The organism is Corynebacterium suedekumii (genome assembly GCF_030252185.1).
Classification (GTDB): Bacteria; Actinomycetota; Actinomycetes; order Mycobacteriales; family Mycobacteriaceae; genus Corynebacterium; species Corynebacterium suedekumii.
In genome coordinates this window covers 1,135,801-1,191,208 of sequence record NZ_CP126970.1, presented here as the reverse complement: position 1 = coordinate 1,191,208, position 55,408 = coordinate 1,135,801, and the positions used below count along the sequence as shown (strand labels likewise).

General features: G+C 67.0%; 59 protein-coding genes and 4 tRNA genes (1 of these 63 cut by a window edge). 17 read left to right on the top strand and 46 right to left on the bottom strand.

What is annotated here, in order from left to right; all coding sequences use genetic code 11:
- Together QP029_RS05975 and QP029_RS05970 are read left to right on the top strand one after the other, a co-directional pair.
- Window positions 1–792 carry the end of a dynamin family protein gene (locus QP029_RS05975; protein ID WP_349293724.1) on the top strand. It extends 888 nt beyond the left edge of the window, so 792 of the gene's 1,680 nt are visible here — the last part of the coding sequence; its start codon lies beyond the left edge, outside the window; its stop codon occupies window positions 790–792.
- Window positions 792–2,384 carry a GTPase gene (locus tag QP029_RS05970; RefSeq protein ID WP_284875893.1) on the top strand — a complete coding sequence of 531 codons (1,593 nt, stop codon included), beginning with the start codon at window positions 792–794 and terminating at the stop codon, window positions 2,382–2,384. Before QP029_RS05975 ends, QP029_RS05970 begins: the two co-directional genes overlap by 1 nt.
- A gap of 5 nt (window positions 2,385–2,389) precedes the next feature.
- On the opposite strand, the gene QP029_RS05965 is transcribed toward QP029_RS05970, so the two are convergent.
- The 18 genes from QP029_RS05965 to rpsJ form a co-directional block, all read right to left on the bottom strand.
- Entirely contained in the window at window positions 2,390–3,670 is a 1,281-nt protein-coding gene (locus QP029_RS05965; protein WP_284875892.1) for an ABC transporter permease, read from the bottom strand.
- Complete coding sequence (locus QP029_RS05960) at window positions 3,667–4,353, bottom strand: ABC transporter ATP-binding protein (protein WP_284875891.1); 687 nt, start codon at window positions 4,351–4,353, stop codon at window positions 3,667–3,669. Before QP029_RS05960 ends, QP029_RS05965 begins: the two co-directional genes overlap by 4 nt.
- Window positions 4,337–4,948 (bottom strand): efflux RND transporter periplasmic adaptor subunit, encoded by a 612-nt coding sequence (locus QP029_RS05955; RefSeq protein WP_489886009.1) that lies wholly within the window; start codon window positions 4,946–4,948, stop codon window positions 4,337–4,339. Before QP029_RS05955 ends, QP029_RS05960 begins: the two co-directional genes overlap by 17 nt.
- 8 nt (window positions 4,949–4,956) lie before the next feature.
- Window positions 4,957–5,622 carry a hypothetical protein gene (locus QP029_RS05950; RefSeq protein ID WP_284875890.1) on the bottom strand — a complete coding sequence of 222 codons (666 nt, stop codon included), beginning with the start codon at window positions 5,620–5,622 and terminating at the stop codon, window positions 4,957–4,959.
- A gap of 33 nt (window positions 5,623–5,655) precedes the next feature.
- The gene (locus QP029_RS05945; protein ID WP_284875889.1) at window positions 5,656–6,003 is read right to left on the bottom strand and encodes an efflux RND transporter periplasmic adaptor subunit; all 348 of its coding nucleotides are present in this window, start codon (window positions 6,001–6,003) and stop codon (window positions 5,656–5,658) included.
- 122 nt (window positions 6,004–6,125) lie between these two features.
- On the bottom strand, window positions 6,126–6,902 hold the full coding sequence (locus tag QP029_RS05940; protein ID WP_284876168.1) for an MFS transporter: 777 nt from the start codon (window positions 6,900–6,902) through the stop codon (window positions 6,126–6,128).
- Window positions 6,842–7,642: an MFS transporter gene (locus QP029_RS05935; RefSeq protein ID WP_284875888.1), complete on the bottom strand. Its 801-nt coding sequence runs from the start codon at window positions 7,640–7,642 to the stop codon at window positions 6,842–6,844. The genes QP029_RS05940 and QP029_RS05935 overlap by 61 nt, the downstream gene beginning before the upstream one ends.
- A 165-nt stretch (window positions 7,643–7,807) precedes the next feature.
- Entirely contained in the window at window positions 7,808–8,089 is a 282-nt protein-coding gene (gene rpsQ, locus QP029_RS05930; RefSeq protein ID WP_284875887.1) for a 30S ribosomal protein S17, read from the bottom strand.
- A gap of 2 nt (window positions 8,090–8,091) precedes the next feature.
- Window positions 8,092–8,322, bottom strand: a complete 231-nt coding sequence (gene rpmC / locus QP029_RS05925) for a 50S ribosomal protein L29 (RefSeq protein ID WP_284875886.1) — start codon at window positions 8,320–8,322, stop codon at window positions 8,092–8,094.
- Window positions 8,322–8,738 (bottom strand): 50S ribosomal protein L16, encoded by a 417-nt coding sequence (gene rplP, locus QP029_RS05920; RefSeq protein ID WP_284875885.1) that lies wholly within the window; start codon window positions 8,736–8,738, stop codon window positions 8,322–8,324. Before rplP ends, rpmC begins: the two co-directional genes overlap by 1 nt.
- Window positions 8,739–8,740: 2 nt before the next feature.
- Window positions 8,741–9,496 carry a 30S ribosomal protein S3 gene (gene rpsC / locus QP029_RS05915; RefSeq protein WP_284875884.1) on the bottom strand — a complete coding sequence of 252 codons (756 nt, stop codon included), beginning with the start codon at window positions 9,494–9,496 and terminating at the stop codon, window positions 8,741–8,743.
- On the bottom strand, window positions 9,496–9,858 hold the full coding sequence (rplV, locus tag QP029_RS05910) for a 50S ribosomal protein L22 (protein ID WP_284875883.1): 363 nt from the start codon (window positions 9,856–9,858) through the stop codon (window positions 9,496–9,498). The genes rpsC and rplV overlap by 1 nt, the downstream gene beginning before the upstream one ends.
- Window positions 9,859–9,860: 2 nt before the next feature.
- Window positions 9,861–10,139: a 30S ribosomal protein S19 gene (rpsS, locus tag QP029_RS05905; protein ID WP_284875882.1), complete on the bottom strand. Its 279-nt coding sequence runs from the start codon at window positions 10,137–10,139 to the stop codon at window positions 9,861–9,863.
- A 15-nt stretch (window positions 10,140–10,154) separates the two neighbouring features.
- Entirely contained in the window at window positions 10,155–10,991 is an 837-nt protein-coding gene (gene rplB / locus QP029_RS05900; RefSeq protein WP_284875881.1) for a 50S ribosomal protein L2, read from the bottom strand.
- Between the two features lie 24 nt (window positions 10,992–11,015).
- Window positions 11,016–11,321 (bottom strand): 50S ribosomal protein L23, encoded by a 306-nt coding sequence (gene rplW / locus QP029_RS05895; protein WP_284875880.1) that lies wholly within the window; start codon window positions 11,319–11,321, stop codon window positions 11,016–11,018.
- Window positions 11,321–11,974: a 50S ribosomal protein L4 gene (gene rplD / locus QP029_RS05890; protein ID WP_284875879.1), complete on the bottom strand. Its 654-nt coding sequence runs from the start codon at window positions 11,972–11,974 to the stop codon at window positions 11,321–11,323. The genes rplW and rplD overlap by 1 nt, the downstream gene beginning before the upstream one ends.
- Window positions 11,971–12,627 (bottom strand): 50S ribosomal protein L3, encoded by a 657-nt coding sequence (gene rplC / locus QP029_RS05885; RefSeq protein WP_284875878.1) that lies wholly within the window; start codon window positions 12,625–12,627, stop codon window positions 11,971–11,973. Before rplC ends, rplD begins: the two co-directional genes overlap by 4 nt.
- A 32-nt stretch (window positions 12,628–12,659) precedes the next feature.
- On the bottom strand, window positions 12,660–12,965 hold the full coding sequence (gene rpsJ / locus QP029_RS05880) for a 30S ribosomal protein S10 (protein ID WP_003848085.1): 306 nt from the start codon (window positions 12,963–12,965) through the stop codon (window positions 12,660–12,662).
- Between the two features lie 538 nt (window positions 12,966–13,503).
- Between rpsJ and QP029_RS05875 the strand changes: the two genes are divergently transcribed.
- Genes QP029_RS05875 through QP029_RS05850 form a run of 6 tightly spaced genes read left to right on the top strand, consistent with a single transcriptional unit; the run spans window position 13,504 to window position 16,030 of the window.
- Window positions 13,504–13,992 carry an Asp23/Gls24 family envelope stress response protein gene (locus QP029_RS05875; RefSeq protein WP_284875877.1) on the top strand — a complete coding sequence of 163 codons (489 nt, stop codon included), beginning with the start codon at window positions 13,504–13,506 and terminating at the stop codon, window positions 13,990–13,992.
- A 2-nt stretch (window positions 13,993–13,994) separates the two neighbouring features.
- Complete coding sequence (locus QP029_RS05870; protein WP_284875876.1) at window positions 13,995–14,315, top strand: hypothetical protein; 321 nt, start codon at window positions 13,995–13,997, stop codon at window positions 14,313–14,315.
- Window positions 14,312–14,479 carry a hypothetical protein gene (locus QP029_RS05865; protein WP_284875875.1) on the top strand — a complete coding sequence of 56 codons (168 nt, stop codon included), beginning with the start codon at window positions 14,312–14,314 and terminating at the stop codon, window positions 14,477–14,479. Before QP029_RS05870 ends, QP029_RS05865 begins: the two co-directional genes overlap by 4 nt.
- Window positions 14,480–14,962 (top strand): Asp23/Gls24 family envelope stress response protein, encoded by a 483-nt coding sequence (locus QP029_RS05860; RefSeq protein ID WP_284875874.1) that lies wholly within the window; start codon window positions 14,480–14,482, stop codon window positions 14,960–14,962.
- The gene (locus QP029_RS05855) at window positions 14,952–15,476 is read left to right on the top strand and encodes a DUF6286 domain-containing protein (protein ID WP_284875873.1); all 525 of its coding nucleotides are present in this window, start codon (window positions 14,952–14,954) and stop codon (window positions 15,474–15,476) included. The genes QP029_RS05860 and QP029_RS05855 overlap by 11 nt, the downstream gene beginning before the upstream one ends.
- Window positions 15,473–16,030 (top strand): hypothetical protein, encoded by a 558-nt coding sequence (locus tag QP029_RS05850; protein WP_284875872.1) that lies wholly within the window; start codon window positions 15,473–15,475, stop codon window positions 16,028–16,030. Before QP029_RS05855 ends, QP029_RS05850 begins: the two co-directional genes overlap by 4 nt.
- Here QP029_RS05850 and QP029_RS05845 read toward each other — a convergent pair.
- The 6 genes from QP029_RS05845 to rpsL form a co-directional block, all read right to left on the bottom strand.
- Window positions 16,012–16,722: a hypothetical protein gene (locus tag QP029_RS05845; RefSeq protein ID WP_284875871.1), complete on the bottom strand. Its 711-nt coding sequence runs from the start codon at window positions 16,720–16,722 to the stop codon at window positions 16,012–16,014. The genes QP029_RS05850 and QP029_RS05845 overlap by 19 nt on opposite strands.
- On the bottom strand, window positions 16,719–17,105 hold the full coding sequence (gene panD, locus QP029_RS05840) for an aspartate 1-decarboxylase (protein WP_284875870.1): 387 nt from the start codon (window positions 17,103–17,105) through the stop codon (window positions 16,719–16,721). The genes QP029_RS05845 and panD overlap by 4 nt, the downstream gene beginning before the upstream one ends.
- Before the next feature lie 76 nt (window positions 17,106–17,181).
- The gene (gene tuf / locus QP029_RS05835; protein ID WP_284875869.1) at window positions 17,182–18,372 is read right to left on the bottom strand and encodes an elongation factor Tu; all 1,191 of its coding nucleotides are present in this window, start codon (window positions 18,370–18,372) and stop codon (window positions 17,182–17,184) included.
- Between the two features lie 331 nt (window positions 18,373–18,703).
- Window positions 18,704–20,827, bottom strand: coding sequence for an elongation factor G (gene fusA, locus QP029_RS05830; protein WP_284875868.1), 2,124 nt, complete (start codon window positions 20,825–20,827; stop codon window positions 18,704–18,706).
- 242 nt (window positions 20,828–21,069) lie between these two features.
- On the bottom strand, window positions 21,070–21,537 hold the full coding sequence (gene rpsG, locus QP029_RS05825; RefSeq protein ID WP_284875867.1) for a 30S ribosomal protein S7: 468 nt from the start codon (window positions 21,535–21,537) through the stop codon (window positions 21,070–21,072).
- Between the two features lie 3 nt (window positions 21,538–21,540).
- Window positions 21,541–21,912: a 30S ribosomal protein S12 gene (rpsL, locus tag QP029_RS05820; RefSeq protein WP_284875866.1), complete on the bottom strand. Its 372-nt coding sequence runs from the start codon at window positions 21,910–21,912 to the stop codon at window positions 21,541–21,543.
- A gap of 310 nt (window positions 21,913–22,222) precedes the next feature.
- Between rpsL and QP029_RS05815 the strand changes: the two genes are divergently transcribed.
- The 4 genes from QP029_RS05815 (at window position 22,223) to QP029_RS05800 (ending at window position 25,873) form a co-directional block, all read left to right on the top strand.
- Entirely contained in the window at window positions 22,223–23,266 is a 1,044-nt protein-coding gene (locus QP029_RS05815) for an alpha/beta hydrolase (RefSeq protein WP_284875865.1), read from the top strand.
- A 40-nt stretch (window positions 23,267–23,306) separates the two neighbouring features.
- Window positions 23,307–24,314 (top strand): acyl-CoA thioester hydrolase/BAAT C-terminal domain-containing protein, encoded by a 1,008-nt coding sequence (locus QP029_RS05810; protein WP_284875864.1) that lies wholly within the window; start codon window positions 23,307–23,309, stop codon window positions 24,312–24,314.
- Between the two features lie 22 nt (window positions 24,315–24,336).
- On the top strand, window positions 24,337–24,993 hold the full coding sequence (locus QP029_RS05805) for a DUF1707 SHOCT-like domain-containing protein (RefSeq protein WP_284875863.1): 657 nt from the start codon (window positions 24,337–24,339) through the stop codon (window positions 24,991–24,993).
- Window positions 24,994–25,090: 97 nt separating this feature from the next.
- On the top strand, window positions 25,091–25,873 hold the full coding sequence (locus QP029_RS05800) for an SDR family oxidoreductase (RefSeq protein ID WP_284875862.1): 783 nt from the start codon (window positions 25,091–25,093) through the stop codon (window positions 25,871–25,873).
- Here QP029_RS05800 and QP029_RS05795 read toward each other — a convergent pair whose 3' ends face one another.
- The 6 genes from QP029_RS05795 to rplJ all read right to left on the bottom strand — a co-directional run bounded on the left by QP029_RS05795 (window position 25,874) and on the right by rplJ (window position 37,136).
- Window positions 25,874–27,028: an HNH endonuclease signature motif containing protein gene (locus QP029_RS05795; protein ID WP_284875861.1), complete on the bottom strand. Its 1,155-nt coding sequence runs from the start codon at window positions 27,026–27,028 to the stop codon at window positions 25,874–25,876.
- Window positions 27,029–27,194: 166 nt separating this feature from the next.
- Window positions 27,195–31,205: a DNA-directed RNA polymerase subunit beta' gene (locus QP029_RS05790; RefSeq protein ID WP_284875859.1), complete on the bottom strand. Its 4,011-nt coding sequence runs from the start codon at window positions 31,203–31,205 to the stop codon at window positions 27,195–27,197.
- A 108-nt stretch (window positions 31,206–31,313) separates the two neighbouring features.
- Complete coding sequence (gene rpoB, locus QP029_RS05785) at window positions 31,314–34,817, bottom strand: DNA-directed RNA polymerase subunit beta (RefSeq protein WP_284876167.1); 3,504 nt, start codon at window positions 34,815–34,817, stop codon at window positions 31,314–31,316.
- 270 nt (window positions 34,818–35,087) lie between these two features.
- Window positions 35,088–36,062: a cell envelope lipid trafficking protein PgfA gene (gene pgfA / locus QP029_RS05780; protein WP_284875858.1), complete on the bottom strand. Its 975-nt coding sequence runs from the start codon at window positions 36,060–36,062 to the stop codon at window positions 35,088–35,090.
- Between the two features lie 96 nt (window positions 36,063–36,158).
- Window positions 36,159–36,548 (bottom strand): 50S ribosomal protein L7/L12, encoded by a 390-nt coding sequence (gene rplL, locus QP029_RS05775; protein ID WP_284875857.1) that lies wholly within the window; start codon window positions 36,546–36,548, stop codon window positions 36,159–36,161.
- Between the two features lie 72 nt (window positions 36,549–36,620).
- Complete coding sequence (rplJ, locus tag QP029_RS05770) at window positions 36,621–37,136, bottom strand: 50S ribosomal protein L10 (RefSeq protein ID WP_284875856.1); 516 nt, start codon at window positions 37,134–37,136, stop codon at window positions 36,621–36,623.
- Between the two features lie 298 nt (window positions 37,137–37,434).
- Between rplJ and QP029_RS05765 the strand changes: the two genes are divergently transcribed.
- The gene (locus tag QP029_RS05765; RefSeq protein ID WP_284875855.1) at window positions 37,435–37,833 is read left to right on the top strand and encodes a DUF6508 domain-containing protein; all 399 of its coding nucleotides are present in this window, start codon (window positions 37,435–37,437) and stop codon (window positions 37,831–37,833) included.
- On the opposite strand, the gene QP029_RS05760 is transcribed toward QP029_RS05765, so the two are convergent.
- Window positions 37,830–38,402, bottom strand: a complete 573-nt coding sequence (locus QP029_RS05760) for a TetR/AcrR family transcriptional regulator (protein WP_284875854.1) — start codon at window positions 38,400–38,402, stop codon at window positions 37,830–37,832. The genes QP029_RS05765 and QP029_RS05760 overlap by 4 nt on opposite strands.
- 129 nt (window positions 38,403–38,531) lie before the next feature.
- Here QP029_RS05760 and QP029_RS05755 point away from each other — a divergent pair, with 129 nt between their 5' ends.
- Window positions 38,532–40,175 carry an alpha,alpha-phosphotrehalase gene (locus QP029_RS05755; RefSeq protein ID WP_284875853.1) on the top strand — a complete coding sequence of 548 codons (1,644 nt, stop codon included), beginning with the start codon at window positions 38,532–38,534 and terminating at the stop codon, window positions 40,173–40,175.
- The gene (locus tag QP029_RS05750; RefSeq protein ID WP_284875852.1) at window positions 40,172–42,262 is read left to right on the top strand and encodes a PTS sugar transporter subunit IIABC; all 2,091 of its coding nucleotides are present in this window, start codon (window positions 40,172–40,174) and stop codon (window positions 42,260–42,262) included. The genes QP029_RS05755 and QP029_RS05750 overlap by 4 nt, the downstream gene beginning before the upstream one ends.
- Before the next feature lie 94 nt (window positions 42,263–42,356).
- On the opposite strand, the gene rplA is transcribed toward QP029_RS05750, so the two are convergent.
- The 9 genes from rplA to QP029_RS05705 form a co-directional block, all read right to left on the bottom strand.
- On the bottom strand, window positions 42,357–43,067 hold the full coding sequence (rplA, locus tag QP029_RS05745) for a 50S ribosomal protein L1 (RefSeq protein WP_284875851.1): 711 nt from the start codon (window positions 43,065–43,067) through the stop codon (window positions 42,357–42,359).
- Window positions 43,068–43,145: 78 nt separating this feature from the next.
- On the bottom strand, window positions 43,146–43,577 hold the full coding sequence (gene rplK / locus QP029_RS05740) for a 50S ribosomal protein L11 (RefSeq protein ID WP_284875850.1): 432 nt from the start codon (window positions 43,575–43,577) through the stop codon (window positions 43,146–43,148).
- A 225-nt stretch (window positions 43,578–43,802) separates the two neighbouring features.
- A complete protein-coding gene (gene nusG / locus QP029_RS05735) occupies window positions 43,803–44,777 on the bottom strand; it encodes a transcription termination/antitermination protein NusG (RefSeq protein WP_284875849.1) in 975 nt (324 codons plus the stop codon).
- 127 nt (window positions 44,778–44,904) lie between these two features.
- The gene (gene secE / locus QP029_RS05730; RefSeq protein ID WP_284875848.1) at window positions 44,905–45,228 is read right to left on the bottom strand and encodes a preprotein translocase subunit SecE; all 324 of its coding nucleotides are present in this window, start codon (window positions 45,226–45,228) and stop codon (window positions 44,905–44,907) included.
- Window positions 45,229–45,363: 135 nt separating this feature from the next.
- Window positions 45,364–45,436: transfer RNA gene (locus tag QP029_RS05725), tRNA-Trp, on the bottom strand.
- A gap of 70 nt (window positions 45,437–45,506) precedes the next feature.
- Window positions 45,507–45,581: transfer RNA gene (locus QP029_RS05720), tRNA-Met, on the bottom strand.
- Window positions 45,582–45,635: 54 nt separating this feature from the next.
- A tRNA-Thr gene (locus QP029_RS05715) sits at window positions 45,636–45,708 on the bottom strand.
- 157 nt (window positions 45,709–45,865) lie between these two features.
- Window positions 45,866–47,179, bottom strand: coding sequence for an NtaA/DmoA family FMN-dependent monooxygenase (locus QP029_RS05710; protein WP_284875847.1), 1,314 nt, complete (start codon window positions 47,177–47,179; stop codon window positions 45,866–45,868).
- Between the two features lie 28 nt (window positions 47,180–47,207).
- Complete coding sequence (locus QP029_RS05705; RefSeq protein ID WP_284875846.1) at window positions 47,208–47,687, bottom strand: flavin reductase family protein; 480 nt, start codon at window positions 47,685–47,687, stop codon at window positions 47,208–47,210.
- Between the two features lie 111 nt (window positions 47,688–47,798).
- Between QP029_RS05705 and QP029_RS05700 the strand changes: the two genes are divergently transcribed.
- Window positions 47,799–48,377: a TetR/AcrR family transcriptional regulator gene (locus tag QP029_RS05700; protein WP_284875845.1), complete on the top strand. Its 579-nt coding sequence runs from the start codon at window positions 47,799–47,801 to the stop codon at window positions 48,375–48,377.
- A 67-nt stretch (window positions 48,378–48,444) separates the two neighbouring features.
- Here the strand turns inward: QP029_RS05700 and QP029_RS05695 are convergent.
- Window positions 48,445–48,526 (bottom strand) — tRNA-Tyr (locus QP029_RS05695).
- Between the two features lie 72 nt (window positions 48,527–48,598).
- Window positions 48,599–49,573, bottom strand: coding sequence for a polyprenyl synthetase family protein (locus QP029_RS05690; protein ID WP_284875844.1), 975 nt, complete (start codon window positions 49,571–49,573; stop codon window positions 48,599–48,601).
- Between the two features lie 145 nt (window positions 49,574–49,718).
- On the opposite strand from QP029_RS05690, the gene QP029_RS05685 reads away from it, so the two are divergent.
- Window positions 49,719–50,969: a geranylgeranyl reductase family protein gene (locus QP029_RS05685; protein WP_432418706.1), complete on the top strand. Its 1,251-nt coding sequence runs from the start codon at window positions 49,719–49,721 to the stop codon at window positions 50,967–50,969.
- Here QP029_RS05685 and QP029_RS05680 read toward each other — a convergent pair.
- Genes QP029_RS05680 through menD form a run of 4 tightly spaced genes read right to left on the bottom strand, consistent with a single transcriptional unit; the run spans window position 50,959 to window position 55,001 of the window.
- Window positions 50,959–51,645: a demethylmenaquinone methyltransferase gene (locus QP029_RS05680; protein WP_284875842.1), complete on the bottom strand. Its 687-nt coding sequence runs from the start codon at window positions 51,643–51,645 to the stop codon at window positions 50,959–50,961. The genes QP029_RS05685 and QP029_RS05680 overlap by 11 nt on opposite strands.
- Before the next feature lie 22 nt (window positions 51,646–51,667).
- Window positions 51,668–52,867, bottom strand: coding sequence for a glycosyltransferase family 4 protein (locus tag QP029_RS05675; protein ID WP_284876166.1), 1,200 nt, complete (start codon window positions 52,865–52,867; stop codon window positions 51,668–51,670).
- 47 nt (window positions 52,868–52,914) lie between these two features.
- On the bottom strand, window positions 52,915–53,349 hold the full coding sequence (locus QP029_RS05670) for a DUF3592 domain-containing protein (protein ID WP_284875841.1): 435 nt from the start codon (window positions 53,347–53,349) through the stop codon (window positions 52,915–52,917).
- Between the two features lie 5 nt (window positions 53,350–53,354).
- On the bottom strand, window positions 53,355–55,001 hold the full coding sequence (gene menD, locus QP029_RS05665) for a 2-succinyl-5-enolpyruvyl-6-hydroxy-3-cyclohexene-1-carboxylic-acid synthase (protein ID WP_284875840.1): 1,647 nt from the start codon (window positions 54,999–55,001) through the stop codon (window positions 53,355–53,357).
- Window positions 55,002–55,408 lie beyond the last annotated feature (407 nt).

Below are 55,408 nucleotides of genomic sequence, written 5' to 3'. Positions count from 1 at the left end.
CTCACCGAGGTCATCGACGCAAACTACGAGCGCGCCCGCGAGCAGGTCATCGACGCCACGAGCGACGGCAACCTGCTCCGCCAGGAGGTGCTGCAGCGCTGGCAGGACTTCGTGGGCACCTCGGACGCGTTCCGCACCATCGAGCGCTGGTACTCCCTGGCCGTCGACCGGATCGGCAGTTTCTTCACCGGTCGGCCCGCCCCGGTCCGCGAGGTGGAGACGGAGATCGAGGCCGGCCTCCACGCCGTCGTCGTCGATGCCGCCGAGACCGCCGCCACCCGCACGTGGTCCCATCTCGGATCGGCCGCCCCGGAGCTGCGCGCCCAGTCGGATCCGGCGCTGGCGTCCGCGAGTCCGCACATCGAGGAGCGCGCCGCCGAGCTGGTCCGGCAGTGGCAGGCCGGGCTCGTGGAGACGATCCAGAACACCGCCGGTGACAAGCGGATGAAGGCCCGGATCATGTCCTTCGGGCTCAACGTCATCACCGTCGCGCTCATGCTCGTCGTCTTCGCCTCCACCGCGGGGCTGACCGGCGGCGAGATCGCCATCGCGGGCGGGTCCGCCGTGGTGGGCCAGAAGCTGCTGGAGACCATCTTCGGTGAGGACGCCGTCCGTCGCATGGCCCAGCAGGCGCGCGAGGACCTCGACGTCCGCATCGCCGAGCTCATGGCCACCGAACGGGCCCGGTTCCTCCCGGTCACCGACGAGCTGCTGCGCGGCACGACGTCCGCCGAGCTCATCGCCGCCGCCGAGACCGCGGAACGTGACGTCCGCGCCCAGGCGGGTGCCTGATGTTCGGACGCAAGCATTCCCTGTCCGAGCGCCTCTCCGCGCTTGACGACGCCGCCGCCCTCGGCGCCGAGTACCTCTCCCCCGCCGAACACGCCGCGCTCACGCGCGTCGCCGACGCCGCCGGCGAACGCCGTGAACTGTCCGCCGAGCACACCGTCGTCGGCTTCTTCGGCGCCACCGGATCGGGCAAGACCTCCCTGTTCAACGCCGTCGTCGGCGAGGATCTGGGCAGGACGGCCGCCCGCCGTCCGACCACCTCCTCCCCGCTGGCCGCGGTGTGGGACCCGGTGGGTTCCGAGGAGCTGCTCAACTGGCTCGAGGTGGAGGACCGCCGCAACCGCCCCGGGGAGTTCGCCCCGAAGGCCGGTCCACTCATCCTCCTCGACCTGCCGGACTTCGACTCGGTCGAGCCGGTGCACCGGGAGATCGCGACCCGGTTGGCCGGCCAGGTCGACGTCCTGGTGTGGGTCACCGACCCGGAGAAGTACGCCGACTCGATCATCCACGACCACTTCATCCGCCCCCACGCCTCGCACAGCGCGGTGACCCTGGCGGTGCTCAACAAGTCCGACAAGCTCAGCGAGCCCGACCGGAAGGCCGTCGCCGGTTCCCTCGAACAGCTGCTGCGCGAGGACGGCCTGAAGAAGGTCTCCGTTATCCCCACCTCCGCGAAGACCGGTGACGGCGTCGAGGACCTGCGCCGCGCCATCGCCCGGGTCGCCGCCGCCCACACCGCCCAGACCGCCCGCATCGAGGCCGACCTGGCCACCGTCACCGCCCCCTGGGCCGGGCAGAAGCCCCTCAAGGAGGTGCCCGCCTCCGCGAAACGCCGGATGGACGAGCTGCTTGCCGACGCCGCCGGCGCCGACCGCCTCGCCACCGTCACCGCCGCCGCCTACCGCAAACGCCTCGGCCAGAAGACCGGGTGGCTGCTCACCTCCTGGATGCTGCGCCTGCGCGCCGACCCGTTGCGACGCCTCGGCCTGCGCGAGGAGGCCGATGAGACCGGCGTCCACCGCTCCTCCCTCCCGGCGCTGGACGCCTCCGGGCGTGCGGTGGCCAACCGGGGTGTGCGGGGCTACGCCGCCGACGTCGCCGAGGGTCTGCCCGACCGGTGGGCCGGCGCGGTCGTCGACCGGACCGAGACCATCGTCGACGAGCTGCCCGAGGAACTCGACCGGGCCGCCGCCCGCACGACACTGCCCGCCCAGCCGTCAGGCGCCTGGGGCCTGTTCACCGTCATCCAGTGGCTCGCCCTGCTCGCGGCGTTGGTCGGTGTGGCCTGGTATCTGCTGGCCGCGTTCCTGCCCGGCGCGCTGTACCCGCTCATGGACGACATCATCCCCGAGATCGAGGGCTGGCCCATCCCTACCCTGCTCATCCTCGGCGGATTGTTGCTCGGCATCCTGCTGGGCCTGTTCACCGGGGTGTTCGGCCTGGCCATCGGCAACGGGGTGAAACGTCGCACCCGGCGTGCGCTACGGAAGGAGGTCGCGGAGATCTCCGCCGCCGAGGTGGTCGAGCCGCTCGCGGAGATCCGCTCCCGCTACGCCCGTTTCCTGGAGAAGATCCACGTCGCGGCAGGTCGCTGAGGGGCCTATTCGTAGCGCAGCGCCTCGATCGGGTCGAGGCGGGCCGCCTTGTTCGCCGGGTAGTAGCCGAAGAACAGGCCGATGGCCAGGGAGAAGACCAGGGCGACCAGGACTCCGCCGAGGGGCGGGAACACCAGGGCGCCCAGCAGCGTCGAGCCGATCATGCCGAAGGCACCACCGAGCACGATGCCGACGAGCCCGCCGATCAGACACACGATCATCGACTCCACCACGAACTGGGTTCGGATGTCACGCCGGGTGGCGCCCAACGCCTTGCGGACGCCGATCTCCCGGGTCCGTTCCGTGACGGTGATGAGCATGATGTTCATGACCCCGATGCCGCCGACGAGCAGCGAGATGCTGCCGATGGCGGAGAGCCCGATGCTCATCGACGAGAGCATGGTGGAGAACTGCTCGAGCTCCTTCTTCATGTCGGTGATCACCGCCCGGTAGTCGGGGTTGTCGGAGTACCACCGGTCGACGAACCTCTGCAGGTCCTGTCGGACCGATCCGGACGCGCTGTCGGCGGCGTCGACCCGGACGGTGACGCTGTCCCAGGTTCCGGTGCTCTCCGCGACCCGTTGTTCCACCGGGTAGGGGACGTAGAGCGTCGAGGGGGCCGGCCCGCCGGACATGATCCCCCCGCCGGTCTCGTCGGCGTAGACGCCGACGACCACGAGGGAGGTGAACCCCTGGTCCCCCTCGAACTCGATCTCCTGCCCGAGGGCGGAGCGGGCGTCCCCGCCGAAGAGTTCCGTGACCGCGGCCGGGGAGATGACCGCCACGGACCGGTCCCCCTGCACGTCGTCGTCGCTGAGTGCCCTGCCCTGGGCCAGGGTGATGTTCTTCAGGGTCAGATGGTCGGGGTTGACGCCTTTGAGAGTGGTGGCGTGGGTCCGGCCGCCTGCGGTCATGGTCCCCGAGACGTAGGAGGAGTCCCCCACCGACACATCCGTGATCCGGTCCCCGAAAGTCGCAGAGAGCTGGTCGATCATCTCCGCCGAGATGCGGTCGTCCGGATCTTTGATCACGTCCGCCACAGGAGGTCCCGCGGCCTCGCTCTCCGGGGTCCCGGGGTCGGGGCGGGCCTGGACCTGGACGGTGTAGTCGCTGGCGCCGGCCTGTTCCAGGCTCGCGGCGGTCTGGGACTTGAGGGACTGCCCCAGGGTGAGGATGGTGATCACGGAGGCGATGCCGATGATCACCCCCAGCAGGGTCAGCAGGGAGCGCATCGTGTTCGCGCGCAGGCTGGTCAGGGCCAGGCCGACGGATTCTCTCAGGCTCACGGTGCACTCCCGTCGATGACCCCGTCGACCATGGTGACCACGCGGGTGGTCTCGGCGGCCAGCTCCGGGTTGTGGGTGATGAAGACGATGGTCTTGCCGTGGTCCCGGTTGAGTTCGTGGAACAGGTCCATGACCATGCGCCCGGTGGCGGAGTCGAGGGCGCCGGTCGGTTCATCGGCCAGCAGCAGGTCCGGGTCGTTGGCCAGGGCGCGGGCGATGGCGACGCGCTGTTTCTGTCCGCCGGAGAGCTCGTTGGGCAGATGGTCCATGCGGTCGGCCATGCCGACCATCTCCAGCAGGTCCCGGGCCCGGGTGTGGCGTTCCCGGGCGGGCACCCCGGCGTACATCATGGGCATGGCGACGTTGCGGACGGCGTCGATACGCCCGATGAGGTTGAAGTTCTGGAAGATGAAGCCGATGTTGCGGCTGCGGTGGCGGGCCAGTTCGTCGTCGCCGACCGACAGGACGTCGGTGCCGTTGAAGGTGTACGTGCCCGCCGTGGGCCGGTCGAGCAGTCCGATGATGTTCATGAGCGTCGATTTGCCGGAGCCGGAGGTGCCCACCACGGACACGAACTCCCCCGCGTCGGTGTGGAAGTCGCAGCCGTGCAGCACCGTCAGCTCGGCGGGGGTTCCGGTGTTGTACCGCTTGACGACGCCGCGCATCTCAATCACGTGCGTCATCGACCGCCACGTCCTGTCCCTCGAACTCCTGGAACTCCGACGGCTGGGTGATCACCCGGTCGCCGTCCGCGAGCTCACCGTCGACGACGGCGACGTCGATGTCGTTGGCAGCGCCGAGGCGCACCTGGCGTCGCTGCACCTGATGCTCCCCGTCCTGCTCGGCGAGGACGAGGGCGTAAGAGACCCCGTTGTCCCCGAGGACCGCGTCACGGGTCACGGCCAGCACCCCGGTCTCCCGGTCGGTGATGATCCGGGCCTTGGCCGTACCACCGATCCGCAGGCCGTCGACGGGCCCGGTGATCTCGATCTCCACCGGGAACGTCGCCCTCCGGCTGCCGGGGTCCTTCGGCTGCTCCTCGCCGGCCGCCGGTCCCGGTGAGGCCACCGGGGAGACGAACCGCACGGTTCCCCGGTACTCACGATCCCCGGTGGTCGGGGTGGTGACGGTGACGGTGTCACCCACCGTGATCTGCGGGACGTCGATCTCCTTGACCTCGGTGCGGACGAGCAGCGCTCCCTCGTCCGCGACCGTGAGCAGCGTTCCTGCCGCCGGTTTTCCCTCCTCCGCCGCGACCGACGTGACGATCCCGCTCATCGGGGTCCTCACATCACGGGCGGCGATGTCGACCTGCAGCTGGCTGCTGCCCTGGGCAGAGGCCGACTGCGCCGCCTGGGCACTGCGGTAGGCCTGGTCGACGGCGCTGGCGTGGGTGGCCAGCTGCTGATTCGCCGCCAGCCGCGCCGCTTCGAGGGCGATGGCCGCCTCCTTCCGCGCCTCGAATGCCTGCCCACGGCACGCTGCTGGGCGGCCAGGTCCTGGTCCACCTTCTCCAGCGTCGCCTCATAGGACTGCTGACTCTGGGTGAGGGTCTGAGCGGCGCCGTGCAGGCGGTTGACGGAATCGGCCGTGCCGATCACCGCCCCTGCCGCCCCGGCGCCGTTCTCCGCCGCCGGCCCGGGCTGTCCAGCCTCCGGTTCGGATCCGGCGAGGGTGTCCACGGCGGTCACTCCGCTGCGCAGGGCCTCGAGGGCGGCGGAGACGACCTGGGTGCGGGAATTCTCCACGGCGGTACCCTGCTCCCTGATCTGCGCCTCGGATCCGGTGGCGCGTTCCCGGGTCTTCGCCTCAAAGGTCGCCTGCGCCTCGGTGTACTGCCCGTCGGCCGTCCGGAGGGCGGCTTCAGCGCTGATCACCTGCTGGTTGAGCCCCTGGTCGAGACCGTCCTTGTACTGCTGGTACTGCTGCTGTGCCTGCTCCAGCTGGGACACCGCACTGGCGTCCCCGGTCGCCTGCTGGGCGCGCTAGGTGTCCAGCTCACGCTCCTGAGCCGAGACGTCGATGGTGGCCAGGATCTGCTCCGCGTTGACATGGTCCCCCACCTTGACGTTCAGCCTGTCCACCGGTCCGCTGAGATGGGTAGAGAGGGTGACACTGCGTTGCGGGGCGACGGTACCGCTGACCATGACGCGGCTGACCACGTCGTCCCGGTTGACCACCCGGTAGTCGTCGGCGGATACCGTCGTCGCCGGCCCCGCCGGGGTGAGGAGGTATCCGGCGGCGACGAGCGCGGCCACGCCTCCGATCGCAGCCGGGATGAGGATCCTTCGCCTGCGGAATACGGGGGTCGCTGTCGCCTGTCTGTCGTCCATACGGCTGAAGCTACATAAGATTTCTCAGGCTAAGCCCCCAACTAACTGAACGAATACTGAGACGCTGCGGAATCAGATGACCCCTCACCCACCGGGTGAGGGGTACCGGGAGACGACGGTCGCTACATGAACAGCCCCGCCGCCTTCACCGCGGTCTGGAACAGACCGAAGGCGAGGCTCGCTCCGATGAACAGGGCGAGAATCATGGACACCGTGGCATGGACGCCGCCGGAGTTGCCGCCGGTCTTCCCGGCCTCCTTGGCCTCCGCCTCCGCGTCGAGGACGGCCTGCCGGTCCGCCTCGATCTTCGCCTCGACGATCGCTGGGTCCACGAAGTTCTTCTCGGCCACCGGGCGGATGAGGAAGTTGGCGATGAAACCGACGGCCAGCACACCCGCCATGATGTAGAGGCTGAGCTGGTAGAGATCCTGCCCCTCGAGACCACGGGAGGCCTGTGACTCGACGACCATGTTGACGATGAGCGGACCAGCGATACCGGCCGCCGACCAAGCGGTGAGCAGCCGACCATGGATCGCACCGACCTGGTAGACACCGAACATGTCACGCAGGTACGCCGGGATGGTGGCGAAGCCGCCACCGTAGAACGACAGGATGACCAGCGCCGCGAGAACGAAGACGACCATCGACGAGGCACCGAGGGTGGCGATCGTCAGATACATGAGCAGGCCCACACCCAGGTAGATCATGTAGATGTTCTTGCGGCCGATCCAGTCGGACACCGTCGACCAGACGAAGCGGCCACCCATGTTGGTCAGCGACAGCAGACCGACGAAGCCGGCCGCCGCACCCGCCGCGATGTGCGGGAAGTAGTCGCTGATCATCGGGGCGGCATTCTCCAGGATGCCGATACCGGCGGTGACGTTGGTGAACAGGACCACCCACAGCAGCCAGAACTGCGGCGTCCGGATCGCCCGGTCGGCGGAGACGCTGCCCTTGGTCTGCATGAGCTTGTCCACGGCCTTCGTGTGGTCGTACCCTTCGGCCGCCAGTCCGGGTGCGGCAACCGGATGGCGTAGGCACCGAGGGCGATGACGACCAGGTAGAGAATGGCGAGGGTGAGGAACGTCTGCGGCAGACCGTTGGCCAGCTCGGACGTCTCGGAACCCCCGCCGAAGAAGGCCATGAGCGAGTTGGAGGCGGGGCTGGCGATGAGCGCACCGCCACCGAAGCCCATGATGGCGAGGCCCGTGGCCAGGCCCGGGCGGTCCGGGAACCACTTCATCAGTGTGGACACGGGCGAGATGTAGCCGATGCCCAGTCCGATACCGCCGATGAGGCCGTAGCCGACATAGACCAGCCACAGCTGGCCGGTGTAGATGCCCAGGGTGGCCACGAAGAAACCCACCACCCAGAAGGCGCCGGAGGTGGCCATGGAGACTCGGGGACCCACCCGCTCCACCCAGGTGCCGGCGATGGCGGAGGACAGGCCGAGCATGCCGATGGCGAGCGAGAAGATCCAGCCGACGGCGACCTCTCGGACGTCGAAATGATCCATGAGGGGGAGCTTGAACACACTGAAGGCGTAGACCTGTCCGATGGACAGGTGGATCGCCAGCGCTGCCGGTGGGATCAGCCACCGGTTGAATTCCTTGGGAGCGATGATGGCGCTCCGAGACATGAAGGACATGGACATCCTAGGGGTTGAGGGGACGGGGGATGTGGTTCACGTCATATTACTAGGACATTGTCAGGTTCACATGAGGTTCGGGAATCACCGCGGCCCCGCACACAACCTCGGGGGTTGTGGCGGGGCCGGGGACGCTGGGCGTCGTTAAGAGAGCTCCTACTTGGCCTTCTCCACGATCTCCAGGAGTCGGTAGTGCTTGTCCTTGGACAGCGGACGGGTCTCCTCGATGCGGACGCGGTCGCCGACGCCGGCTTCCCCGTTCTCATCGTGGGCCTTGACCTTGGAGTTGGAGCGGATGGTCTTGCCGTAGAGAGCGTGCTGCTTACGGTCCTCCAGCTCGACCACGATGGTCTTCTGCATCTTGTCAGAAACCACGTAGCCGGTGCGGACCTTGCGGGCGCCCTTCTCCTTCTTGTCGTTCACAGTTGCCTCACTCATGATTAAGCCTCAGCTCCCGGGACGACGGACAGGCCCAGCTCACGCTCGCGGATAACGGTGTAGATGCGGGCGATGTCGCGCTTGACCGTGCGAAGGCGGCGGTTGTTGGTCAGCTGACCGGTGGCGAGCTGGAAGCGCAGGTTGAACAGCTCTTCCTTGGCCTCGGTCAGGCGAGTCTCGAGCTCAGCGGCGTCGAGCTCGCGGTACTCGAAAGCAGGGGTACCGGTTGCCATTAGAACTGGTCCTCCTTCTTGATGATGCGGACCTTGCAGGGCAGCTTCTGGCCGGCGCGGCGCAGAGCCTCGAGGGCGGTGGCCTCGTCGGGGTAGCTCATCTCGAAGAGAACGCGACCCGGCTTGACGTTGGCGACCCACTTCTCGACCGGGCCCTTACCGGAACCCATACGCACGCCGAGCGGCTTCTGGGTCAGCGGACGATCCGGGAAGATGTTGATCCACACCTTGCCACCACGCTTGACGTGGCGGTTGATGGCGATACGTGCGGACTCGATCTGACGGTTGGTGATGTAGGCCGGCTCGAGAGCCTGGATGCCGTAGTCACCGAAGGTGATGCGGTTGCCGCCCTTGGACACGCCCGAGCGGTGCGGACGGTGCTGGCGACGGTACTTCACGCGCTTGGGGATAAGCATTCTTAGCCCTCCTGCTTCTGCTCGGCGCGCTGGCGACGGGCACCGCCACGGCGCGGACGACCGCCACGCTCGTTGCGGTCACCGCGGCCACGGCGCTCGGCCGGGGCGTTGATCTCGGACTCGCGACGACCGCCGACGACGTCACCCTTGTAGATCCACACCTTGACGCCGATGCGTCCGAAGGTGGTGTGGGCCTCGTGGGTGCCGTAGTCGATCTCGGCGCGCAGGGTGTGCAGCGGAACGCGACCCTCGTGGTAGCGCTCGGTGCGGGACATCTCGGCACCGCCGAGACGACCGGAGCACACGACCTTGATGCCCTTGACCTGCGGCTGGCGCATGGCGGACTGGATGGCCTTACGCATGGCGCGACGGAACGCGACACGGTTGACCAGCTGCTCGGCGATGGACTGAGCCACCAGAGCTGCGTTGGCGTCGATGTTCTTGACCTCGAGGATGTTGAGGGCGACCATCTTGCCGGTGAGCTTCTCCAGCTCGCGGCGGATGCGGTCGGCCTCAGCACCGCGGCGACCGATCACGATGCCCGGGCGGGCGGTGTGAATGTCGACGCGGACGCGGTCACGGGTGCGCTCGATGACGACGTCGGCGATGCCGGCGCGATCCAGGCCCTTGGACAGGAACTCACGGATCTTGATGTCCTCGGCGAGGTAATCGGCGTACTGCTTCTCGGCGTACCAGTGGGACTTCCAGTCGGAAGTGATGCCCAGCCGGAGGCCGTGAGGATGAATCTTCTGGCCCACTACTTGGCCCCTTCCTTCTGGCTCTCAACCACAACGGTGATGTGGCTGGAACGCTTACGGATCTGGAAAGCACGGCCCTGTGCGCGCGGCTGGAAACGACGCATGGTCGGACCCTCGTTGGCGAAAGCCTCGGAGATGACCAGGGTGCGCGGATCCAGGCCGAAGTTGTTCTCTGCGTTGGCGGCCGCGGATGCGACGACCTTGGCCACCGGCTTCGCGGCGTCCTGCGGAGCGTACTTCAGGATGGCGAGGGCCTCGGCGACGGACTTGCCGCGGACCAGGTCAAGGACGCGGCGAGCCTTCATCGGGGAGGTGCGGACGTACTTGGCCGTCGCGCGTGCGGAGGTGATGGTGTCACTCATCGCTATCGACGTCCCTTCTTGTCGTCCTTGACGTGACCCTTGAAGGTCTTGGTGGGTGCGAACTCACCGAGCTTGTGGCCGACCATGGAGTCGTCCACGAACACCGGCACGTGCTTGCGGCCGTCGTGGACGGCGAAGGTGTGACCGATGAAGTCTGGGAGAATGGTGGAACGGCGGGACCAGGTCTTGATGACCTGCTTGGTGCCCTTGTCGTTCTGAGCGTCCACCTTGTTGAGGAGGTGCTCGTCGACGAACGGGCCCTTCTTCAGGCTGCGTGGCATATCGTTTACCTCCTCTTAGCGCTTCTTGTTGGACCGGCGGCGACGCACGATCATGTTGTTCGAGTAACGGTTCGGGTTGCGGGTGCGGCCTTCCTTCTGGCCCCACGGCGACACCGGGTGGCGACCACCCGAGGTCTTGCCCTCGCCGCCACCGTGCGGGTGGTCGACCGGGTTCATGACGACACCACGGACGGAAGGGCGAACGCCCTTCCAGCGCATACGGCCGGCCTTGCCCCAACGGATGTTGATCTGGTCGGCGTTGCCGACCTCACCGACGGTCGCGCGGCAACGGATGTCCACGCGGCGGATCTCGGTGGAGGGCATACGCAGGACCGCGTAGGTGCCTTCCTTACCGAGCAGCTGGATGGACGAACCGGCGGAACGGGCGAGCTTGGCGCCGGCGCCCGGCTTCAGCTCCACGTTATGGATGGTGGTACCGGTCGGGATGTTGCGCAGCGGCAGGTTGTTGCCCACCTTGATGTCGGCGTTGGCGCCGGACTCGACGATGGTGCCCTGCTTCAGGCCCTTCGGGGCGAGGATGTAACGCTTCTCGCCGTCGTAGTAGTGGAGCAGCGCGATGTTGGCGGTCCGGTTCGGGTCGTACTCGATGTGAGCGACCTTGGCCAGGATGCCGTCCTTGTCGTTGCGACGGAAGTCGATGACGCGGTAGCGACGCTTGTGTCCGCCACCCTTGTGACGGGTGGTGATGTGACCGTGGGTGTTACGGCCACCGGTCTTGTGGATCGGGCGCAGCAGAGACTTCTCCGGGGTCGAACGAGTGATCTCGTCGAACATGGAGACGGAGCTCTGGCGGCGACCCGGGGTTGTCGGCTTGTACTTACGAATAGCCATAATGTGTCCTTTTCTCTCGACGCCTTAGGCGGCGGAGCCGCCGAAGATGTCGATGGAGTCGCTGCCCTCACGGAGGGTCACGTAGGCGCGCTTGGTCGACTTGCGCTGACCGTAACCGGTGCGGGTGCGCTTGCGCTTGCCCTCACGGTTGGCGGTGTTGACGGAAGCGACCTTGACGCCGAAGATCTCCTCGACGGCGATCTTGATCTGGGTCTTGTTGGAAGCCGGGTCGACGAGGAACGTGTACACGTTCTGCTCCATCAGGCCGTAGGACTTCTCGGAGACCACCGGGGCGATGATGATGTCGCGCGGGTTTGCGATCTTGGCCATTAGTTCTCCTCCTGGTCCGCAACCTTGTTGCGGTTGATGAAGGCATGCAGGGCCTCAACGGAGAACACGACATCGTCGGCGTGAAGCACGTCGTAGGTGTTCAGCTGACCGGCGTCCAGGATGTGGACACCCGGCAGGTTGTTGGCGCTGCGACGGGCGTTGAGGTCCTCGCGGCCGACGACGAACAGGATGTTGCGTCGGTCGGTGAGACGCTCGAAGAAGGCGCGGGCCGACTTGGTCGACGGGGTCTGACCCGGAACCAGCTCGGTGATCACGTGGATGCGATCAGCCTGGGCACGGTTGGTCAGGGCACCGCAGAGAGCGGCGGCCTTCATCTTCTTGGGGGTGCGCTGGGAGTAGTCGCGCGGCTTCGGGCCGTGCGAGATACCACCACCGGTGAAGTGCGGAGCACGGATCGAGCCCTGGCGGGCGCGGCCGGTGCCCTTCTGGCGGAACGGCTTGCGGCCGCCGCCACGCACCTCGGCGCGGGTCTTGGTGGAGTGGGTGCCCTGGCGGGCGCCGGCGAGCTGTGCGTTGACCACCTGGTGCATCAGAGCGATGGACACCTCGCGGTCAAAGATCTCGGCCGGGAGCTCCACCTGGCCGTCGGTCTTGCCCTCGGCGGTGTGGACGTCGAGCTTCAGATTGGTCATGCGTGTGCACCGCCCTTCACTGCGGTCTTAACGGTGACGATGCCGCCGCGCGCACCCGGGATCGCACCCTTGATGAGCAGCAGGTTGGCATCAGCGTCAATCTTCTGAACCTTGAGGTTCTGGGTGGTGACGCGGTCATTACCCATGCGGCCAGCCATACGCTTGCCCTTGAAGATGCGGCCCGGGGTCGCGGCGGCGCCGATGCCACCCACGCGACGGTGGGCGGCCTGGTTACCGTGAGCGGCACCCTGGCCGGCGAAGCCGTGGCGCTTCATGCCGCCGGCGAAGCCCTTGCCCTTGGAGGTACCGGTGACGTCGACGTAGGTGATGCCCTCGAAGATGTCCACGGTGAAGTCCTGACCGACCTCGTAGCCGGAGACATCGTCCATGCGAATCTCAGCCACGTGGCGGCGGGGGGTAACGCCGGCCTTCTTGAAGTGACCTGCGGCAGGCTTGTTGGCCTTACGCGGGTCGATGTCGCCGAAGGCGATCTGGATGGCGGTGTAGCCATCGGTGTCCTTGGTGCGAATCTGGGTGACCACGCACGGCCCGGCCTCGACGACGGTCACCGGGATAACACGGTTGTCCTCGTCGAAGACCTGGGTCATACCGAGCTTGGTGCCCAGGATTCCCTTGATCTCGTTTTCACTCATTATTTATTCTCCGGTGCCAAGTATTTCGTCGATCACTGAATGTTCACGTCGACGCTGGCCGGAAGATCGATGCGCATGAGGGCATCAACCGTCTTCGGCGTCGGGTCGAGGATGTCGATCAGGCGCTTGTGAGTGCGCATCTCGAAGTGCTCGCGAGAATCCTTGTACTTGTGGGGAGAACGAATAACGGCGTACACGTTCTTCTCGGTGGGCAACGGCACCGGGCCGACGACGCGGGCACCCGTACGGGTGACGGTCTCGACGATCTTCTTCGCGGATGCGTCGATCGCCTCGTGGTCGTAGGCCTTAAGCCGAATGCGGATCTTCTGTCCGGCCACGCTTATCCTCTTCCTCGCTAGTCCCACATCACATTTTAGGAGCGGTGGGAATTCGCTTCTCGATTTCTCTATAACGTTGTCCGGGCTCGGGGCCAGGGCGCAACGCCAGTTCCTGATTGCCATGACTGGCCGGGAGGGTTCCAGGGCGTGGGCAAACCACAGCTTTCTGGAAGTGCTCCTGACGGGGTACAAGACCCGTGCATCAAGATCGGAAGGGATCAGTTATCTCGCGATAAGCGTGGACCCTTGCGTACTGCCGCTGTTTATTTGCCATGCCCCTTCTCCGGTCCCCGGGCTCGGGTGTGTCGACCTGAAAGCGGTGACCTTGACCCGATTGCGGAGCCTTCCCAGCCAGTCGGTCAGGACTGTCTGACGAAGGTGTCATGTTCGCCTCACCAGCAGCGATGGGTTTCCGACCTGCGCCGGAAGCACCGCTGTGTTAAAGCAACCCATGTATTAAAGCACGTCAGCCCCGCGAAACACAATCCGCCTACTATAGGGATCACGAAGCACACGTCACTGTTGGAGGAGTCACATCATGTCGGATCAGCACCAGGACATTTCCACCCCCGAGGCCGACCACCCGTCGGAGCAGCGGACCGCCACGACGACGACCACCTCGCGGGGTGTCACCCGCATCGAGGACGTCGTCGTGGGCAAGATCGCCGGCCTCGCCGCCCGGGAGGTCTCCGGCGTCCACGCCCTCGGCGGCGGCGCGTCCCGCATGGTCGGCGCCATCCGGGAGTCCTTCGCCGGGTCCGCCTCGAACGTCATGCAGGGGGTGACGGTGGAGGTCGGTGAGCGGCAGGCCGCGGTCGACGTGTCCATCGTCGCCGAGTACGGGGTGGCCATCCATGAGCTCGCGGAGGCTATCCGCCGCAACATCATCACCGCCATCGAGCGGATGACCGGCCTCGAGGTCACCGAGGTCAACGTCACCGTCCATGACGTCCACCTCGATTTCGGCGGCGACGACGAGGACACCGCCCCGGCCGCCCCGCTCGAGCACACGCCGCGCGTGCAGTAGTCATGTCCGACCCGATCCCCCGCGACGTCGCCGACACCCTGGCGGCGGACCTGTGCCGCCTGCCCGGGGTCGCCGACCTGCATCCGGGCCAGTTCGGCGAGGTCGCCCTGCTCTATCCCCGGCACCGCGTCGCAGGTCTCCGGCTGGTCGGCGACCGGGTGGAGGTCCACCTCGTCGTGGACCTGTCCGCTCGACGTCCGCTCACCGAGCTTGCCGACGCCGCCCGGGACCTCACCACTGCATCCCTCACCGCCACCGCCGCGGCGGGGCTGCCCGTTGACGTCCATCTCGCCGACGCCACCTCCGCAAGGGAGTCAGCATGAAGCACACCCGCACCGGCATCCTCCTCGGCCTGGCCCTGGCCTTCGCCGTTATCCTCGGCGGCTGGACCGGCCTCGTCTACGCCCTGGTGTTCAGCATCGTCGGCGGCGTCATCGGGGCGCATCTCGACGGCCGGGTCGACCTGGGTCGGGGAGGTCGCGGCTAGATGAGGATCTCCGACCGCGCCGTCGCGCGCATCGTCGCCGCCGCGGCCGCCTCCGTCCCCGGCACCACCGAGCTGGGCCGCAGCCTGGAACGCATCGCGGGCCGCACCTACCCGCGTTTCGACGTCCTCGTGGACGACACCGCACGCACCTGCAGCGTCGAGGCCTACATCGCCGTCACGTGGCCCTCCCCCGTCACCGACGTCGCCGAGGCCGTCCGCGCGACGATCAGCACGTGGGTCCGGGAGTACACCGGACTGACGGTCACCACCGTCAACGTGGTCACCGGCCCGGTGGTCGCCGCGCCCCGCGTCACCACCGTCGCCCCCACCCGCCCGACCCTGCGACCGGTCACCGTCGCTCCGCTGCGCGTCACCCACCCGGTCGCCCCTCCGGGTGAGCCCCTGCGCCCCGTCACCGTGGCGCCGCCGGTGGCGTTGCGGCCGGTGACGGTCACCCCGACGAGGAGGTCCCGTGTCCGCTGAACCCCGGGCCACCCCCGTCGCCCGCTACGTCGCCGTCCTCATCGGGGCCGCCCTCCTCTCTCTGGCCGTGGTGTGCGGCCGCGAGCTGTGGCTGCGTAACGCCGAGGCCTCCGACTGGGAGAGTTGGGTGCATCCCGTCGTCATGACGGTGGGCGACGCCACCTTCCAACCGTGGATGCTGCCGGCGGCCGTCGTGGCCGTCCTCGTCGCCCTGGTCCTGGTGTGGATCTCCGTGCGCCCCCGGACGCGCACCCATAGACGGGTCGCCTCCTCCGCTGGCGTGTGGATGCGCCCGGTCGACATCGCCCGGATGCTCACCGCCACCGCCCGCACGGTGCCCGGGGTCTCCTCCGCCCACAGCCAGGTGACGGGCGCGTCGGCGACGGTCACCGTCGCCACACATTCCGGCCGCGATGACGTGGCCGAGTCCGTCCCGGCGTCCCTCGCCCCGCTCATCGACGAGCTCGGGCTCGACCTCACCCTGCGGGTGAACACCGGGGAGGTGTCCCGGTGAAGAAGCGCACCGCCACCCTCGACCGCGTCATGGTGTTCCTCCTCGGTCTCCTGCTCCTGCTCGGCGGGATCTGGACCATCGGCCTCTACCTCGACGTCCCCGCCGCCCAGCGCCTGGCCGACTTCATCGACTTCCCCGCCTGGCGGACAGCACAGCAGGAGCGCTGGTTCGACGCGCTGCTCGCCGGGATCCTCGCGGTGTCGGCGCTCATCGGAGTGTGGCTCATCTCGGTCAATCTGCGCCGCTACCGGATCGGCCGGATGTCCTCCCCCGCGTCGGGTCCTGACGGCTACATCGACATCAACCTGGCGATGCTCGCCGAGGGGGTCGCCGCGGAGATCGGCCGACACCCGCGGGTGGACACCGTCCAGCACCAGGTGCGCGAGATGTGGGGGCGCCCGACGATGACGTGGACGGTCCGGGCCCGGCCGGGGGTCGATGTCCCCGCGTTACGCCCCGTCCTCGAGGACGCCGAACGGGACGTCCGGGCCGCCGTGCCCGGCATCGACGTGGACACCGTCTACCGCATCCACCTCTACCCCGTCGAGGCCTGATCCTCCACGACGAGGATCGACTCGACCACCCCGAGCTCCCTGATTCCGGCGCCGGCCGGGCGGCGGATGCGCAACACCGCACCGGGCCGGCACTCCACCAGGGCATCCCACGTCGCGTCCTCGGTCGACAGTTCCCGGCGCCCCGCCACCACGACGTGGAGGCGGTGGCCGACGAGGACCAGCGCGTCGTCGGCCAGCCGCACGAGGTACATCCGGTCCCCCAGTCCCGCCCGCCCTAACCCGCTGAGGTCGTCGACGTACTCGACGGGGTCCCCGTCGATCAGGGTGATGGAGCTGATGACGCCGAGGCGGTGGTCGATGCCGTCGGCGTCGGCGATGACCAGCGGCGCCCCCACCGCGGCCGGCCGGAGCCGCGAGTACTCCCACGCCACCGGCTGGAGGCCGGTGCTGCGGACGATGACCCGCCACGGGTCGACGGTGACGCGGTGGGCGGGGGATTCGGTGAGGAGGAGGAAACGGGCGGTGACGCGGTCATCGATACGCGGGAGTGTCCCGGGGCGGGTCCGTTCCATCGCCGCCAGCGCGGCCAGCAGGTCCTCGTCGGTCGAGCCCCACCCGATGCCGCGGTTGGCCAGCACGCCGAACAGGGTGGGCAGCGACAGGTCGGGCTGGCCCTCCCACGCGCGGCGCACCGCCTCGAGGACACCGGGGATGCGGGTGGGATCGATCACGGTACCGGTACCGGCTCCGCCGGGTCGTTGCCCAGGGCGACGATCCGGTTGTCGGCGTCGACGTGGACGATCTGCGGCCGGTACACCCGGGCCTCCTCGAGGGTGGCCTGCAGGTAGGAGATGAGGATGACCACGTCTCCCGGGTGGATGAGGTGGGCGGCGGCGCCGTTGATGCAGATCTGGCGGGACCCGCGGTCGCCGGTGATGACGTAGGTCTCCAGGCGGGCGCCGTTGGTGACGTCGACGACGGCGACCTTCTCGCCCTCGATGAGGCCGGCGGCGTCGAGAAGGTCGGCGTCGACCGTGATGGAGCCGACATAGTGGAGGTCAGCCTGCGTGACGGTGGCGCGGTGGATCTTGGCGCCGAGAATGGTGCGGAGCATTGCCATAAGATACCAAACACACGACAAAGGCCCGGAGGACAATTCCTCCGGGCCTTCTCGGCAGATCAGCAGGTGATTACTTGATGATCTTGGTGACGCGGCCAGCGCCGACGGTGCGGGAGCCCTCGCGGATAGCGAAGCGCAGGCCCTCGTCCATGGCGACCGGCTGGATCAGGGTGACGGACATGTCGACGTTGTCGCCCGGCATGACCATCTCGGTGCCCTCCGGCAGCTTCACGACACCGGTGACGTCGGTGGTGCGGAAGTAGAACTGCGGACGGTAGTTGTCGAAGAACGGGGTGTGGCGGCCGCCCTCATCCTTGGACAGGACGTAGACGGAACCCTCGAACTCGGTGTGCGGGGTGTAGGCGCCCGGCTTGATGATGACCTGGCCGCGCTCGACGTCCTCGCGCTTGATGCCGCGGAGCAGCAGACCACAGTTGTCGCCGGCCTCGGTGTAGTCGAGGAGCTTACGGAACATCTCGATACCGGTGACGGTGGTGGTGGTGGACTTGTCCTTGATGCCGATGATCTCGACATCCTCGTTGGCGTTGAGGGAGCCACGCTCGACACGGCCGGTGACGACGGTGCCACGACCGGTGATGGTGAAGATGTCCTCGATCGGCATCAGGAACGGCTTGTCGGTCTCGCGCTCCGGATCCGGGATGGAGTCATCGCAGGCCTGCATGAGCTCGAGGATCTGCTTGGTCCACTTCTCGTCACCCTCGAGAGCCTTGAGAGCGGAGATGTGGACGATCGGGGCGTCCTCGTCGTAGTCCTGCTCGGCCAGCAGCTCGCGGACCTCCATCTCGACGAGCTCGATGATCTCTTCGTCGTCGACCATGTCGCACTTGTTCAGGGCGACGAGGATGTAGGGGACGCCGACCTGGCGGGCCAGGAGGACGTGCTCACGGGTCTGCGGCATCGGGCCGTCGGTGGCGGCGACCACGAGGATGGCACCGTCCATCTGAGCGGCGCCGGTGATCATGTTCTTGATGTAGTCGGCGTGGCCCGGAGCGTCGACGTGCGCGTAGTGGCGCTTCTCGGTCTGGTACTCAACGTGGGAGATGTTGATCGTGATGCCACGCTCCTTCTCCTCCGGCGCCTTGTCGATGGCGTCGAAGGCGAAGGCCTCGTTGAGCTCCGGGTACGCGTCAGCCAGAACCTTGGTGATGGCGGCGGTGGTGGTGGTCTTGCCGTGGTCAACGTGACCGATGGTGCCGATGTTGACGTGGGGCTTCGTACGCTCAAACTTCGCCTTTGCCACTGTGTGTCCTCCTGGACTTCATGGTGGCTACGACCTTCGCAGCCACGTTGGTTGACAGTCACCATTCGGCGCGACACTCATTCGGTGCCGGACGCAATGGTGATTTAACAATGTGCCAGTTACACGATCCTAGGTTTCTGCCGTCACTTTTTCAAACCGTGACCGGCTGATCCGTGGATCATACGGAGAGGGTAACGGCCGGCTCAACGTCCACCCGCATCGGGTGGGCATTCAGCACGACCGCTACCCCGCCGTTGGCGGGGACCGTGACCGCTTCTCGACGCCGGCACGGGGCGTCGTCAGCTGTCAGGTCACGGTCCCCGACGAGGGGCTAGTTGCCCGTGCGCTCGGAGATGATGGACTCAGACACGGAGGAGGGGACCTCGGCGTAGGAGTCGAAGATCATCGTGTAGTTCGCACGGCCCTGGGTCTTGGAACGCAGGTCGCCGACGTAGCCGAACATCTCGGACAGCGGGACCTTGGCCTTGACGACCTTGGCGCCGGAACGGTCATCCATGGCGTTGACCTGGCCACGACGGGAGTTGATGTCGCCGATGACCTCACCCATGTACTCCTCGGGCGTGGTGACCTCGACGGCCATCATCGGCTCGAGCAGGACCGGCTTCGCCTTGGCGACAGCCTCCTTCAGCGCCTGGGAACCGGCGACCTTGAAGGCCATTTCCGAGGAGTCGACCTCGTGGTACTGACCGTCAAGCAGGGTGGCCTTGATGTTGACCAGCGGGAAGCCCGCCAGGTAGCCGTACTGCATGGCGTCCTGGATGCCGGCGTCGACGGACGGGATGTACTCGCGCGGGACGCGGCCACCGGTGACGGCGTTGTCGAACTTGTACAGTGCCGACTCGCCCTCCTCCAGCTCATCCTCGGCCGGAGCGTAGGGCTCCAGGGAGATGATGACCTTCGCGAACTGGCCGGAACCACCGGTCTGCTTCTTGTGGGTGTACTCGAGCTTCTCCACGGGCTTGCGGATGGTCTCGCGGTACGCGACCTGCGGGGCACCGACGTTGGCCTCGACCTTGTACTCGCGCTTCATGCGGTCGACGAGGACGTCGAGGTGGAGCTCACCCATGCCGCCGATGACGGTCTGGCCGGACTCCTCGTCGAGCTCGACGGTGAAGGTCGGGTCCTCCTCGGAGAGCTTCTGGATGGCGACACCCAGCTTCTCCTGGTCGGACTTGGTCTTCGGCTCGATGGAGACCTTGATCACCGGGTCCGGGAAGTCCATGGACTCGAGGATGATCGGTGCGTCGGTGGCGCAGAGGGTGTCACCGGTGGTGGTGTCCTTCAGGCCGATGAACGCGTAGATGTTGCCGGCGAGGGCCTCCTCGACCGGGTTCTCCTTGTTGGCGTGCATCTGGAACAGCTTGCCGATGCGCTCCTTCTTGCCCTTGGTCGTGTTGGTGACGGAGTCACCCGGCTCAACGCGGCCGGAGTACACGCGGACGAAGGTCAGCTTGCCGAAGAACGGGTGCGCGGCGATCTTGAAGGCCAGCGCGGAGAACGGCTCGGAGATGGAGGGCTTACGGGTGATGACCTCGTTCTCGTCGCCCACGGCATGGCCCTCGACCTCGCCGACGTCCAGCGGGTTCGGCAGGTACGCGACAGCGGCGTCGAGCAGCGGCTGGACACCCTTGTTGCGGTAGGCGGTGCCACAGAAGACCGGGTAGATCTCGGAGGCGACGACCATCTTGCGGATCGCGCCCTGGATCTCCTCCTTCGTCAGCTCCTCGCCGCCGAAGTACTTCTCCATGAGCTCTTCGTCGGACTCGGCGACGGTCTCGAGCAGCTTCTCGCGGTACTCCTCGGCCTTCTCCTGCAGGTCGGCCGGGATCTCCTCGACGGTGGCGTCGGTACCGATCTCGGTCTTGCCGCGCCAGGTCAGGGCCTTCATGTCGATGAGGTCCACGACGCCGTCGAAGTCATCCTCAGCGCCGATCGGCAGCTGCATGACCAGCGGCTTGGCGCCGAGACGGTCGACGATGGTGCCGACGGTGTAGTAGAAGTCAGCGCCGAGCTTGTCCATCTTGTTGACGAAGCAGATACGCGGAACGTCGTACTTGGTGGCCTGACGCCACACCTGCTCCGACTGCGGCTCCACGCCCTCCTTGCCGTCGAAGACGGCGATGGCGCCGTCGAGGACACGCAGGGAACGCTCGACCTCGACGGTGAAGTCGACGTGACCCGGGGTGTCGATGATGTTGATCTGGTTGTTCTTCCAGAAACAGGTGACGGCGGCGGAGGTGATCGTGATGCCACGCTCCTTCTCCTGCTCCATCCAGTCAGTGGTGGATGCGCCGTCGTGGGTCTCGCCGACCTTACGGTTGATACCGGTGTAGAAGAGGATGCGCTCGGTCGTGGTGGTCTTACCGGCATCGATGTGGGCCATGATGCCGATGTTGCGGACCTTGTTCAGGTCCTTAAGCACTTCTTGTGCCACGTTCTTACCCCAACTTGTAGATCTCGACGCCCTTGGCCGGTGACCAATAAAACGCCGTCGGTGGATAGTTCTCGTTCAATAGTGCCATTGTTCGGCCGTACAGGCAGAGCCTACGGCAGACAACGACGTTCAGACACCGATGGCCCAGGCGACGATCGCCGCACCGCCACCGGATCCCGCAGTGGTGCGGGAGGGGCGGCGTCGATAAGCGATGGTCGCGTGGGCCATGAGTGAAATTCGTGCTACCAGCGGTAGTGAGCGAAGGCGCGGTTGGCCTCAGCCATCTTGTGGGTGTCCTCACGACGCTTCACGGAAGCACCGAGACCGTTGGACGCATCCAGGATCTCGTTGGCCAGACGCTCGACCATCGTGTTCTCACGACGCTGACGGGTGAAGGTGACCAGCCACCGCAGAGCCAGGGTGTTGGAACGGCCCGGACGGACCTCCACCGGCACCTGGTAGGTGGCGCCACCGACACGACGGGAACGGACCTCCAGGTCCGGGCGGATGTTGCCCAGAGCCTTCTCCAGGGTGCCGACCGGATCAGTACCGGTCTTCTCGCGGCAGGTCTCAAGAGCACCGTAGACGATGCGCTCGGCGGTGGACTTCTTGCCGTCCAGCAGAACCTTGTTCACGAGCTGGGTGACGACCTCGGAGCTGTATACCGGGTCCTTGACGACGGGGCGCTTCGGAGCTGCATTCTTACGCATCGGTTACTTCTCCTTCTTGGCGCCGTAGCGGGAACGGGCCTGCTTGCGGTCCTTGACACCCTGGGTGTCGAGGGTGCCGCGGACGATCTTGTAACGGACACCCGGAAGGTCCTTCACACGGCCGCCGCGCACGAGCACCATCGAGTGCTCCTGCAGGTTGTGGCCCTCGCCCGGAATGTAGGCGGAGACCTCGATACCGGTGGTCAGGCGCACACGGGCGACCTTACGCAGAGCGGAGTTCGGCTTCTTCGGAGTGGTGGTGTACACACGGGTGCACACGCCACGACGCTGAGGGGAACCCTTCAGAGCGGCAGTCGACACCTTCGACGCCTTGTCGTGGCGGCCCTTGCGGACCAGCTGCTGAATAGTAGGCATGAACCGTCTTTCGTTGTTGATCGGTATGTCCGGCCGGACATGACCGACCAGGAAAACTTGGGGGAGAATCTTCCTCGCCTGACCCTCAGACGAACGGTCCCGGACGACAAGTCCTGAAACGTGCGAAACCCAGTCAGCCGCTCTCGCTGGCCTACCGGGAGGAACCTCAGGCTCCCACAGTCAAGACGTGGGACTGCGGGAAACACTACCGGACGAAGTGGACAGAGCCCAAATCCCGCCCACACGACAATTGCGTTGTGATTTATATGAAGGTGGCGCGAAAACCCTCCCCAGAGTCCACACCGAACACATGAAGACGTCAGCCAGAGCCATCAGCGCACTCATCACGGCCTTCGTCGCCATCGCGCTCATCCTCTGGGGCACCCACTCCTTCAACACCCACCGCTACGCCATAGACACACCCGACCCTACCCACCGGGCAGGCATCATCCGCGAATACGGCGGCTCCCCCGTAGACGGCGACTACCTCCGCGGTATCCACTACTCCGCCCACGGCACACCCCACCCCGGCGCCGTCATCATCTTCGGCGGCCGCGACGGCGGAACCGACCCCCACCGCGCCCGCCACCTCCAGGACCAGGGCTACGACGTCCTCTCCCTCTACTACTTCGGCCAACCCGGCCTCTCCACCATCCCCCTCGACTTCTTCGACGAAGCCCTCACCTGGATGACCGACCACCAACTCGCCGACGGCCCCCTCACCGTCCTCGGCTCGTCCAAAGGCGCCGAACTCACCGCCAACCTCGCCGCCCGCTACCCCGAAATCGACCACATCGTCCTCTACTCCCCCAGCGAATACACCTACGCCGGCGCCCAGTACGACAACCGCGCACAATCCAGCAGCTACACCTGGCACGGCACACCCGTCCCCTTCGCCCCCTACACCACCTCCTGGGGCACCTACGCCCCCATGATGGTCCGCACCACCCTCGGGCTCCCCGTCTCCCACCGCGCCCGCTACGAAGAAGCCGCCAGCGCCGCCGCCTCCCGCGCCCTCAACATCGCCACTCCCCTGAACAGACAGGCCGCCACCGGCCCCACCGCCGCCTCCCGCATCGACCTCACCCACTTCGCCGGCGACGGCCTGCTCTTCGCCCGCGACATGGACGCCGCCTGGCCCTCCGACACCGCCGCCCACGCCCTCTCCCGTGACAACCCCCGCCTCGAGACCATCATCTTCGACAGTGCCGGACACCACTTCCACGAGAACATCAGCGAACTCGGCCTCGGCTGGAAAACCACCCTCGGAGGCACCGTCAACGGCAACCGCCTGGCCAAACAGGAATCCGACCTCATCCTCACCGACCGACTCGCCCGCTGGCACGACCGGTAACACTTGACCTGACGCCGCGACAAGCTCACACCATGGAGAAATGACCACAATGAGAGCCCTCCTCCGTCTGTTGTTATTCACCCTCGTCGTCCTGGTCATCCTCGCCCTCGCGGCGTGGGGAGTACGCACCTATAACCTCAACCGATATGCCATTCCCGGCCCCGACCTCACCGACCGCGATGCTGTCATCGCCGATCACGGCGGCGCCCCGGTAGACGGCGACTACCTGCGAGGTATCCACTACCCAGCCGAGGGGGATGCCCGCCCCGGCACGGTCGTCATCTTCGGAGGATCCGAGGGCAGCGCCGCTGACGCCCAGGCCCGCCAGATCAGCGCCCGGGGCCACGACGTCCTGGCCCTCTACTTCTTCGGCCAGCCGGGCCAACGTGACCAGCTTGCGGAGGTTCCCCTCGACTTCTTCGACGAGATCCTCCACTGGCGCGACACGAATGGTGCGTCCGGTCCACTGACCGTCATCGGCTCGTCCAAGGGTGCCGAGCTCACCGCCAACCTCGCCGTGCGCTACCCGGAGATCGACCACATCGTCCTCTATGCCCCGGCCGAGTACACCTACGCCGGACTGTCGTTCAACAGCGCACAGCCGCCCGGTAGCTTCACCTGGCGTGGAGAGCCGGTTCCCCACGCGCCATTCACCGCCGACCCCTCGGTGACGTTCCCCATGTTCTCTCGCCTCATCCTCGGGTTGCCCACCTCCTACCGGGACAGCTACGAGGCGGCGGCCAGCACCGCGCCTGACGACGCCGCCACCGACATCGCCCGCTTCACCGGCGACGGTCTGCTGTTCGCCGGCACTGAAGACACCATGTGGCAGTCCGAGGTTGCCACCCGCGCTCTGGCGAACCGCAACCCCGACCTCGAACCCGTCGTCTTTGACGCCGCCGGACACCTGTTCCACCAGGACATCACCACGCTCGGCCCGAGTTGGGAGGTCATGCTCGGCGGCACCGTCGATGCCAACCGTCAGGCCCGCCGGGAGTCGGACCGTCTACTGTTCGAGCACCTGGATCAATGGCACCCGCGGTGCTGACACGCTCCTTACCATCGATGGTATGAACATCTCCGATCCTGACCCCTCCCGGATCCGGGCCAGTGACGACGACCGCAACCGGGTGGTAGCCGCGTTGAGCCAGGCCTTTTCTGACGGTCGCCTGAATTACGCGGAGTTCGACGAACGCACCCGGCAGGTGTACGCCAGCCGTTTCCGGGACGAGCTGCATGCTCCCCTGGCGGATCTGTTTCCCGACCCGGCTGCAGTCGTGGAGGCATCAACTCCGGCCATCCGTCCCGACAATCCGGTTGCACACCCGTCCAGTCGACAGGTGACCCAGGAGCCGGGCGGTGACCGCCTCAGCTTCTCCCTCATGGGCGAGAGCGAGAAGACGGAGAACTGGGTGTGCGCCCCGTCCCATGTGTCGGTGGCCATCATGGGCGGCAATGACATTGATCTGCGGCGTGCCCGCCTCGGGGCGCAGCAGACGACGATCACGGCCATCGCCGTGATGGGTGAGATCGAGATCTACGTCCCCGAGGATGTCAGGGTGGTGTGTGACGGAGTCGGAGTCATGGGTAGCTTCGAGGTCAGCACCGACGAGTCCGCCACCGTGCGGATGGAGGATCTGCCTTCGGACGCCCCCGTCATCCGGGTGAGCGGGCTGGGGCTCATGGGTGGTGTCGGAGTCACCCGGCTGAGTCGCGTTGTCCCGTAATGCCCCGGGTAGCACACCGACGTTCGGTCCGTGAACAGGAGTTTCGGCGGGTAATCTCGACGGTGAACTCAGCAACCCACCGTCGAAAGGACCTCCCGTGTCCCGTACCTACCTCGTCACCGGCGCCGCCAGCGGCATCGGTGCCGCCACCGCCGAACTCCTCACGTCCCAGGGCCACACCGTCATCGGGGCCGACCTCAGGGGTTCCGACATCGACGCCGACCTCACTACCGCCGAGGGCCGGAAGCATCTCGTCGAGCGGGCCCGTGAGCTTTCCGGTGGCCGCCTGGACGGCGTCATCGCGAATGCCGGTATCTCCGCTCCGATCGCGGCGACGGTGAAGGTCAACTTCTTCGGCGCGGTCGCCACCCTGGAGGGTCTGCGCCCCCTCCTACTCGAGTCGGAGGCGCCGCGGGCGGTGGTCACCGCCTCCATGGCGTCGCTGCAGCCGGCCGACGAGGAGCTGCTCCAGGCGCTTCTCGACGGCGACGAGGACGCCGCCGTCGCCCGCGGCACCGCCCTCGAGGAGTCCGGCCCGCAGGCCGGCTACCTCAACTACTCCACGTCCAAGCAGGCCGTGGCCCGCTGGGTGCGCCTCAACGCCCCGACCTCTGACTGGGCGGGAGCCGGAATCCCCCTCAACGCCATCGCTCCGGGTGTGGTCATCTCCGCCATGACGGAACAGCTGACCAGCACGCCAGAGGGGCGTGCCCAGTTGGAGGAGCAGGTTCCGATGCCGCTCAACGGTTGGATGCCCGCCGAATCCGCAGCCGAACTGCTGTCGTGGCTGACGTCGCCGGCCAATACGCATCTGTGCGGTCAGGTGATTTTCATCGACGGTGGCGTCGACGCCGTCTTTCGCAAGGACACCACCTGGTAGTCAGGCGTTGACCAGTGCCATCGCTGACAGCTCCCGGATGGGGTGCCGATTCGTCTCCACCGCCCGCCCGTCAGGCGGGTGGAACACCACCCCACCGTCCTGCCGTTCCAGGCGACCGTTGCGGGGTGGGGCGTTCGGATCGTCGTCGTTGCGGGCATTGTGCACCCGACACACCACCGACATCGACGCCACATTGGTCTCCCCGCCATGCTGCCAGGCCACCAGGTGATGCACCTGACATTCATCCGCCGAGGTCGTGCACCCCGGCGTCGGACACAGGATCGTCTCCGCCGCCAACAGCATCCGCTGCTTCCCGCTGGCCAGACGCTCGCTCCGGTAGAGATTGACCGGCCCCTCGACCGGGCCGTACACCCCCACCAGGTGATGCTCGGCCATCTGCCCGGCCACCAGCTCAGCACCGGTGACGGTGGTGCCGTCGGTCAGGGCGAAGATCGTCTCGTCACCCTCCTGTCGGTGGATCCTCGCCCAGTCGGGTAAGCCGATGACCACCAGCGGGATCGGGGGCACCGTCCCGGCAGCGACACCGGCACCAGTCCCGACGTGGGAGAGGAACGCATCCGCCATCGCCTGCTCATAAGACAGCTTCGCATCCTGACCCCGCAGCCGACCGGCGGTGACCCGCAGACGGGCGAGGGTGGTGGCCATGAGTCGCTCCGGCAGGGTGACGGTGATGGTGCGCAGACCCTGGGCGTCGGTGTTCTTCCCACCTTTGAGGCTGCGCCGGCCGAAGGCCTTCCTCTCGGCGTCGGCGACGGTGCGGTTGATCTCGCGGACACGGGCGGCGGCCTGCCGCTCGATCTCGTCGACGGTGCCGGTCAGACCGCACAGTTCCAGGCGCAACTCCCATTCGGAGACCGAGGCGTCCTTGAGCAGCTTGCGGGCGTGCTTGTCCACGGCCCGGAGAGCGTCGACGGACAGGCCACCGTCGCGGGCGGCCGCCACCGCCGCCGCCTGGAGTCGGCGGGAGCGCGTGGGTCCGAAGAACACCTCCGAGAGGCGGGCCCATGCCCGTGCGGTGGACTGCGGGTGGCCGAGGTCGATGAGGCGTTGGCGGGTCAGCCGCCCGTCGGCGATGGCCGACAGGACCTCCATCCCCCGGCCCTGCAGGGCCTCCAGTGCGCTCACGACGTCCATGGGGTGGACGGTAGACGGTGACCACGAGGGCGTCGATACGCGCGCACGGCGCCTGTGGATAACCGGCGTTGTCCACAACCCCAGGGCGCACCCCGTTCACCTGGCCTTGACACGCCAGAGGGCCCCGCTCCCTCCGAGGAGGGGCGGGGCCCGGGTGGTGCAGACCTTAGAGCTGGAAGTCCTCGTCCAGCGGCACGGAGGCGCCGGTGAATTCGGCGTAGCCGTCGTCGCCGTAGATCGAGTCCCCGTAGGTGGGGATCGAGTAGGCGGCGTTGCGGGCTGCCTCGGTGGGCTTGACCGTGATGTTGCGGTAGCGGGAGATTCCGGTGCCGGCCGGGATCAGCTTACCGATGATCACGTTCTCCTTGAGGCCGATGAGCTGGTCGGAGCGGCGGTTGATCGCAGCGTCGGTGAGGACACGGGTGGTCTCCTGGAACGACGCGGCGGACAGCCAGGACTCGGTGGCCAGGGAGGCCTTGGTGATGCCCATGATCTGGTCGCGCAGTTCGGCGGGCTGGCCACCCTCGGCGCGGATCGCGGCGTTGACGCGACGTGCCTCGGACAGGTCGACGAGGGTGCCCGGCAGGAACTCGGTCGAACCGGCCTCGATGACGGTGCCGCGGCGCAGCATCTGGCGGATGATGATCTCGATGTGCTTGTCGTGGATCGCCACGCCCTGGGCACGGTAGACGGCCTGGACTTCGTCGATGAGGTGCTTCTCGACGCCGCGTCGGCGCAGCACGCGCAGCACATCGTGCGGGTCGGCGGGACCGCGCAGCAGGCGGTCGCCGAGCTCCACGTGGTCACCGTCGCGCAGGGTGCGCTCGATGGACACGGTGGGGTTGTTCTCCATGGGGACGCGGATCTGGGCGAGACCCTGTCGCTTGGACAGCTTCTCGTAGACCTTCTCCTCGGAGCCGTCGTCGGAGGTGAGCGTCAACTTGTAGAAGTTGCCGTCGTCCTCGAGTCGGACGGTGCCGGAGAACTCGGCGATCGGGGAGGCGTTCTTGGGCACGCGGGCCTCGAACAGCTCCTGGACGCGGGGCAGACCGCCGGTGATGTCGCCACCGACACCACCCTGGTGGAAGGTACGCATGGTCAGCTGGGTGCCGGGCTCGCCGATGGACTGGGCGGCGACGATGCCGACGGCCTCGCCGATGTCGACGAGGTGGCCGGAGGCCATGGACTTGCCGTAGCACTTGGCGCAGACACCGGTCGGGGTCTGGCAGGTGAGCACGGAGCGGACCTTGACCTCGGTGACACCGTTGAGCACGAGCTCGTCGATACGCGCCTCGGTGAGGTCGTCGCCGGCGGCGAACAGCTGCTCACCGTCGGCACCGTTGACCTCGGTGGCCAGCACGCGGCCGGACACGGAGGTCTCGACGAGGGTGTCGCGGGCGTACCCGGTGACCGTGCCGTCGGCGTCCTTGACCTCGACGGCGACGGGGACGCGCACACCCTGGCGGGTGCCGCAGTCGTCCTCGCGGACGATGACGTCCTGGGCCACGTCGACGAGTCGACGGGTGAGGTAGCCGGAGTCGGCGGTACGCAGGGCGGTGTCGGCCAGGCCCTTACGGGAACCGTGGGAGTTGTTGAAGTACTCCAGGACCGACAGGCCCTCACGGAAGGAGGTCTTGATCGGTCGGGTGATGTAGTCACCCTTGGAGTTCACGACCATGCCCTTCATGCCGGCCAGGGTCCAGATCTGACGCATGTTGCCGGCGGCACCCGACTTCACGATCATCGGGATCGGGTTGTCGTCCGGGTACAGGTCCTCGACGGCCTTACCCACCTGGTTGGTGGCGTCCTGCCAGAGTTCGACGAGGCGGTCGTAGCGGTCGCGCTCACGCAGCGCACCCTTGACCCAGTACTTGTGCTCGATCTCCTTGGCCTCGGTCTCGTAACGCTCGAGGATCTCCTCCTTGTTGGGGAGGACGAGGACGTCGGACATGGCGATGGTGACACCGGAACGGGTGGCCCAGTAGAAGCCGGCGTCCTTCATCTTGTCCATCGTCTGGGCGACGGTGATCATCGGGTAGGTGGCCGCGAGGTCGTTGATGACGTCGCCGAGCAGGATGTTGCCGGCGCCGCCCCCCTTACGGACCATGACGCCCTCGAGGTACGGGTAGTTCCACGGCAGCAGCTCGTTGAACATGACGCGGCCGAGGGTGGTCTCGGCGAGCCAGGTCTGGCCCTGCTCCCATCCGTCGGGGAACTGCTCCTCCTCGATCTGGGCCGGCGGGCGCAGGTGGGAGATGCGGACGTGGATGGGTGCCTGGAGGCCGAGGACCCCGAGGTCGCGGGCCATGATGGCTTCCGCGACGGAGGAGTAGACGCCCTGGGCCGGGCCGTTGTCGTCGGCCGGCCGGTAGGCGCCCTGGCCACCGATCTCGTCCTCGCCCTTGTGCATGGTGAGGAAGTACAGACCCGTGACCATGTCGAGGCGCGGCATGGCCAGCGGCTTGCCGGATGCCGGGGAGAGGATGTTGTTGGAGGCGAGCATGAGGACACGGGCCTCGGCCTGTGCCTCGGCGGACAGCGGCAGGTGGACCGCCATCTGGTCGCCGTCGAAGTCGGCGTTGAAGGCCTCACAGGCGAGCGGGTGCAGCTGGATGGCCTTACCCTCGACGAGCTTCGGCTCGAACGCCTGGATACCCAGGCGGTGCAGGGTGGGGGCACGGTTGAGCATGACCGGGTGCTCGGAGATGGCCTCCTCGAGCACGTCCCACACCTCGGGGCGCTGACGCTCGACCATGCGCTTGGCGGACTTGATGTTCTGCGCGTAGTCGTTCTCCACGAGGCGCTTCATCACGAACGGCTTGAACAGCTCGAGGGCCATGAGCTTGGGCAGGCCGCACTCGTGGAGCTTGAGCTGCGGGCCGACGATGATGACGGAACGGCCGGAGTAGTCGACGCGTTTGCCCAGCAGGTTCTGGCGGAAGCGGCCCTGCTTGCCCTTGAGCAGGTCAGACAGGGACTTCAGCGGACGGTTGCCCGGTCCGGTGACCGGGCGGCCGCGACGGCCGTTGTCGAAGAGGGCGTCGACGGACTCCTGCAGCATGCGCTTCTCGTTGTTCACGATGATTTCGGGGGCGCCGAGGTCGATCATGCGCTTGAGGCGGTTGTTGCGGTTGATCACGCGACGGTAGAGGTCGTTGAGGTCGGAGGTGGCGAAGCGGCCACCGTCGAGCTGGACCATCGGGCGCAGCTCCGGCGGGATCACCGGGATGCAGTCGAGGACCATGCCGGCCGGGTCGTTGCCGGAGCGCTGGAACGCGGCGACGACCTTGAGGCGCTTGAGGGCGCGCATCTTCTTCTGGCCCTTGCCCTCGTTGATGACGGTGCGCAGGATCTCGGCCTCGGCGTCGAGGTCGAAGTTGCGGATCAGCGTCTGGATCGCCTCGGCGCCCATGCCGCCGGTGAAGTACTCCTCGTAGCGGTCGACGAGTTCCTCGTAGACGGTCTCGTCGATGATCATCTGCTTCGGGGCGAGCTTGACGAAGGTCTGCCAGATCTCCTCTAGGCGGTCGACCTCGCGCTCACCGCGTTCGCGGATGTGCTGCATCTCCTTGTCGGCGGCGTTCTGCACCTTGCGGCGGGCGTCGGCCTTGGCACCGGCGGCCTCGAGCTCGGCGAGGTCCTCCTCGAGCTTGGCGGCGCGCTCGGCGATCTCGGACTCGACGTCGGCCTCGACGTCCTTCTTCTCGAGGAGCATGTCGGCCTCGAGGGTGGTCAGGTCGTTGTGGCGTGCCTCGTCGTCGACGGAGGTGATGATGTTGGCGGCGAAGTAGATGATCCGCTCGAGATCCTTCGGCGCCAGGTCGAGCAGGTAGCCGAGACGGGACGGGACACCCTTGAAGTACCAGATGTGGGTGACCGGTGCGGCGAGCTCGATGTGGCCCATGCGCTCGCGGCGCACCTTGGACTTGGTCACCTCGACGCCACAGCGCTCACAGATGATGCCCTTGTAGCGGACGCGCTTGTACTTGCCGCAGGCACACTCCCAGTCGCGGGTGGGGCCGAAGATGCGCTCGCAGAAGAGGCCGTCCTTCTCCGGCTTGAGGGTGCGGTAGTTGATGGTCTCCGGCTTCTTGACCTCGCCCTTGGACCAACGGCGGATGTCGTCGGCGGTGGCCAGGCCGATGCGGAGTTCCTCGAAGAGGTTTACGTCGAACACGTAACTCCCTTTCCCCTCCCGATGGGAGGGATTGAAATGGCGTATATCAGGGTTTGCTTGAAAACTCTCGCTCACTGCGGCGTCGCGCTTTGCGACGCCGCGGTGAACCTACATCGCGTCGGCGTCGGACCGCTCGTCGTGGGAGAGGTTGATGCCCAGCGAGGAACCGGCGGAGTCGAGCTCGTCGTCGTCGTCCGTGGTCAGTTCCATCGGGGTGCCGTCGGCGGAGAGGACCTCCACGTTGAGACACAGCGACTGGAGCTCCTTGAGGAGGACCTTGAAGGACTCCGGGATGCCCGGGTCGGGGATGTTCTCGCCCTTGACGATCGCCTCGTAGACCTTCACGCGGCCGACGACGTCGTCCGACTTGATGGTCAGCAGTTCCTGCAGGGTGTAGGCGGCGCCGTAGGCCTGCATCGCCCACACCTCCATCTCACCGAAGCGCTGGCCACCGAACTGGGCCTTACCGCCGAGCGGCTGCTGGGTGATCATGGAGTACGGTCCGGTGGAACGGGCGTGGATCTTCTCGTCCACCAGGTGGTGCAGCTTGAGCATGTACATGTAGCCCACGGAGACCGGGTACGGGAAGGGCTCACCGGAGCGGCCGTCGAGCAGCTGCGCCTTGCCGTTCTCGTTGACCATGACGTCGCCGTCGCGGTTCGGCCGGGAGTTACGCAGCAGGCCGGAGAGTTCCTCGTTGGAGGCACCGTCGAACACCGGGGTGGCGGTGAGCGAGCCGGCGGGGACGTCGTAGAGCTCCTCCGGGAGGGTGGAGATGAGCTCGGCGTTGCTCGGGTCCTCCGGGTCCACGGACCAGCCGGCGGCGGCGAGCCAGCCGAGGTGGATCTCCAGGACCTGGCCGATGTTCATACGACGCGGGACACCGTGGGTGTTGAGGATGATGTCGACGGGGGTGCCGTCCGCCATGAACGGCATGTCCTCCGGCGGGAGGATCTTGCCGACGACGCCCTTGTTGCCGTGGCGGCCGGCGAGCTTGTCGCCGTCCTGGACCTTGCGCTTCTGGGCGACGTAGACGCGGATCATCTCGTTGACGCCCGGGGCCAGATCGTCGTCGTCCTCGCGGGAGAAGCGACGCACGCCGATGACCTTGCCGTTCTCGCCGTGCGGCACCTTCATGGAGGTGTCGCGGACCTCGCGGGCCTTCTCACCGAAGATGGCGCGCAGGAGGCGCTCCTCCGGGGTCAGCTCGGTCTCGCCCTTCGGGGTGACCTTGCCGACGAGGATGTCGCCGGCGCGGACGTCGGCACCGATGCGGACGATGCCGCGGTCGTCGAGGTCGCGGAGCACGTCCTCGGAGACGTTCGGGATCTCCCGGGTGATCTCCTCTGCACCGAGCTTGGTGTCGCGGGCGTCGATCTCGTGCTCCTCGATGTGGATCGAGGTGAGGATGTCCTGCTCCACGATGCTCTGGTTGAGGATGATCGCGTCCTCGTAGTTGTGGCCCTCCCACGGCATGAACGCGACCAGCAGGTTGCGGCCGAGGGACATCTCACCGTTGAAGGTGCCGGGGCCGTCGGCCAGAACCTGGCCGGCCTCGACTCGGTCGCCGATGTTGACCAGCGGGGTCTGGTTGTAGCAGGTGCCCTGGTTGGTGCGCTCGAACTTGCGCAGCATGTAAGTGTCGCGGATGCCCTCGTCGTCCATGATGGTGATCACGTCGGCGGAGACGTTCTCCACGACGCCGGCCTTCGGGGTGATGACCATGTCGCCGGCGTCGTAGGCCGCACGCTTCTCCATGCCGGTGCCCACGTAGGGGGCCTCGGCGCGGACCAGCGGAACGGCCTGCTTCTGCATGTTCGCACCCATGAGGGCACGGTTGGCGTCGTCATGCTCGAGGAACGGAATCATGGCGGTGCCCACGGACACCATCTGGCGCGGGGAGACGTCGATGTAGTCGACGTCCTTGCCGGTGGTGACGACACCGATGTCGCCGTCCTTGACGCGGACCTCGATGCGGTCGGCGGTGATGACACCGTCGGCGTCGCGCTCGATGGAGGCCTGCGCGATGGAGTGGCGGTCCTCCTCGTCAGCGGTGAGGTAGTCGACCTCGTCGGTGACGCGGCCGTCGACGACCTTGAGGTACGGGGTCTCGATGAAGCCGAAGGCGTTGACCCGGGCGTAGGACGCCAGGGAGCCGATGAGACCGATGTTCGGGCCCTCAGGGGTCTCGATGGGGCACATGCGCCCGTAGTGCGACGGGTGCACGTCGCGGACCTCGATGCCGGCGCGCTCACGGGACAGACCACCCGGGCCGAGCGCGGACAGACGACGCTTGTGGGTCAGGCCCGACAGCGAGTTGTTCTGGTCCATGAACTGCGACAGCTGGGAGGTGCCGAAGAACTCACGGATCGCCGCGGAGACGGGGCGGACGTTGATGAGCGAGGTCGGGGTGATGGACTCGGCGTCCTGCGTGGTCATGCGCTCGCGGACGACGCGCTCCATGCGGGACAGGCCGACGCGGACCTGGTTCTGGATGAGCTCACCCACGGTACGCAGACGACGGTTACCGAAGTGGTCGATGTCGTCGGTCTCCACCGGGATGGTCTCGCCGGTCGGGGAGGTCATGGAACGCTCGCCGGTGTGCAGGCGGACCAGGTACTCGAGGGTGGTGGCGATGTCCTCCTCGGTCAGCGTCATGAGACCGTCGTGGTCGCCGCCCAGGCCGAGCTTGCGGTTGATCTTGTAGCGGCCGACCTTGGCCAGGTCGTAGCGCTTGGCGCGGAAGAAGGCGTTGTCGAGCAGGGAACGTGCGAGGTCGCGGGTCGGCTGCTCGCCCGGGCGCTGCTTGCGGTAGATCTCCAGCAGTGCCTCGTCGGTGTTGGCCACACCGTCGGACTCGAGGGTGGACATCATGATCTCGGAGAAGCCGAAGCGCTCCTTGATCTGCTCGGTGGTCCACCCGAGGGCCTTGAGCAGGACGGTGACGGGCTGGCGACGCTTGCGGTCGATGCGGACACCGACGGTGTCGCGCTTGTCCACGTCGAACTCGAGCCAGGCACCGCGCGACGGGATGACCTTGACGGAGTGCAGCGGACGCTCGGTCGACTTGTCGATCGTCTGATCGAAGTAGACACCCGGGGAGCGCACGAGCTGGGAGACCACGACACGCTCGGTGCCGTTGACGATGAAGGTGCCCTTCGGGGTCATCATCGGGAAGTCGCCGATGAAGACCGTCTGGGACTTGATCTCCTGGGTTTCGTTGTTGATGAACTCTGCGGTCACGTACAGCGGCGCAGAGTAGTTGATGTCCTTGTCCTTGCACTCGTCGATCGAGTTCTTCACCGGCTCGAAGCGCGGCTCGGACAGCGACAGGGACATGTTCTCGGAGTAGTCCTGAATCGGGGACAGCTCGTCGAGAATATCCTCGAGTCCACTGGTGACGCGGGCCTCCGGCCCACGCTCCTCCTGCTGGCGGGCGCGCCACTCGGGCGTACCGATCAGCCATGCGAAGGAATCAAGCTGCAGGTCGAGGAGACCCGGAACTTCGATGGGCTCGGAGATCTTCGCGAACGAGACTCGCTTCGGAGCTCCGGGGATGTCGGCCACTGACTTGGTCTGGCGGGAGACTGCCAAGATGGGTCCTTCCAGCACCTCACGCGGGCGGCGGTTGCTCTGGCGTACAACCACCGAATCCGCTGGTAATTTAGCATTCGGTCTGCTGTGGAATAACCGTCCCCGGATAGCACAAAATCACCTTGTCAAATCGACAATTTCAACGTCGATCAGCCAAGGTTTCCTCGGGTACCAGAGACGAATTCCAGCGCAACGAAGTAGCCTATATCAACACCAGCGGATTGGCAACCCTTGTCAGGTGACCGGATTCAGGCGGGGACTCTACCACTTCCCCGCCGCACCCGCCGGTCAGTGGCGCGCGCGTGTCCCCGAGCGACCGAACAGCCCGAAGGCGCCCGCGATCCCGACGAGCATGAGCAGCGCACCGAGCCCGATGAGGACCCAGCGCAGGACGGTGAGGAACCCGCTGTCCCGGACCTCGGCGACCTGGTCGAGGTGGGCGTCGATCTGCTCCTGCGGCATCCGGCCCTCGAAGGTGAGGACCTCCTCGCGCTTCTCCCCGTCGACGGTGCCGTAGTAGTCGTCGACGTCCTCCCGGATCTCCACGACGAGCCCAGAGACCTGATCGACGAAGAAATCGCGGGTGGCGGAGTGGTAGAGGAAGCCGCGGGCGTCCTCCCCCTCGGGGACGTCGGCGAAGGTGGTGGTGTTCATCGGGGAGGCGAACTGCTGGGCCACGTTCGTCGGCTCGATGGTCTGCCGGTAGTGGTGGACGGTGCGGCCGGCCATGTCGAGCTCCTCGACGAACTCGGCGGGGCGGGTCTGCCGGAGGGTGGAGTCGAAGACCTCGTAGGAGGTCTGTTCGGCGTGGGCGGGGAATTTCAGCCACACACCGTCGACGGTGACCTCGCTGACCGGGCTGGCCAGCTGGTCGGTGAGTACGGCCGGGGTGGTCACCTCGCCGCTGAGCCGGTCGACGCCGAAGTTCCACACCTCGGCGGTGACCAGGCGGTCGAGGTCGGACTGCCGGCTGTCGCGCATGGTGGTCACGCCGACGCGCAGGGAGGCCTCCTCCTCGCCGGAGGGGTTCTGGATGTCCATGTGGAGCTGGCGGGTGACCGGGGAGTCGAGGACGCGGCCGCCGGGGTCGCTGACGAGGCGGGTCCGGGCCTCGTCGTCGTGCAGTGTCCAGGTGGTGGTGTCCAGGTCCAGCGGCATGCGGCCGTCGCCGTGGACGAAACGGGGGACCACGAGGCCCGCCACCAACAGGGCCGCACCGAGGCCGAGCAGGAGGATGGAGATCAGACGGGACTTAGGCAGCATGGCCGAGAGTTTACCGCCGACCCTCCCCGGAATCGGCGACGCCCCGCCTGCCCACCGCGGTGCGGTGAGGGGCGGGGCGTCGAGAAGCGGGAAAGCTTACTTGAGGGAAGCCTTGGCGCCGGCCTCTTCCAGCTTGGCCTTGGCAGCCTCGGCGTCTTCCTTGGAAGCGCCCTCGAGGATGGCCTTCGGAGCGGCCTCGACCAGCTCCTTGGCCTCCTTCAGGCCCAGACCGGAGACGATCTCGCGGACGACCTTGATGACGCCGATCTTCTTGGCGCCGGCGTCCTCGAGGACGACGTCGAACTCGGACTGCTCCTCAGCAGCGGCACCGGCGTCGCCGCCAGCGGCACCTGCAGCGGCAACGGCGACCGGAGCAGCAGCGGTGACCTCGAAGACCTCTTCGAATTCCTTGACGAACTCAGAGAGCTCGATGAGGGTCATTTCCTTGAAAGCCTCAATGAGCTCGTCCTTGGTGAGCTTAGCCATGATGGCCATCCTTTCTGTGGGCCCTAACGGACCCGGTAAAAATTGTGGGGTTGTGGTGCGCCGTGCGGCGACTTAGGCGTCCTTCTTCTCCGCGAGCGCAGCGCCGAGGCGTGCGACCTGGGAAGCGGGAGCGTTGAACAGGCCTGCGGCCTTTGCCAGATTGCCCTTCATGGCACCGGCCAGCTTGGCGAGAGTGGTCTCGCGGTTGTCCAGCTCGGCGATGGCCTTGACCTGGTCGGCAGTCAGAGCGTTGCCGTCCATGTAGCCACCCTTGACGAGGAACGCCTTGTTGTCATCGGCGAACTTCTTCATCACCTTGGCGGCGTCGACGGCCTCGCCCTTGATGAAGGCGACGGCGGTCGGGCCGGTCAGGTGCTCGTCAAGACCCTCGATGCCCTGTTCCTGGGCAGCGATCTTGATGAGGGTGTTCTTGGCGACGGAGTACTGGACGTCGAAGCCGAGAGCGCCGCGCAGCTCAGCGAGCTGGGCAACGGTCAGGCCACGGTACTCGGTGAGGACGACAGAGGATGCCTCCTCGAACTTGGCCTTGAGCTCTGCGAGCTCGGCCTGGTTCTTCGCGTTTGCCATTACTTCGCCTCCTTTCAATGTGCGTGTCATGTTGATCCGCCGGGGCCCTCCCACAAGAAAAGGCCCCGTGCAAGAGCACAGGGCGCGTCTTTCCCCACGAGGAGGGAAGATGCTCGAAAGTGTCTCCTGCGTGGGCCGTTCCAATGACTGGAAACCTTCGATCCTCAACGGATGACCTACGGTCTTCGGTGAAACTTGAGCTCGGCTGAAACCAGCCGTTCAAACTTCGGGAGTTGATGTTAACGGCTCCGGCCCACAACTCCAAATCCCGTGGGACACTGGAACGAGGAGGTGGGCCATGACCACGAGAACGAGCGGCCACGCTGAGCTGGCGGCGGTCGTCGAGAAGCTGCGGCGGCACGACGGTTCCTGGCTGGAGTGGGCTCCGGCCGAGGAGATGGCGGACGGGGTGTACTCGATGGGCTTCGCCAAGATGACATCCGTGATCCGGGAGGCGATGAAGGTTCTCTACGACCACGGGATCGTCGTGTTCGACTGGATGAACTGGCGGGAGGGCTTCGAGCTGCTGGAGGAGCTGACCCCTGAGCGGACCGCCACCCTCGACCGGGAGACCACCCTCAAGCTGCTCAGCGCCGTCGCCCGCCAGGATCGCTTCAGCGACGGGTCCTGGGGCGAGCTCTTCGAGACCGGCAAGGGACTGTGGCTGTTCGAACGCTGGCTGGAACTGAGCGGCTAGGACCCGGCCATCAGCCCCCGGGCCATGGCTTGGAGCATGCTGAGCACCTGGGAACGGTCCATTCCGTCCCGGGTGACCATCTCGGCGCCGCGGTGGACGGCGGCGTCGAGAAGCGGCACGGCCCGGGAGGGCAGATCGGCGATGGCGGCACGCAGGGTGGCGGCCATCGCGTCGTGCGTGTCGACGACGCGCTCGTCGGCGAATGCCTCAGGGTGCAGCTGGGCGGCCGCCATGAGCGGGCCGTGGGTGCCGTCGACGAAGAAGTCGAGAGTCTGCGCCAGATAGGTGTCCACGCGGGCGGCGGGGTTCTCCCCGGCCGCGTCGATGGCCTCGGACACCCGGTCGGTCCAGGCGGGGATGGTGCGCAGCAGCAGCTGGATGACCAGGTCGGTCCGGGAGGAGGCGTAGAGGTAGACGCTGGACCGGGCGAGGCCGACCTCCGCGGCGACCTCGGCGAGCGTGGGGACCCGGCCGTCCGACCCGACGATGAGCTTCTCGGCGGCGTCGAGCACCGCACGGTGCTGGACCGCGCGGTGCTCGGCGACGGTGGATTCCGAGATCTTGGGCATGCCCTGAGCTTAGCCCCCGGCCGCCACCGGATCCGTCGCAGGTACAGGATCATCGACATGTGACGCGCACCTCAATTACGGTGGACCGTGACAGACCTGCCGGCCGAGCAGAAAGGACCCGCCTGGCCCATGTCATTCCGCAACAAGGTGATCTACCAGATCTATCCCAGGTCGTTCCAGGACTCGGACGGCGACGGCGTCGGTGATCTCCGGGGCATCATCGACCGGGTGCCCTACATCGCCGAGCTGGGCCCCGACATGGTGTGGTTCAACCCCTTCTTCGTCTCCCCGCAGCGTGACAACGGCTACGACGTCGCAGACTACCGGGCGATCGACCCCACGATGGGCACGATGGCGGACCTCGACGAACTCATCGCCGCACTCGCCGCCCACGACATCGGCGTGATGTTCGACATGGTGTTCAACCACACCTCCACCGAGCACGAGTGGTTCCGGCGGGCGCTGACGGGGGAACAGAGGTACCGCGACTACTACATCATCCGCCCACCCGGCCCGGACGGCGGACTGCCCAACAACTGGGAGTCCAAGTTCGGCGGGCCCGCCTGGTCCCCCTTTGGCGACACCGGTGACTACTACCTCCACCTCTTCGACCCCACCCAGGCGGACGTGGACTGGCGCAATCCGGCGGTGCGGCGGGAGATGGCGGACATCGTCAACTTCTGGCTCGACCACGGCGTCACAGGTTTCCGGTTCGACGTGATCAACCTCATCTCCAAGGACGCCGACCTCGCCTCCTCCCCCGCCGGCGTGGACCCGAGGGTGATGTACACCGACGGCGAGCACGTCGACGAGTGGCTCCGGGAGCTTCACGACGCCTCCTTCGGCACCGTCCCCGCCACCGTCACCGTCGGCGAGATGTCCTCGACGAGCATCGACCGCTGCGTCTCCTACTCCCGCCCCGGCAACCGGGAGCTGGACATGGTCTTCAACTTCCACCACCTCAAGGTGGACTACCCCGAGGGTCAGAAGTGGGCACTGGCACCCTATGAGCCGATGGCACTGGCCCGCACCCTCGACGAGTGGGCGACCGGGATGCAGGACGGGGGCGGCTGGAACGCGCTGTTCCTGGGCAACCACGACCAGCCCCGCGCCCTCGACCGGTTCGGCGACGCCCACACCTACCGGGTCGAGTCGGCGACGATGCTGGCCACGATGATCCACCTGCTGCGCGGCACCCCGTTCATCTACATGGGCGAGGAGATCGGCATGACCGATCCCGAGTACGCGGTCATCGACTCCTACATGGACGTCGAGGCCCGCAACGCGTACAGCCTGCTCGTCGACGCCGGCGCCACCGACGACGAGGCCTTCGCCGTCGTCGCCGCCCGGACCCGCGACAACGCCCGGACCCCCATGCAGTGGGACGACTCCCCCGGCGCCGGATTCACCACCGGCACCCCCTGGCTGGCCCCCACCAACCAGGAACACATCAACGTCCGGGACGAACTGGCCCACGGCCGGATCTTCCGCCACTACCAGGAACTCATCCGCCTGCGCCGGGAGGTCCCCGACATCGCCGACGGGTCCTACGCGCCGTGGCGGCTCGACCACGAACACGTCTACGCCTACCTGCGGGACTCGGTGTTCGTGGCCTGCAACCTCACCCAGGAACCCACCAGCATCGAGCTGCCGGAACAGTTCCACGGCGCCTCGCCGCTGATCAACAACTACCCCGACGACTCGGACACGGGTCAGTCGGAGCTGCACCTCGCGCCCTACCAGGCCGTCGCACTAGTCAAAGGAGAGTCATGAGTGAACACGTCCGGGTCCTGGCCCCCATCGCGGGCCGGATCATCCCCATCGAGGAGGTCCCCGACCCCGTCTTCGCCAAGAAGACCATGGGCGAGGGTTTCGGCATCCTCGACACTCCCGGTGGTGACGTCGTCGCCCCCGTGAGCGGCAAGGTCATCATGGTGGCCAAGACCGGCCACGCCATCGGCATCAAGACGCCGGAGGGCCTGCAGTTCCTCGTCCACCTGGGCATCGACACCGTCGAGCTGGAGGGCCGGCCCTTCCGCATCGACGTGGCCAAGGGTGACGAGGTCACCGCCGGTGACACGGTGGCGACGATGGACATCGACGCCATCACCGAGGCCGGCAAGTCCACCGCCACGGTCATCGTCATCACCAACTCGAAGAAGAAGCTCGACCACCTCGACCTCAGCGAGGGCGACGCCGACCTCGGCGCCGAGGTGGCACAGGCGTTCCCCGTCGTCGACGAGGAGACACAGGCCACCACCGAAACCGAGCCGGACCGCGACGCCGCACGGGCCGCGGCCCCCGGGGATGCGGCGGCCGAGCCGCAGGAGACCGGGACGGCGGTGGCCACGGTGGGTGGCGGGGACGTCGACACGCAACGGCCGGCGGACCTCACCGGTTTCGACGCCACCGCGTGGGACATCATCGACGGCATCGGCGGGAAGGAGAACGTCCGCAGCGTCACCCACTGCATCACCCGCGTGCGCTTCTACCTCAAGGACGAGGCCAAGGCGGACGACGCGTACGTGGCGGACCTCGACGGCGTCATCGACGTGGTCAAGGCCGGCGGCCAGTACCAGGTGGTCATCGGCCCCGACGTCGAGGACGTCTACAACGCCATCACCGGTCAGATCGGCGGCATCGACGACGCCGCCGACGAGGGCGAGGCCCGGGAGAAACCCACCACCGCCGTCGGCTGGGTCAAGTACGGGTTCTCCGAACTCATCGGCGTGATCACCGGCTCGATGATCCCCATCATCGGCCTGCTGGCGGCCTCCGGCATCATCAAGGGCATCCTGTCGCTGCTGCTGACCTTCGACGTCATCACCGACACGTCGAACACGTACCAGATCATCAACGCGATGAGCGACGCCGTGTTCTTCTTCCTGCCCATCTTCGTCGGCTTCACCGCCGCCCGCAGACTCGGCGCCGACCCGATCATCGTGTCCATCATCGGCGGCGTGCTCTGCTACCCGGCGCTGGTGGAGATGTCCGCCACCGAGGGGGACTCCAGCATCCTGGGCATGTCGCTGAACTCGGACTTCTTCGGCATCCCCATGCACATGGCCAGCTACAGCTACTCCATCTTCCCCATCATCGTCGCCGCCTGGCTGGCCAGCATCGTCGAGCCGTGGCTCAAGCGGGTCATCCCCAACATCGTGCGGATGATCTTCCTGCCGCTGGCCGAGGTCATCATCGTCTCCCTGGCCATCCTGCTGGTGCTCGGGCCGATCGTCATGTTCATCTCCACCGGCATCGCCAACCTCATCCAGGCACTCTACGACCTCTCCCCCACCGTCTCCGGCACGCTCATCGGCGGCCTGTACCAGTCGCTGGTCATCTTCGGCCTGCACTGGGCCGTCATCCCGCTCGTGGCGCAGGACATCGCCGCCACCGGCCACTCCTACCTCAACGCCATCATCTCCGCGACGATGGTCGCCCAGGGTGGTGCGGTCCTGGCGGTGTTCATCAAGACAAAGCTGGAGAAGCTCAAGACCCTGTCCGGCCCGGCCGCGATCTCCGCGTTCTGCGGCATCACCGAGCCCGCCATGTACGGCGTCAACCTCAAGTACGGCCGCGTGTTCATCATGGCGTCCATCGGCGGTGCCTGCGGCGGCCTGCTCACCGGCCTGTTCAACGTCAACATGTGGGGCTTCACCGGCTCGCTCATCGGCTTCACGTCCTTCGTCAACCCGGAGGGCCTGGACTTCAGCTTCTGGGGCTTCCTCATCGCCTCCGCCGTCTCCCTGTCGGTGGCGTTCATCCTCACCTGGTTCTTCGGCTTCAAGGACTCCGACGCCGAGGCCGTCCGTGAGGTGAAGAAGGTCCGTCTCGGCCGCCGCGACCCGGTGGCGAAATAGTGGCGAAATAGTGGCCAAGTAACCCGGACATGAGAAAACCCCGTCGGTACCGCAGTGCGGTACCGACGGGGTTTCGTCGACAGGCAGAGGGGGTTTAGGCCTCGCCGGTCCAGTTCTTCTGCACCGACGGATCAACCGGGACGCCCGGGCCGGAGGTGGAGGAGAGGGTGATCTTCTTCATGTAGATGCCCTTGGCGGAGGACGGCTTGATGCGCTGCAGCTCCTCGATGAGGGCGCCGTAGTTCTCGGCCAGCGCCTTCTCGTCGAAGGAGGCCTTGCCGATCGCGGCGTGCAGGTTGGAGGCCTTGTCCACGCGGAAGGAGATCTTGCCCCCCTTGACCTCAGTGATGGCCTTGGCCACATCGGTGGTCACGGTACCGGTCTTCGGGTTCGGCATGAGACCACGCGGGCCCAGGACGCGGGCGACGCGGCCGACCTTGGCCATCTGGTCCGGGGTGGCGATGGCGACATCGAAGTCGATGGTGCCGTTGTTGATCTGCTCGATCAGCTCATCGGTGCCCACGACGTCGGCGCCGGCGGCCTCGGCCTCGGTGGCCTTCTCACCGGCGGCGAAGACGGCGACGCGGACGGTCTTGCCGGTGCCGTTCGGCAGGGAGACGGTGCCACGGACCAGCTGGTCGGCCTTGCGGGGGTCAACGCCCAGACGCAGGGCGACCTCGACGGTGGCGTCGTAGTTCTTGGAGGAGGTCTCCTTGACCAGCTTCGCGGCCTCGATCGGGGCGTAGAGGCGGTCCTTGTCGATCAGTTCAGCAGCGGCCTTGTAAGCCTTGGACTTCTTGCTCATTGGTGCAATTCCTTTTCTGGGATTGGTGTGGTCGACGGGCCGGAGCTGGCCCTGCCACGTGATGCGGTGGGGAGGGGATTAACCCTCGACCACGATGCCCATGGAACGGGCGGTGCCGGCGACGATCTTGGCGGCGGCCTCGATGTCGCGGGCGTTGAGGTCTTCCTTCTTGGTCTCGGCGATCTCCTTGACCTGCGCCATGGTGACCTTGCCCACCTTGTCGGTGTGCGGGACGCCGGAGCCCTTCTGCAGGCCGGCGGCCTTGAGCAGGAGCTTGGCGGCCGGCGGGGTCTTCAGCTTGAAGGTGAAGCTGCGATCCTCGTAGACGGTGATCTCGACCGGGATGACGCTGCCGCGCTGCGACTCGGTCGCGGCGTTGTAGGCCTTGCAGAACTCCATGATGTTGACACCATGGGCACCCAGGGCGGGGCCGACCGGCGGGGCCGGGTTGGCGGCGCCAGCGTCGATCTGCAGCTTGATCAGGCCGGTGACCTTCTTCTTCGGAGCCATCGAATTACCTTCTTCCGTGGTACCGGGTCACCGCCACGATGATGACGGCCCCGTCCGGATGCCGGGCCCCGCTACCAGCGCTTCTTGTCCGCTGGATCGTCACGTATCCCGGCCACCGGGGATGAGTAGTTTGTCTCGGGTGCGCACGTGGTCAGACATGAGAAAACCACGGGCACACGCGGAGGACAATCCTACGGCACCCGTGGTCTGCGACCCAAATCGCGCCTAGGTGATCTTCTCGATCTGGTCGGCGGTCAGCTCGACCGGGGTCTCGCGGCCGAAGATGGACACCAGGGCCTGGATCTTTCCGGTGACCGGATCGATCTCGGAGATCGTGGCGGACACGGACGCCAGCGCACCGGTGAGGATGGTGACGGCCTCGCCGACCTGGAAGTCGATCGCGTGCGTCGGCTTCGCCTGCTCCTCCGGCATGGCGATGACCATCTCGCCCTCGGCGTTGGTGGTGGCGGCCTCACCCTCGACGGTCGGCTCCTTCGGCATGAGGAACTTGGCCACGTCGCGGTGCTTGACCGGGGTGGCGTTGCCCTCGTTGCCCACGAAACTGGTGACACCCGGGGTGTCACGCACCACGGACCAGGCGGCGTCGTTGAGCTCCATGCGCACCAGGACGTAACCCGGCAGCAGCTTCCGCTTGACGGTCTTGCGCTTGCCGTCCTTGATCTCGATGGCCTGCTCGATCGGCACGACCACGTCGTAGATGTACTCCTCGACCTCGAGGGTCTGGGCACGCATGTCGAGGTTGGTCTTCACCTTGTTCTCGTAACCCGAGTAGCACTGGATGATGTACCACTGGCCCGGCTGCTTCTTCAGCTCGCGGGTGTACTCGCGCAGACGCTGCTTGTAGGCGGCCTCCGCATCCTCCTCGGCGGTGTCACCCAGGGCGGCGGCGGCCGCGGCGAGGGAGTCCTCCTCCTGCGTATCGACGTCGCCCTGCTCCCCCGCTGCGGCATCCTCCACCTCGAAGCCCTCGGCGGCGGCATCCTCGGCGTCCTCGGCGGCGACCTCCTCACCGTCTTCGGCGGCCTCCTCCGCGAACTGGTCAGCGACCTCCGCAGCCTCGTCGGTGTCGACGGACTCGAGGTTGTCCAGGTCCCGCTCAGCCTCGGCGTCGTCGGTCGGGGTGATGGTCTCCGCCGCTTCGGTCGCCTCGGAGATGTCGGTGTTCTTCTCGTCGCTCATGGGTGTGTGCTCCTGACGTGGTGCCGGTGTGACCTTTCGCGCCATCCTACCGGCGGGGAGGGCGGGCCAATGAATAATCCCGCCGACCCTGGCAGGTCCGACGGGAAACTGATGCTGATCACTCTACCTAAGGAGTGAGGACCTCTTCAACTCCGGCACCGACGAGGAAGTCGACGCCGGAGACCAGCGCGGTGACGATGATGAGGAACGCGAACACCACGAGGGTGTAGATGACCATCTGCCGTGCGGTCGGCCAGATGACCTTGCGGACCTCGGACACGACCTCGGGGAGGAAGCTGGCGACGCCGCCGCCCGGCTTCTCGTCGTCCTGCTCGACCTTGACGACCTTCTTCGCCTCATACGAGGAACTCGACGTCGTGCCGACGCCGGCGAGCTGACGCTTGCCGGTCGGGCGGGCCGCACCGGCCTGGTTCGGCTGTTGATCGGTCACAGCACTCCTCGGAAGAAAGACGACTTGTGGTCCAGGTGGTTCCCGGAACTTTAACGAGCCTACCAGAGGCCCGTCCGGCCAACACGAAACGGGCCGGTCCGGAGGATGACCCTCCGACCGACCCGTCCACTGCTGCAGGGGCGACAGGACTTGAACCTGCAACCTACGGTTTTGGAGACCGTTGCTCTGCCAATTGAGCTACGCCCCTTCATGTGCCGCTGGCGCGGCACGGCTGACCTTACCAGATGAATGGTACGGTCCAGATCCTTTTCGGAACCTGGTAGCGATGGCGGGAATTGAACCCGCGACACAGCGATTATGAGTCGCTTGCTCTACCACTGAGCTACACCGCCTGGTGGCCGTTCCCACCCCGCGGCCACACGGTAACCGCGGGATAAAAAGAACAGAGCCCCCTGTCAGAATCGAACTGACGACCTTTTCCTTACCATGGAAACGCTCTGCCGACTGAGCTAAGGGGGCGCAGCCTCGTTGTGTTGGGCCCGATTTCTCTTGCCCGCTCCGTTGAAGCCTCACAAAGGTTAACCCGACTCACTTTATTTGCACAAATCGCCAGTTCACACCGCATTTTTTGGGGGCGTGTAGCGGGTATGTTCACGCCCCCTTTCGAGCACCGCCGCTAGTGGTTCGCGCCGTACTGGTAGTCGACGCCGAGATGGTCGCGCAGGGTGTCGCCCTCATAGTCGGTGTGGAAGAGTCCCCGCTGCTGCAACAGGGGCACAACCTGGTCGACGAAGGTGTCGATGCCATCCTCGTACACGTCGGGGGACAACCAGAAGCCGTCACAGGCCCCTGCCTCGAACCACTCCTGCATGTGGTCGGCGGTCACCTCCGCCGGACCGATCGGAGAGGGGTGGTAATCGATGATCCCGTGGTAGAGGATGTCACGCACGCTCCACCCCTCCCGCGCGATCTGGAGTGCGGTGCCGGACCGCGGGTCCGCCGGGTTGGCCTGCGCGGCGGCGAGCTCGGCTTCCGCGAGGGGACGGTCGAGGTCGTCCGCGGTCAATCCGAGGCCGAGCATCGTGCCGAGGTAGCGGACGCGTTGCCGGATTCCGGGCTCGACGAACTGCCCTCGCCGGTCCAGGGCCTCCCGCTTCGTGGGGGCGATGGTCGGCATGATGCCCGCGAAGAACTTGATCTCATCGGGGTTTCGTCCGGCCTGTTCGGCGGCACGTCGCACGTTGGCGCGCTGGCGTCGGGAGTCCTCGATAGTGAAGGTCGCCCCGATGACCGCGTTGGCGAAGCGTCCGGTCAGGGCCAGGCTGTGGGGGCTGCCACCGGCCTGGAAGATCACCGGCTGGCCCTGCCTGGAGGGCGGGATCTCCAGTGGGCCCCGGGATGCGACATGCCTGCCCTGGAGGTTGACGGGCCGGATCCTGGACCGGTCAGCGAAGATCTTCCGGTCCTTGTCGGCCACCCAGGCGTCCTCCTGCCAGCTGCCCCAGAGGGCCTGCACGATCTGCACCACCTCGTGGGCGCGTTCGTAGCGGGTGTCGCGGTCGGCGACCTGTGCACCGAAGTTCGCGGCGGAGGCGGGGTCGGAGGTGGTGACGGCGTTCCATCCGATCCGACCGCCGCTGATCACGTCGAGGGTCTTGAAGGTGCGCGCGAGGTTGTAGGGCTCGTTGAAGGTCGTGGATGCGGTGGCGGCGAACCCGATCTTCGTCGTTTCCCGGGCCATGACGGCCATGGTGATGGCCGGGTCCATGGTCAGCAGGGGAGCATCGTGGTCGGTCTTCTGGCTCTGGGCCAGGAAGTCCGGTAGGAACAGGAACTGGAATTTGCCGCGTTCGGCCGCCTGCGCGTACCGCACGTGCGCGTCGAGGTTGGTGTAGTTGCGGACGTCGACGTTGTCCGCCATCCAGCTGGTGGCCTGCGCGCCGTAGCCGTTGCCGATCTGCATGCCGATCAGCATCTTCTTGTCGTTCATGGAAGGGAGTCTCTTTCAGTCGGTGGTGTCAGTCGGTGAGTGCGTGCATCTGGCCGTCGTGGAACACCAGGGGTGCAGCCTCGGTGTTGCGGGCGTGGTCGATGACCTCGAATACGACGATCACGTGGTCTCCGGCGACAAGATCGCTGTGGCGTTTCACCTTCAGGGTTGCGGCGGTATCCGGTAGTGCCAGGGCTCCGTCGCCGATCGCCTGCATCTCGATCCCGGAGAAGCGTTCCGCGGTAGGTCGGCGCAGCAGCAGGGCACGGTCACGGTCCCGGGCTCCGAGCAGCGAGATGCCCAGGCGGTCGGCCCGGGAGAGGACGGGCCAGGTGGTTGACGCGTGATCGAAGTTGATCGACACCAGGGGCGGGTTCAGCGAGACGGAGGTGAAGGAGTTCGCCAGCATCCCCACTGCGCGGTCGTCGATGGTCGCGGCGATGAGGGCGATGCCTGTGGGGTACGCCCCGAAGGTGCGGCGCAGGGCCTGTGGTGAGAGGTCGGCCACGGTGAGTCCTTTCCCGGATGAGAGTCGGCCGCTAGCCTTAACCGGAGAGCCGCTCCGGATACTTCCCACGATACGGAGACGCTCTCCGTTTGGCAATAAGGAGGAGTCACCATGGAATCAGGCACCAAGGGCCGACGGTCGGATGCGACCCGTAACCGCGCCCGCATTCTGGAGATCGCCGAGGAGTGTTTCGCCGAGCACGGCCTGGAGGTCCCCCTGGACACCATCGCCAAGCAGGCCGGTGTGGGAGCGGGAACTCTCTACCGCCACTTCCCCAACCGCGAGACCCTCATCGCCGCCCTCGTCGCCGACCGCATCGGGGACCTGCAGCAGATCCACCACGACCTCGTCGCCGCGAAGCTGACCGCCGGCACGAGACTGGAGCGGTGGCTGGAGGCCATCCGCACGTGGATGACCAGCTACGACGGGCTACCGGACCCCCTGCGGGAAGCATGGGAGAAGGACGCGACGATGCTGGGCGCCCACTGCCGGCCGGTCGTCGACATGACCGACCAGCTCCTGCGAGACGCGCAGCAGCATGGAGACGCCCGGCCAGACCTCTCCGGACGGGACCTGTACCTGGCGAATCTGGGCGCGGCCTGGGCCGCCTCCGCCCCCCTGGCCGACAGCAAGTCCGGAGCGAGCATCGTCGACATTCTCGGTTCCGGCTGGCGGGCGACAACCCCGTAGGATCCGCACCCCCGGGAATCGCAGAAACCCACCAGCAGGATCTCTCCCGCTGATGGGTTCCACCTTGTGCCAGATAGAAGATTCGAACTTCTGTAGGCAATGCCGACGGATTTACAGTCCGCTCCCTTTGGCCGCTCGGGCAATCTGGCGTGCATCACAAGGTGCGTTGAACACTCTACTACGGCCCACCACTACCGGGGCAAATCGGCAGGTCAGGAGGACTATCCGACGCGTTCCATGGTGTAGTTGGCCAGGCGTCGCAGGGCGTCGGTGGCCGTCCCCTCCGGCAGGCGGGCGATCTGGGTTTCGGCCTCGGCGAGGTAGCGCTGGACGTCGGCGAGCGCCTTCTCCCGCCCGGTGGAGCGCCCCAGGAGCTCGAGGGCACGGTCGACGTCCCCGTCAGAGGTGAGGGGCCCGGTGAGCAGTGCGCGGAGTTCGTCGCCGACCTCACCCTCCTCGGCGAGGGCGTGGAGCACCGGGAGGGTGAACACACCCTCGCGGAGGTCGGTGCCGGGGGTCTTGCCGGATTCGGAGTGGTCGGAGTAGATGTCGATGATGTCGTCGACGATCTGGAAGATCATGCCGATCGCCGACCCCAGCCGGTACAGGGCATCGATGTGCTCATCGCTGGCCCCGCCGTGGAGGGCGCCGAGGCGGCCGGAGGCGGCGATGAGGACGCCGGTCTTCTCGTTGATGACCTTGAGGTAGTGCTCGATGGGGTCACCACCCCGCGGACCGATGGTCTCCCGCATCTGGCCGGTGACCAGGTCCTGGAAGGTCTCGGCGAAGTGGGCGACGGTCGCGGTGTCCAGTTCGCTCATGAGCCGGGAGGCGTGGGCGAAGAGGATGTCGCCGGCGAGGATGGCCACGGCGTTGCCCCAGCGGGCGTTGGCGGAGTCGACGCCGCGTCGCAGGTCAGCCTCGTCCATGACGTCGTCGTGGTAGAGGGTGGCCAGGTGGACGATCTCCAGGGAGGCAGCCGCCTTGATCACGTTGGCGGATCCGGCGTCCGGCCCGTACTGGGAGGCCAGCAGTGCCATCATGGGCCGGAAGCGTTTGCCGCCGGCGGTGGTCAGGTGCATCACCTTGTCGACGAGGAAGTCCTCGCCCTTCGCCAGCTCCACCTCGAGGAGGTTCTCCACGGCGGTGAGGCCGGCGGAGATTCGCTCGTTGAGCTCGGCGTCACCCAGGTCCACATGCCCGGCATGATGCGGGTGGGGGTCGTGCCGTGGGTCATGGTCGACTGTCCTTGCAGGGGTGTGTGGCGAATGGGGATAATCGCACTCAACCGTAGTCCAAACCGGCTCCCCACCACACTCCGGGGTCGCACCGCGTGCCACAATGGTGCCCGTGACTGACTGTGATGTCCTGGTTGTCGGCGCGGGCCCTGCGGGTTCCGCCGCCGCCGCTCACGCCGCCGAGGCCGGGCACGAGGTCCTGCTCATCGACTCGGCCTCGTTCCCCCGGGACAAGACCTGCGGTGACGGCCTGACTCCCCGCGCGTACCACCAGCTGCGTCGTCTCGGGGTGGCCGACGAGATCGCCGGCGGCTACGTCAATCACGGGCTCAAGCTGCACGGTTTCGGCGGTTCCGTCACCGCCCCGTGGCCGGAGGGACACTACGGCACGGTGGGTTCGGCCATGCCGCGCACGCTTTTCGACGCCCTCCTCGTCCGCACCGCCGTCGCCCGCGGCGCCACGCTGTGGGAGGACGCCACCGCGGTATCGGTGGAGCGCACCGCGGACCGGGTGGACGCGGTGACGGTGCGACGCGGGGGCGTCGATACGCGGGTGCAGGCGCGCTGGATCATCGTCGCGGACGGGGTGCGCTCCACCTTCGGCAGACTCCTGGGCCGGCAGTGGCACCGCGGTGAGGTGTACGGCATCGCGGCGCGCAGCTACTGCACCACCCCGCATTCCCGGGAGCCGTGGATCCACTCGCACGTGGAGCTGCGCGACGAGGACGGTGCGGTGCAGCCCGGTTACGGCTGGATCTTCCCGCTCGGCGACGGCCGGGTGAACCTCGGCGCCGGCGCCCTGTCCACCGACGCCCGCCCGGCGAAGGTGAACACGAAGAAGCTGCTGTCCCACTACGCCGCGCAGCGTCGCGAGGAATGGGAGCTCGGCCCGGAGACCGACGTCGCCTCCGCGCTGCTCCCCCTCGGCGGGGCCGTGTCGAATGTGGCGGGCGAGAACTGGGCGCTGATCGGTGACGCCGCCGCCTGCGTCAACCCGCTCAACGGCGAGGGCATCGACTACGGCCTGGAGACCGCCGAACTGGTCGTCGACCTGCTCGGCACCGGCCCGCTGACCCATGCCTGGCCGGAGCTGCTCCGTGACACCTACGGTGAGGCGTTCCTGCTGGCCCGCACCGCCGCCCGGCTGCTCACCTACCCGCGGTTCCTGCCGCTGGTCGGCCCGCTGGGTCTGCGTGGCCCGGTCGGTGCGCGCCTCATGCCGGCGGCCGCGCGACTGATGGGCAACCTCATCGTCGACGAGGACCGCGATCTCATCGCCCGGGCCTGGCGGGCCGCCGGCGGGGCCGTCTCCCGGGTCCGCCGGGACAGCCCGTTGTGGTCCGCTACGGCTTGATCGCGGAGTGCATCGCCACGATGCCGAACGTGAGATTCTGCCACCCGGCCTCCGACCATCCGTTGGCGTTGATCTGCCGGGCCAGCTCCTCTTGCCCCGGCCACGCCCGGATGGACTCCGCCAGGTAGACGTAGGCGTCCGGGTTCGAGGACACCGCCCGCGCGATCGGCGGGATCAGCCGCATGAGGTACTCCTTGTACACCGTGGAGAACACCGGCACGACCGGGGTGGAGAACTCGGCGATGGTCAACCGGCCACCCGGCCGGGTCACCCGGGCCATCTCCCGGAGGGCGGCCTCGTGATCGTGGATGTTGCGCAGCCCGTAGGAGATGGTCACCGCATCGAAGGTGCCGTCCGCGAACGGCAGGTCCATGCCGTCGCCGACGACCTTGGGCACGTCCCGGTGCCGACCGGCGGCGAGCATGCCCTGGGAGAAGTCGCAGGCCACGCACCAGGCACCGGACTTGGCCAGTTCCACCGTGGACACTGCCGTGCCGGCGGCGAGGTCGAGCACCTTCTCACCGGGGCGCAGGTCGAGCCGCTTCCGGGTCAGCCGACGCCACCGGGCGTCCTGCCCGAAGGAGAGGATGGTGTTGGTGAGGTCGTACTTCTCACCGACCGCGTCGAACATCGACGCGACATCGAAGGGTTTCTTGTCCAGGTCTGCCTTAGCCACACTGCGAGTCTAGTGACTCCGCTCAGGCGACCCGGGCACCGAGCGCCCTCGCCGCCCACAGCGGCAGTTCAGGCCGGGGGCCGAAGAAGGTGAGCGGGACCCGGCGGGTGTTCTCGATGACCTCGGTGTAGTAGCCCATCAGCTGGGTGCACAGGGCCTCCCAGGTCTTCGACCGGACGGACACCCGGGCGTTGCGGCGCAGCTGGTCGTGCCGCTCCGGGTGCAGCAGCCACTCGGCGGCGGCCGGCAGGTCCGCGGTGAAGGTGTCCACGTCGAGGAGCATGCCGTTGTAGCGGCCCTGGATGAGGTCGACGGGCCCGCCGGCGCGGGGGCCGATGGTGGGCACGCCCGACGCCTGGGCCTCCTGGATCGCCTGGCAGAAGGTCTCGAACTCGCCGGCGTGGACGAACAGGTCGAGTGACGCGTACGCCGCCGCCAGCTCATCGCCGCCGAGGGCCCCGGTGAACACCGCGCCCGGCAGCATCGACTCCAGCTCCGGACGCGACGGCCCGTCGCCGACGATGACCAGCTGGATGTCGCGTCGCCCGTGCAGGGAGACGAGGCGGTGCACACCCTTCTCCGGGGCCAGCCGACCGACGAAACCGACGATGCGTTTGCGTCCGGTGGGATCCCACTGACGGCGCAGCTGCGGCGAGCGCTTGTCGGGGTGGAAGCGGACGGCGTCGACGCCGCGGCCCCAGTGGCGCACCCCCTGGATGCCGTGCTGTTCCAGCTCGGCGATGGTCAGGGACGAGGGTGCGAGCGTCATCTGGCACATGTTGTGGATCGTGCGGGTCCAGTCCCAGGCGGCGGTCGCCAACGGTCGCAGGTGATACTTCGTGGCGAATCCGGCGACGTCCGTCTGGTAGAGGGCCACCGCCGGGATCCGCAGCTGCCGGGCGGCGAAGGCGCCGGCCGCACCGAGGACGAAGGGGCTGGCCAGGTGGATGATGTCCGGGTTGAACTCGCGCAGCACCTCGGTGACGGTGGCGTTGGGGACCCCGACGGGCAGCGAGTCGATGAGCGGGACGCGGACGGTGGGGACGCGGACGATCTCGAAACCGAGGTAGTCGCCGATCTCCTCCTCGAAGTCCCGGGCACCCGGCGCCACGACGACCGCCTCGTGCCCTTCCCGGTGCAGGTGCTCGAGGACGCGGAGCACCGAGTTGGTGACTCCGTTGACGTTGGGCAGGAAAGACTCGGCAACGATCGCTACACGCATGCGGGTCATCGTCCCTTCCTCAGGCAACCGGGCCCTGATCTTCAGCTTTACTCTGGGCGAACTTCCGGTGAACTCGCCGTCCGCCGGGTGACGCGACTCACCAGCCACCACAATAGCCCCGCCACGACGGCCACGACAGCCGCCATGCTCAACGCGGGCAGCAGTGACAGGGTCCATTCGCGGCCCTCCACCTTCACCAATTCCGGCTCGCTCCGCGCGTAGTTGACCCACACCTGCTGCCCCTCCCCCAGCCCGGTCGGGTAGAGCAGCCCGGTCTGCGGGGAATGGTAGATGCCCTCCTCGTCGCGGTAGTCCACGGTGGTGCGCAGCCAGCCGGTGTCGGTGACGGTGGCCAGTGAGCGCCCCCGGTCGGACTCGATCGTCCGGTCGTTGATCACCGCCCCGCCCACCATGGCGAGGCACCCGAAGATCCCGCCGATGAACAGCGCCATGACCACCTGGTGCAGGCGCCGGCGCAGCATGTCCCTCACAACGCGATCTTCCCCTGCAGTGCCCGGTGCAGCGCGCGTCGCGTGGTGCGGGTGGTGCGTGCCTCGATGACGCTGAGGCCGAGGGGGGCTTCGGTGGTGTCCATGAGGGCGTCGAGAAGCTCCCGCAGGGACGTCACCTCGCGGTGGGCGACGCCGTAGCCGGCGCACAGCTCGCTTATCGACGCCCCGTGGGGCGTACCGAAGGCCCGCTCGAAACTCGCCCGCAGCGGCTCGGCGCCGATCTCCAGGGTCTCGAAGATGCCGCCGCCGTCATCGTTGGCCACGACGATGGTGAGGTTCTCCGGGTGCGGCTCATTCGGCCCGATGAGCAGCCCACCGACGTCATGGAGGAAGGTCACGTCCCCGAGCAGCGCCACCGTCCGCGGGGCGCGCGGCTCATCCGGGTGCGCCGCCTGCGTGGCCAGTGCGACACCGACGGCCTGGGACACCGACCCGTCAATGCCCGCCGCACCCCGCGGCGCGTACGTGTCCACCCCGTCGAACGGCAGCCCCACCCAGCTGGCGTCACGCACCGGATTCGACGCCCCCAGCAGAACCGTGTCGCCGGTGCCCAGCGTGTCCGCCACCGCCGCCGCCGCGTGCAGACCGGTGAACCCGAACTCGGGATCCTCCAGCGTCGTCCGCACCGCGTCCGCCGCCAGCTCGGAGGCCGCGTCACAGATGGTCAGCCACTGCTTCGACGGTCGACCCGTGACCTTCACCGTGGTGCCACGGGTGGCGTCCGGCCGGGGATCGGTGAAGTCGTCGGTGCGCGACAGCGTGACCAGCTCGATGTCCGGATCAGTGATCAGCCCCAGCACATCCCGGTGCAGCGTCGGATGGCCCACCACGATGACCTGCTCCGGCTTCGTGTCCACCACGTAGTTGTTCGCGCTGACCTGCTGCTTACGGAAGATCGCCGCCGCCAACGGATGCACCGGCCTGTCCGGCGCCGGTGCCGACGGCTCCGCGATCGTGGGAACATCCTCCAGGCCCTCCACCGGCCAGGCCTCATCCCCCGCGATGACCAGGGTGTTCCTGTCCAGGTCCACGGCGACCTCGCCGTGATTCGTGGAGGTGGACACCGGGGAACGCCGCAGCGTCCGGCTGCCCTGGGGTGCCGGCAGCTCCTCACCGACCAACGGGTTCTCCAGCGCCACGTTGATGTGGACCTGGTTGGTCGTGGTGAACGCCTCGGCGATGGCCGGGATGTCCCCACCGGACTCCACCTGGGTGGTCTCCGCGTACACCCCGAACAGGCCGACCTGGTCGATCGTCTGGCTCGCCCCCGTCCCCTGCAACCGTCGGGGCCGATCCGCACTGATCACCGCCAGTCGCGTGTGCGAATAATGGGCCTCCACCATCGCCGGCACCGTGTTCGCCACCGCCGTCCCCGACGTCATCACCACCCCCACATGCCTGCCCTGCACCCGGGCCATCCCCAGCGCCAGGAACGCCGCACTGCGCTCATCCAGCCGCACATGCACCCGGATGTCACTGCGCGCCAGCAGCGCCAGGCTCAACGGCGAGTTCCGCGACCCCGGGCACAGCACCACATCACTGAGGTGACGGGACAGCTGCTCGGCCACCCGGACGGCCAGGTCCATCGAGGACTCGTTTCGCGACGGCTCGTTGTTCGACATGGCTCCCGAGTCTACTGCGGCGGTTCGCGGAGCCGCCCATTCCGGAGCCCTGCGATCCCCGCCCAAGTGCACACGGTTCACCCGCTGGCATCGCACTTAATTGGTCAAAGCGTGGACAATAGGGCACCGGGGTTCCGACGTCCCACCCGGTCCGGCCGATTGCACACGCTTTGCCCGTCCACAGGCCCAGGAAACACCCACATCGTGGACAATAGGGCGAGACGGGGAACCTTCTCCCCCTCGGCGGAGTCCAACATGGCATGAGCCACTGGACCACGAAAGAACTCCTGCGCGACGGGGCAACCAAGCATGACATCGCCAGGCGGGTGGCGACCGGTCAGTTGTACCGCCTCAGTCGCGGCCTGTACACCTCAGCCAGACCCGAAGGCCGTGATGCACTGAAGGCG

Bases quoted from the DNA above. Each gene is read 5' to 3' on its own strand.
- QP029_RS05970 (WP_284875893.1), top strand. From the start codon at position 792: ATGTTCGGACGCAAGCATTCCCTGTCCGAGCGCCTCTCCGCGCTTGAC.
- QP029_RS05960 (WP_284875891.1), bottom strand. From the start codon at position 4,353: ATGACGCACGTGATTGAGATGCGCGGCGTCGTCAAGCGGTACAACACC.
- QP029_RS05955 (WP_489886009.1), bottom strand. From the start codon at position 4,948: ATGAGCGGGATCGTCACGTCGGTCGCGGCGGAGGAGGGAAAACCGGCG.
- QP029_RS05945 (WP_284875889.1), bottom strand. From the start codon at position 6,003: ATGGACGACAGACAGGCGACAGCGACCCCCGTATTCCGCAGGCGAAGG.
- QP029_RS05935 (WP_284875888.1), bottom strand. From the start codon at position 7,642: ATGTCTCGGAGCGCCATCATCGCTCCCAAGGAATTCAACCGGTGGCTG.
- rpsQ (WP_284875887.1), bottom strand. From the start codon at position 8,089: ATGAGTGAGGCAACTGTGAACGACAAGAAGGAGAAGGGCGCCCGCAAG.
- rpmC (WP_284875886.1), bottom strand. From the start codon at position 8,322: ATGGCAACCGGTACCCCTGCTTTCGAGTACCGCGAGCTCGACGCCGCT.
- rplP (WP_284875885.1), bottom strand. From the start codon at position 8,738: ATGCTTATCCCCAAGCGCGTGAAGTACCGTCGCCAGCACCGTCCGCAC.
- rplV (WP_284875883.1), bottom strand. From the start codon at position 9,858: ATGAGTGACACCATCACCTCCGCACGCGCGACGGCCAAGTACGTCCGC.
- rpsS (WP_284875882.1), bottom strand. From the start codon at position 10,139: ATGCCACGCAGCCTGAAGAAGGGCCCGTTCGTCGACGAGCACCTCCTC.
- rplB (WP_284875881.1), bottom strand. From the start codon at position 10,991: ATGGCTATTCGTAAGTACAAGCCGACAACCCCGGGTCGCCGCCAGAGC.
- rplW (WP_284875880.1), bottom strand. From the start codon at position 11,321: ATGGCCAAGATCGCAAACCCGCGCGACATCATCATCGCCCCGGTGGTC.
- rplD (WP_284875879.1), bottom strand. From the start codon at position 11,974: ATGACCAATCTGAAGCTCGACGTCCACACCGCCGAGGGCAAGACCGAC.
- rplC (WP_284875878.1), bottom strand. From the start codon at position 12,627: ATGAGTGAAAACGAGATCAAGGGAATCCTGGGCACCAAGCTCGGTATG.
- QP029_RS05875 (WP_284875877.1), top strand. From the start codon at position 13,504: ATGTCGGATCAGCACCAGGACATTTCCACCCCCGAGGCCGACCACCCG.
- QP029_RS05870 (WP_284875876.1), top strand. From the start codon at position 13,995: ATGTCCGACCCGATCCCCCGCGACGTCGCCGACACCCTGGCGGCGGAC.
- QP029_RS05865 (WP_284875875.1), top strand. From the start codon at position 14,312: ATGAAGCACACCCGCACCGGCATCCTCCTCGGCCTGGCCCTGGCCTTC.
- QP029_RS05860 (WP_284875874.1), top strand. From the start codon at position 14,480: ATGAGGATCTCCGACCGCGCCGTCGCGCGCATCGTCGCCGCCGCGGCC.
- panD (WP_284875870.1), bottom strand. From the start codon at position 17,105: ATGCTCCGCACCATTCTCGGCGCCAAGATCCACCGCGCCACCGTCACG.
- rpsG (WP_284875867.1), bottom strand. From the start codon at position 21,537: ATGCGTAAGAATGCAGCTCCGAAGCGCCCCGTCGTCAAGGACCCGGTA.
- rpsL (WP_284875866.1), bottom strand. From the start codon at position 21,912: ATGCCTACTATTCAGCAGCTGGTCCGCAAGGGCCGCCACGACAAGGCG.
- QP029_RS05815 (WP_284875865.1), top strand. From the start codon at position 22,223: ATGAAGACGTCAGCCAGAGCCATCAGCGCACTCATCACGGCCTTCGTC.
- QP029_RS05810 (WP_284875864.1), top strand. From the start codon at position 23,307: ATGACCACAATGAGAGCCCTCCTCCGTCTGTTGTTATTCACCCTCGTC.
- QP029_RS05805 (WP_284875863.1), top strand. From the start codon at position 24,337: ATGAACATCTCCGATCCTGACCCCTCCCGGATCCGGGCCAGTGACGAC.
- QP029_RS05795 (WP_284875861.1), bottom strand. From the start codon at position 27,028: ATGGACGTCGTGAGCGCACTGGAGGCCCTGCAGGGCCGGGGGATGGAG.
- pgfA (WP_284875858.1), bottom strand. From the start codon at position 36,062: ATGCTGCCTAAGTCCCGTCTGATCTCCATCCTCCTGCTCGGCCTCGGT.
- rplL (WP_284875857.1), bottom strand. From the start codon at position 36,548: ATGGCTAAGCTCACCAAGGACGAGCTCATTGAGGCTTTCAAGGAAATG.
- rplJ (WP_284875856.1), bottom strand. From the start codon at position 37,136: ATGGCAAACGCGAAGAACCAGGCCGAGCTCGCAGAGCTCAAGGCCAAG.
- QP029_RS05765 (WP_284875855.1), top strand. From the start codon at position 37,435: ATGACCACGAGAACGAGCGGCCACGCTGAGCTGGCGGCGGTCGTCGAG.
- QP029_RS05760 (WP_284875854.1), bottom strand. From the start codon at position 38,402: ATGCCCAAGATCTCGGAATCCACCGTCGCCGAGCACCGCGCGGTCCAG.
- QP029_RS05755 (WP_284875853.1), top strand. From the start codon at position 38,532: ATGTCATTCCGCAACAAGGTGATCTACCAGATCTATCCCAGGTCGTTC.
- QP029_RS05750 (WP_284875852.1), top strand. From the start codon at position 40,172: ATGAGTGAACACGTCCGGGTCCTGGCCCCCATCGCGGGCCGGATCATC.
- rplA (WP_284875851.1), bottom strand. From the start codon at position 43,067: ATGAGCAAGAAGTCCAAGGCTTACAAGGCCGCTGCTGAACTGATCGAC.
- rplK (WP_284875850.1), bottom strand. From the start codon at position 43,577: ATGGCTCCGAAGAAGAAGGTCACCGGCCTGATCAAGCTGCAGATCGAC.
- nusG (WP_284875849.1), bottom strand. From the start codon at position 44,777: ATGAGCGACGAGAAGAACACCGACATCTCCGAGGCGACCGAAGCGGCG.
- QP029_RS05710 (WP_284875847.1), bottom strand. From the start codon at position 47,179: ATGAACGACAAGAAGATGCTGATCGGCATGCAGATCGGCAACGGCTAC.
- QP029_RS05700 (WP_284875845.1), top strand. From the start codon at position 47,799: ATGGAATCAGGCACCAAGGGCCGACGGTCGGATGCGACCCGTAACCGC.
- QP029_RS05685 (WP_432418706.1), top strand. From the start codon at position 49,719: ATGGTGCCCGTGACTGACTGTGATGTCCTGGTTGTCGGCGCGGGCCCT.
- QP029_RS05675 (WP_284876166.1), bottom strand. From the start codon at position 52,867: ATGCGTGTAGCGATCGTTGCCGAGTCTTTCCTGCCCAACGTCAACGGA.
- QP029_RS05670 (WP_284875841.1), bottom strand. From the start codon at position 53,349: ATGCTGCGCCGGCGCCTGCACCAGGTGGTCATGGCGCTGTTCATCGGC.
- menD (WP_284875840.1), bottom strand. From the start codon at position 55,001: ATGTCGAACAACGAGCCGTCGCGAAACGAGTCCTCGATGGACCTGGCC.